Raw genomic sequence first — 56,309 nt, 5'->3', positions numbered from 1 at the left:
AAGGCGGGGCATCTTATGATCGACAGCGACGACGATCCGGATTACGGCCTTGCCGTAGATTACTCGGTCCGAACCGGTATTCTAGGAGGTCATTAAAGCATTGTCGCAGTGTGCTTTGCTTTCTTAGAAAATTGATATCAGACCATAATCGAGGTGTTTAACTCTCTGGACAAGAACAACTCCGAAGGGGGGCGGACCCTGGAAACGAAAGTTTTGCTTCGCTCAATCGTCCGGACGGCTGAGCGAAAACAAGTCTTTAACGACGGAATAGTCCCGATATCCCAACCGCGCGAGGGGTCGAAACGAAGTCACATCGAACTTCCCGTCGACGATGTGGTCGTCGTGAAGGTGAACTCCTGTGACTCCTCCAAACACCACGCGATTTGCCTCTCCTGGAAGTGTCACGATTTGCGTGAGTTTGCACTCCAGAGCGGCTGGCGCGCCGTCGATGCGCGCGCACGGTATCGTTTCGCATTCGACCGGGTTTAAACCAGCATGTTCAAATTCATCTATGTGTTTTGGAAGGCTTGCAGAACTGGCATTCATTGCGTCACGATGCATGTGGCCAACGATGTTTACACAGAACACCCCTGTCGCTTCGATATTGGCCAAACTGTCCTTAGTTCCGTTTTGATCGCTTTTGGTTCCCGTCGAAGCAAACATCACCTGCGGAGGTGTATAAGCCACGCCATTGAAGAATGAATATGGCGCCAAATTGTTGATGCCATTTGCGTCGCGGGTCGATATCCAGCCAATCGGACGCGGCGTGATAATCGCGTTGAATGGATTGTGCGGCAATCCGTGGCCATCTTCGGGTCGGTAGAACATCTGAACTCCAAGCGTTTGCTCAAGCCGTAGCGAAGTGTTAGGGCGAATTCCAGAAGGGAAAAGAGGGCCGGGTTGCAGCAGTTCGAAATCAGGTCGGAAAAACCGGACGATTGGTGGGAGGTTGAGGCCCTGTACGACCTGTGCTTTGCACCGGGGCGCGAAGCACTGTCGTCATATCGTTTGCGCGATGATGTGTCGCCAGTTGCCGGGTTGTCGTTGATCGCGCGTGACAGTTCGGGCGTTATGGCTGGCGCGATCCGATTTTGGCCCGTTCATGTTGGCAACTATGACGCGCTTTTGCTTGGGCCAGTTGCTGTTCACCCAACACATCAGGGCGAAGGACTAGGCGGTTTTTTAATTCATGAAGGCGTCAGCGCCGGCCACAATAAAGGCTGGGAACGCGTCATGTTGGTTGGCGACGAACCCTATTACAAGCGTTTTGGTTTCCGCCGTTTGACGGGAGTGGAAATGCCACCGCCGACCAACCCAGAACGGGTTTTGGGGTTGGGTCTTTTACCGGAAGCCTGGCGGGGTGTCGCGGGGCAAGTATCCCGTTGGACACGCTGATTCATTGAAAATCGTCGTTAAAATGCCAATCTTTGAGACATAGGAGGGCATGAATGAGCGATGTGGTTCTAATTGAAAAGGTTGATACCGAGGCTGAGCTTGACCGGTTGGCACGACACTACAAGTCTGCCGGAGGTGCAGGGGTAAAGTTGCTGAATCGACTTGGAGGTACGGCCGAATCGTTGTTGGATCAGTTGCCTGAGCCTGTAAGGGAAGGCCTGACAGAGGCGACAGAGCAGGCACTTTGGATAGCCATGCGTGCTGCTCAGGGCTCACGGAGGGCTGTCGCAGACCAAAGCCCATGGGTGAATACAGCTGTGGCAACCGCCATGGGAGCTGCCGGTGGTATTGGAGGAGTGACCTCGGCGTTGGTGGAACTTCCGGCAACTACGGCGATGTTGTTGCGATCAATTCAAGGTGCCGCAGTCCGCGAAGGCTTTGATCCAGAGGAAGAAAATGTAAAGTTCGACTCAATTCGCGTTCTGTCTGCTGCGGGTCCGTTGAGTGAGGATGATGGGGCGGATTTGGATTTCCTTTCTGCTCGCCTGACACTGGCGGGCCCCACAATGCAACGCATGATCGCTGCAATCGCACCGCGTTTTTCCGTTGTCTTGGGTCAGAAGCTGGCGGCCCAATCGGTGCCAGTTCTGGGGGCGTTGGCAGGAGGCGGTACCAATTTTATTTACACACGTTATTACCAACAGATCGCGCAGGTCCATTTCGGTCTACGCAGACTGGCTATAGACGCCGACATACCCCACGACGAACTCGTGCGTAAATTGTCGCACCGCATGGTGAATTGAAGCTGCCTCAATCGCTCTCATTTGGCACTATTCCCTTTATGTGGTAGAATGGGTTTCGAACAGTACAAGATAGGCCGTTTAACAAGGTTTTTGTTTTGAGACAGGCCGCATCCGTTGATGGATATTGAACGAACGATACAAGCAAGTGCAAAGGTCGCTAACCTTCCGGTTTTCGAGCAATCTGCAGCATTGTGTTATCGGTTTGCAAAAGGGAAGCCGGAAATCCTGTTGATCACGACACGCAGGTCGGGGAAATGGATTATACCAAAAGGATGGCCAACCAAAGGTTTGACAAGCGGCCAATCTGCTGCGCTTGAGGCTTGGGAGGAGGCTGGCGTTTCTGGAATGTGCGCCAATGCACCGCTCGGCCAGTTTAGTTATGTCAAGACACGCTCTGGGGTGGGGCCAGCGCAGTTTGTTGTTGATGTTTTTCCTCTGCATGTGCGTAGGCTCTCGGCAAAATATCCAGAAAATGACGTACGTAGACGCAAGTGGTATTCGCCCAAAAAAGCATCGCACCGTGTAATTTTACCCGGACTGGCGGTGTTGCTTCAGGGATTTGCGCCTAAACTTAACTGAACGACTACCGGAAAGACTTGATCTTGCTCATCGGCTCAGTATCTATTCGCCAACCAAGGGTTTGGACCGAATTATGATTCAATACGCACTTAAATGTAACTCTGGACACAGCTTTGACAGTTGGTTTCAGTCTGCAGAGGCCTTTGACAAGCTTGCCTCTGCAGGAATGGTGAGTTGTGTCGTTTGCGGTAGCACGCGGGTTGAAAAGGCGATTATGACTCCTCGGGTAAGACCGGCACGGCAGGCTGTTCAGGTTGCTGACAAAACTGATGTGAATTCGGTCGATGAGGCAACGGTTAAACCTGACGTCGAAAGTGCCTTGACCGAGTTGCGTCGGAAGGTCGAGGAAAACTCGGATTACGTCGGCAAAGCGTTTGCCAGTGAAGCGCGCAAAATGCACCTGGGCGATGCGCCTGAGCGTGCAATATACGGTGAAGCAAAACCGGAAGAGGCAAAGGCGTTGATCGAAGATGGCGTCCCTATAGCGCCTTTACCTTTCGTTCCGACTAGAAAAACCAACTAGTTCATGCATGTCGTCATAACTGGGGCTAACCGCGGGATCGGTAAAGCTTTGGCAGACGTCCTAAGAAAGCAGGATCATCAAATTACAGGTACGGCTAGGGACGGCAGCGCGGAAGTCACGTTGGATGTAACCGACGCAGTGCAACATGTTGCAATGGCCGAGAAACTTGAAAGCCGACCGGTTGATCTGCTGATTTGTAACGCTGGGGTATATTTGGACAAGGGGCAAAAGGCTGATGGCTACCCTTCTGAGATGTGGGCCCAAAGTTTCGCGACAAATGTAACCGGTGTTTTTTTGACTATTCAGGCATTGCTGCCCAACTTGAAAAAAGCTCGTGGAAAAGTGGCGATACTGTCGTCTCAAATGGCGTCGCACACGCGAGCTCCAGGCGGCAGTTATATTTATCGCGCCTCAAAGGCCGCAGTCTTAAACTTAGGCCGGAATTTGGCTACGGATTTGCGACCGGATGGTGTTGCGGTTGGGATTTATCACCCAGGTTGGGTTCAAACTGACATGGGGGGTCGCGCTGCTGATGTTTCAGTCAATCAGGCTGCAAACGGCTTGATGGAACGATTTAACGAGTTATCCCTCGAAAATTCGGGGTGTTTTGAGACCTGGGAAGGTCACAAGCATCCTTATTGAGAATTCAGCGCAGCCTTTGGAATTTCGTATACTTCACCTGGTTCGATGAAAATAACCATAATATCGCCAAGTGTCTCATAAGACAGTTTTGACGTCGAACTGCTTGAATCCGGTATGCCGTTAGTAAAATAGATATTGCGAACTTCACCGGTTGGCAAAAGCACTGCCAGTGTGGCCGTCCCGTCATCACGGCGACGCAACTCAGCATTGCAGCTCTGCAAGGATGCTCCTGCTGTCGCAGCACATGGGACAGTGCCCAAAGCGTTCTTTCCATCTGTTCCGGACTGAGTCGCAACCTGCGCGATGACAGGAGATGAGAGCAGTGAAAAAGCCAAGGCAAAACGCAGCATAGAAATCCTCATGATCTAAGCGGTCGTTTCTACGCTGACACCGCCCGTCCGTCTTGTAAAGGTGCGCTATCATTACAACAAAGCCTACTTGCCCTTGCTGCCCCCCTCGCATAATAGGCACGGGAACTGAATTCAAAGGCGCGGAGACACCAGCCCCCATGCCCGTACTCGTTATGAAATTCGGCGGCACTTCGGTTGCCAATCTTGACCGGATCCGCCGCGCGGCAAAGCGCGTTGGCGTAGAGGTGTCCAAGGGATACGACGTTATCGTCATCGTCTCAGCAATGTCGGGAAAGACTAATGAGCTGGTGGGATGGGTCGACGAAACATCACCGCTGTACGATGCCCGGGAATATGACGCGGTTGTATCATCTGGGGAGAATGTCACCGCCGGCCTGATGGCCCTTACATTACAAGAAATGGATGTACCCGCACGCAGCTGGCAAGGCTGGCAGGTTCCGCTGCTGACGAATAGTGCGCACAGCCAGGCTCGGATCGAGGAAATACCGACCGACAACATAACGCAAAAGTTTGGTGAAGGTATGAAAGTCGCGGTGGTGGCTGGCTTTCAAGGTCTCAGTCCCGAAGGTCGGATAACCACGCTGGGTCGCGGAGGTTCTGACACCACAGCTGTTGCCTTTGCCGCAGCGTTCGACGCAGAACGATGTGACATCTATACCGATGTAGACGGCGTCTACACGACCGATCCGCGCATTTGCGAAAAGGCTCGTAAGCTTGACAAGATAGCATTTGAGGAAATGCTTGAACTGGCATCCTTGGGTGCCAAAGTTCTGCAGACCCGTTCGGTAGAATTGGCAATGCGTAACAAAGTAAAACTGCGCGTTCTTTCGAGCTTTGAAGAACAATCCGACGAGGCCGGTACTTTGGTCTGCGACGAGGAGGATATCATGGAATCCAATGTTGTGGCCGGTGTGGCCTATTCCCGCGACGAAGCCAAAATGACGGTCGTTTCAGTTGCCGACCGTCCCGGCATCGCGTCGATCATATTCTCTGCGCTTAGTGATGAGGGCATCAATGTCGACATGATCGTCCAGAACATCTCGGATGAAGGGCGTACGGACATGACTTTCTCCTGTCCTACCGATCAAGTGGCGCGAGCGGAAAAAGCGCTTCTTGCGATCAAGGAAAAAGGTGAACTGAACTACGCCGAGCTGGTCGCAGATACCGATGTTTGCAAGGTCTCGGTGGTAGGTATCGGTATGCGGTCGCAATCTGGTGTGGCGGCGAAAATGTTCAAGGTGCTCTCGGATGAAGGGATCAATATCAAGGTCATCACAACCTCTGAGATCAAAATTTCCGTTCTAATCGACAGGAAATACATGGAACTTGCGGTTCAGGCACTGCATGATGCCTTTGAACTGGACAAGGCGGCCTGAGTATTTCGACCTGCGGGTGCGCCTGATACCATAGAGCAAAGAGCGATGGCGGACGGCACCGAAACTGAGTCCCGCAAGCTGCTGAGACGGCTGCGTGAAGAGATGGCAAGCGAAGCCGCCGGTCAGGAACGCCTTGACCGGATTACGCACCTAATTGCAGATAGCATTCGTAGCGAAGTGTGCTCGATTTATTTGTTTCGAGATCAAGACACGCTTGAGCTTTGCGCTACCGAAGGCTTGTCGCCTGAGGCGGTCCACAAAACACGCATGCGGATGGGCGAAGGCTTGGTTGGTCGCGTTGCCAAAAGCGGGAAGGTTGTAAACACAGCCAATGCGCCTTCGGCCAAGGGGTTCCGCTATATGCCGGAAACGGGCGAAGAGCGGTTCTCGTCGTTTCTTGGTGTTCCGGTGCAGCGTTTGGGGGAAACTCTGGGTGTGCTGGTCGTTCAGTCGCGTGAAGCACGGGAATTTACAGCTGACGAAGTGTATGCTCTGGAAGTGGTCGCAATGGTTCTGGCCGAGATGGCTGAACTGGGCGCATTTGTCGGAGAAGGCGCGGCGCTTTCCCCTTTGCACCAACAATCGGTGCAACTCAGTGGCGGACCTGCTCAGGAGGGCTCGGCTGAGGGTCATGTGTGGCTCCACGAACCGCGCGTTGTAGTTACGAATCCAATCGCCGAAGATCCGCATAGAGAACGTGAGCGACTGAGCGATGCCGTTGAGGAATTGCGTGTGGGCGTCGATAAGATGCTGGAAATCTCGCAGGGCGGTGACAAAGAGCAGCTGCAGGTGCTCGAAGCCTATCGCATGTTCGCTAATTCCAAAGGCTGGATGCGCCGGATGGAAGAGGATATTGCGCTTGGCCTAAGCGCCGAGGCGGCGGTCGAGAAGGAACAATCTCAGGCTCGTGCCCGCATGGGGCAGGTCACAGATCCGTACTTAAGGGAACGGTTGGCAGATCTGGATGATCTCTCGAACCGGTTGCTGAGAATTCTGACAGGGCAGGGCGGGACCAATGGCAAGGATCTTCCTCCCGATCCGATCCTGATTGCCCGCAATATCGGGCCCGGCGACCTTCTGGAGTATGGTCGGTCCTTGAAGGGGATTGTGCTGGAAGAAGGATCGGTTGGTAGCCATGCAACGATTGTTGCCCGGGCGCTGGCGATACCGTTGGTTGTTCATGTGGGGCGGATAACAACTGAAGCTTTGAACGGAGACCATATTCTGGTCGACGGCGATAACGGGGTTGTTCATCTGCGGCCGGAAGACACTGTTGTCACAGCCTTCCGGGACAAGGTCGCAATGCACGCAAAGGCGCAGGAACGCTATGCGTCGATCCGTGAAACGCCCACAGTAACTCAGGATGGTGCGCGCATTAGCCTTGTTATGAATGCGGGTTTGATGGCCGATTTGCCGTCGCTTGGGACGTCGGGCGCTGAAGGTGTTGGGCTTTTCCGGACCGAGTTGCAATTCCTGGTACGGAATCAAATGCCGAAACGATCCGAACTTGTAATGCAATATCAGAGAGTTCTGGATGCAGCTGGCGATAAACGAGTCGTTTTCCGTACTTTGGATATCGGGTCAGACAAGGTTCTGCCGTACATGAAGCATGTGGACGAACCGAATCCCGCGCTGGGCTGGCGTGCGATCCGTGTCGGATTGGACAAGCGCGGCGTGATGCGGATGCAATTGCAGGCCCTGTTGCGGGCAGCAAATGGTCGTCCATTGACAATCATGTTCCCGTTTGTTGCACAGGCCGATGAATTTCGCGAAGCGCGTTGGGAGGTCAATAAAACTATCGAGCGTGAGAAAAAATTGGGCCACGTGCTACCCGAAAAGCTGGAAGTCGGGGCAATGCTCGAGACACCTTCGCTTGGCTTTGCGCCACAGAAGTTTTTTGAAGAGGTGGACTTTATTTCAATCGGTGGAAACGACCTGAAACAGTTCTTCTTTGCAGCAGACCGCGAGAATGAGTTGGTGCGCCGTCGGTATGATACTCTGAATGTCAGTTTCCTCAGTTTCATCGAGCGTATTGTTGAACGGTGTGAAATTTCGAAAACACCTCTCAGTTTCTGTGGTGAAGATGCAGGCCGCCCGGTAGAGGCGTTGTGCCTTGCGGCTATGGGAATGCGCACTCTGTCCATGCGTCCGGCGTCGATTGGCCCGGTCAAAAGTCTGTTGCTGCGCTCAAATCTGCAGGATGTGCGCAAGATCATCGCTGATTCCCGCCACAGAGGTGAACAGTCCGTCCGCCCGGCTGTAATGGACTGGCTGCGCCATCAGGTCTAAGCTTGAAAATCGTGCATTTTCCCGATTTCCAGCTTGCTTTTTGCGTGCCACCTTTCTATTCATTCGGTGAATGTTAGCGATAACAATTGGCGGTGTAGATGCTATAATGCACTCCATCCGGTTCATGCTTACGTAATATGTCGCGTTAAGCTGAATACACGAACTCGAAGAGGAGCCTGAAATGGTTTCACGCGTAATTCCAGTGGATCCGTTTGACCTGGTATTATTCGGCGCGACAGGTGATTTGGCGCAACGCAAAATCTTGCCGGGGCTTTACCATCGTTTCGAAGTCGGCCAGATGCCTGAGGACGCTCGAATAATCGGATCTGCGCGTTCCGATATGGACAGCGATGGTTTCCGGGAATTGGTGCGGAGGTCTATGCAAGATTTCGCCCCTGAATTCAAAAAAGAAACTTTGGATCAGTTTTTGAACCGCGTGGAATATGTTCCGGTAGACGCATTAGGTGAAGCTGGCTGGGCGGAGCTGACCAAAACCTTGCGTCCGAAAGTCGTGCGTGCATTTTACCTTTCAGTCGGGCCCAGCTTATTTTCGGGCATCGCCCAAAGTCTGAACGACCATGGCCTGGCCACTAAGGACAGCCGCATTGTGGTTGAAAAACCCTTTGGCCACGATCTGGCATCAGCTCAAGCGTTGAATCTGGGGCTGCGCGCTTGTTTCGAAGAACATCAGATTTATCGCATTGACCACTATCTGGGTAAGGAAACCGTCCAGAACCTAATGGCTTTACGTTTTGCAAACTCTCTGTTCGAGCCGCTTTGGAACGCGACCCACATAGACCATGTTCAAATCACAGTGGCAGAAACGGTCGGTGTCGAGGGGCGTGGGGCTTACTATGATCAGTCCGGTGCCATGCGTGACATGATTCAGAACCATTTAGTTCAGCTGCTCTGCCTTACCGCGATGGAACCTCCCTCTAAGTTTGCACCTAACTCCGTGCGCGATGAAAAGGTCAAAGTTATTGAGGCGCTGGAACCCGTCGCGCAAGCCGATATCGCACGCGGTCAGTACCGCGCGGAAAAAGGTGAAGGCGGCTATGTCGATCACGTCGGCAATCCGTCCAGCCGTACCGAGAGCTTCATTGCGCTCAAAGTGCATGTTGGTAACTGGCGCTGGGCCGGGGTTCCTTTCTATTTAAGAACTGGCAAGCGATTGCGTGCTCGTGAGTCTGAGATTGCCGTGTTCTTTCGCGACCCGCCACATACGATTTTCCCGAATGTTGGTCCCTTGCAGGGCAACGTGCTTGTGATCCGCTTGCAACCAGACGAGGGCATCACCTTGCGCACTACAATCAAAGACCCCGGACCGGGAGGTTTCCGCCTTTCTGACGTAGCTCTGGACATGAGTTTCGCTGACGCACTGGGTGACGAGGCCCGGGCGCCTGACGCCTATGAGAGGTTGGTGATGGACGTGATCCGCGGTGACCAGACATTGTTCATGCGTGGGGACGAGGCTGAGGCTGCATGGGCCTGGGTGGACCCGATCATTCGTGGGTGGGAAGAACGCGGCGATCGGCCTTCGCGTTATGATCAGGGAAGTTCCGGGCCAGAAGAGGCGTTGATGCTAATGCATCGGGACGGACGCCGCTGGCGTCAAATCGGAGGTTAGGAATGGTTCATTCAGTCATTGCCGATGTAACCCAACGGATCATCGATCGCAGCGCGCCATTGCGTGGTCCGCACCTGGAACGGATGGAGCAAGCGAAGTCCAAGGGCCCCGCCCGAGGACATTTGTCCTGCAGCGGTCAAGCCCACGCTTACGCCGGGGCCGGCGAAGATCAACAAGCCATGGCAACGAGCACCGCGGGCAATCTGGGCATTGTAACCGCCTACAATGACATGCTTTCTGCGCATCAACCGTTCGAACGTTATCCTGAACTTATTCGCCAGGCTATCCGTGTTGCTGGTGGTACAGCGCAGGTGGCCGGTGGTGTCCCGGCGATGTGTGATGGCGTCACACAGGGCGAGGCAGGGATGGAATTATCCCTTTTTTCCCGCGATGTGATTGCTTTGGCGACAGGAGTTGCGCTCAGCCACAACACCTATGACGCTGCCGTTTTTCTGGGGGTGTGTGACAAGATTGTACCGGGACTGGTGATCGGTGCGCAGGCATTTGGCCATCTTCCTGCTGTATTTTTGCCCGCGGGTCCAATGACCAGCGGCTTACCGAATGATGAAAAAGCCAAGGTTCGCCAGAAATTCGCTGCAGGCGAAGTTGGCCGCGAGGAACTCATGAAGGCCGAAATGGCCGCCTATCACGGACCGGGTACTTGCACCTTCTACGGAACCGCCAACACCAACCAAATGCTTATGGAGTTCATGGGTCTGCACCTGCCAGGCTCGAGCTTTGTTAATCCTAACACACCCTTGCGTGACGCGTTGACCGAGGAAGGCGCCAGGCGTGCATTGTCTCTCAGCGCGCTGGGCAATCATTACACGCCTGTCTGTCAGATTCTCGATGAACGCGCTTTTGTGAACGGGATTGTTGGCTTAATGGCCACCGGAGGGTCAACGAACCTGCTTATCCACTTGATTGCGATGGCGCGGGCAGGGGGTATCGTTCTGGATTGGCATGATTTTTCTGAAATTTCTGCCGTTGTACCATTGGTCGCGCGTGTTTATCCAAACGGGTTGGCCGATGTGAATCATTTCCACGCGGCAGGAGGTTTGGGTTTCGCGATCGGCACCTTATTGGATGATGGCCTGTTGCACCCTGACACACTTACCGTGGCGGGGCAGGGTCTGCATCGTTATACGCAAGAACCCAAGCTGATCGACGGAGAGCTTGCTTGGCAAGACGGCGCGGGCCACAGTTTGAACGAAAAGATCGTCCGCCCGGCATCGGACCCGTTTCAACCCACCGGTGGTCTGTCACGCTTGACCGGCAATCTCGGCACCGGTGTTATGAAAGTCTCGGCTGTTGCCCCTGAACATCAAGTTGTTGAGGCGCCCGTGCGTGTGTTTCATGATCAGGACGATGTCAAAGCCGCATTCAAAGCCGGAGAATTCACCGATGACGTCATTGTCGTTGTTCGCTTTCAGGGGCCAAAGGCAAATGGAATGCCCGAGCTGCACTCGTTAACGCCAATCCTTTCGATACTGCAGGGGCGTGGACAAAAGGTGGCTCTGGTCACCGATGGCCGCATGTCGGGGGCGTCCGGAAAGGTTCCAGCAGCGATCCATGTCTGCCCCGAAGCGCTGGATGGCGGAGCTATAGCTCGCCTATGCGACGGTGATGTTCTGCGCGTGGATGCCGTTAAGGGAGAGCTGGAGATTTTGACGCCCGGTGTTCTCGACCGCGCTTCGGCGACGGCTGACTTGTCGGCCAATCAACTCGGGGTGGGTCGAGACCTTTTTGGAGCATTCCGTAACGCCGTCGGTTCTGCCGACGCTGGTGCCAGTATTTTTGGAGCCTGACAAATGACATCAAAGACAGATCGCACCCGCGAAATTTGCTCGCTTGCCCCGATCGTCCCGGTTTTGGTTGTCGAGGATGCTGCACAGGCCAGTCCGCTGGCCGAAGCATTGGTCGCTGGCGGGTTGCCGGCCCTTGAGGTTACTTTGCGCACCCCCGCAGCACTGGATGTAATCCGTGCGATGGCCCAAGTGCCAGGCGGTGTGGTAGGCGCCGGGACCCTGATTACCCCCGAAGATGTATGCAACGCTAAAGAGGCAGGGGCTCAGTTCGGTGTTTCGCCCGGCGCTACGGACGCGTTAATCGCTGCGTGTGAGGCAGAAGGCCTGCCGCTGTTGCCCGGCGCAGCCACGTGCAGCGAGGCGATGCATCTTTTGGAGCAGGGATACGACATGCTTAAGTTTTTCCCGGCTGAAGCCTCCGGAGGGGTGCCCGCGCTGAAAGCCATCGGCGCGCCGTTACCACAAATTAGCTTTTGTCCCACCGGCGGCGTTTCCACTGCGAACGCAAAGGATTATTTATCCCTCCCCAATGTGGTTTGTGCCGGCGGTAGCTGGGTGGCGCCCAAACAGATGGTTATTGACGGCGATTGGTTTGGAATTGAGGCGCTTGCCCAAGAGGCATCAAAGCTGATGGATTGACGCCGCTGGAACCTTCGTTAGGGTTAGCGTCAATTCAAACAGGTTGATCCCATGAAAAATCCCATCTCTCTCGCGCAGGGACGCGAGTATTTGGCCATTCCCGGCCCCTCAGTCATGCCTGACGTTGTTTTGCAGGCCATGCACCGCGCGTCGCCTAACATTTATGAAGGCGAACTGATCGACATGATGCCTGATCTGACCCGTGATCTTTGCGGCGTTGCGCGCACTGACCACCAAGTCGCGATCTATATTGCCAACGGTCACGGTACTTGGGAGGCAGCGCTTTCCAATGTTATAGCTCCGGGCGACATTGTACTGGCCCCGGCATCGGGATTGTTTGCTCACGGATGGGCCGAAATGGCGGCGGGAATTGGGGCGCAAGTCAAACTCATCGACTTTGGCACGTCGTCACCTTGGGATTTTGACCAGATTGCAGAAACACTGCGTGAGGATTCTGCGCATGATATCAAGGCTGTATTGGCGGTGCATGTGGACACTTCCAGCTCGATCCGAAACGACATTCCCGCGTTGCGCGATTTATTGGACGAGTTGGATCACCCTGCCTTGTTGATGGCAGATTGCATAGCGTCATTATGCTGCGATCGGTTTGAAATGGATGCCTGGGGCGTCGACGTGATGGTGACGGCATGTCAGAAGGGGTTGATGACACCTGCCGGGGTTGGTTTTGTTTTTTTCAACGACAAAGCGCAGGCTAGACGCGCACAGATGCCCCGTGTTTCGAAATACTGGGACTGGCAACCGCGCTCAAACCCTGATCAGTTTTACCAGTTTTTTAATGGAACGGCGCCGACGCAACACCTGTACGGTTTGCGTGCCGCTTTGGACTTGATACACGGCGAAGGGATAGAACACATTTGGGCTCGTCACCGGCAATTGGCAAAGGCTGTTTGGGTTGCGTGTGAACGTTGGTCCGAGGGTGGCGCACTTCAAATTAATGTTGATGAGCCGACGCATCGCAGCCACGCGGTAACTGCATTGCGCCTGACCGAAGGGCGAGGCACGGCATTGCGAAACTATTGCAAGGATCAATTAGGCCTGACCCTTGGCATTGGCCTTGGCATGGAGGACAAGGAGTCTTGCTTTCGTCTTGGACACATGGGTCATGTTAACGGTCAAATGATCCTGGCGATGCTTGCAAGTATCGAGACGGGCATGGCCGCGCTGGACATACCAAGAGGTTCGGGAGCTGTCGAAGCTGCTGCCTTGGTATTAGCGAAACAGAGTTAACGAGCGTTCGGGAAGTCGGCTGTGATCTAGTTTGGTCTGTTTCAAGTGTTCAGACCCGACGCTGCGGCAAGCGCCAGAGGCAAAGCTTTGGCAAATGCATCCATGTCCGACTGTTCACCGCAACTAACACGGATACAGCGGTTTTGTGGCGAGGCGAAAGGCATTCGGACGAAGATTTCCTGTTTCACAAGCTCATCCAGAACTGTCTTGGCAAAGGCGCCATCACGCCCGCAATCGATGGCCACAAAATTTGTGGCCGAAGGCAACGGCTTCAGACCGTTGGAACGGGCTATTTTGTCTATCTGATCTCGCGCTCTTGCGATGTGACCTTGCACTTCAGTCAGCCAAATTTGGTCCCGCAATGCCGCCAACGCACCCACCTGAGCGACTCGGTTCATTCCAAAATGATTTCGAACTTTGTTGAAGGCTTCGATCAACTCCGGTGCGCCGATAGCATATCCAACCCGTGCGCCAGCCATGCCGTAGACCTTTGAAAAAGTACGCAACCGTATAACACGCGTATCGTCTTTTGCGATCTTTGCGGCAGTGCCCGGCGGCGCGCATTCTACATAGGCCTCATCCAATACCAACAGACAGCCGTCGGGTAACGCGTCCAATGCGGTCATGACGTCCGAACCGGAATGCCAGCTTCCCATAGGGTTGTCGGGGTTTGCCAGGTAAACCAGCTTGGCATCCACCTCTGACGCTTTGGCAAACAACTTGTTCGGGTCTTCGCGGTCATCTGAATAAGGCACTTTGTGGATGTCGCCACCGTACCCGGCAACGTGGTAGTTGAATGTCGGATAAGCACCGTCAGATGTAACAACCGTATCACCGGGAGCAATCATCAACCGCACCAGATAGCCCAGCAATCCATCGATGCCTTCACCCACAACGATGTTTTCGGGTTCCACCTCGTGAAACTCGGCCAGCGCATGGCGCAAATCATGATTTTCTGGATCGCCGTACATCCAAATATCGGCAGTTGCCTGCTGCATCGCTTGAACCGCCCGAGGCGAAGGGCCAAAAACGCTTTCGTTTGCGCCCAACCGCGCCACAAACGGGGCGCCTCGTCGACGTTCTTGTGCCTCTGGGCCAACGAATGGCACGGTTGCTGGAAGGGATTCGGCAAGAGATGTATAACGCGGATTGTTCATGCAGGCAGATAAACGCAAGGTAGCTTTCCCGGCAACCTTGCATGCTGCATTGACGAGCTACAATCTGTAAGCAACTTAGAAGGAGGGCCGTATGTGCGGATTGTATTCGGCTTATTGATAATCGGAGTAATGTATTTGTTCCTCTGGCCGGTTCCGGTGGCTCCCATCGCCTATGAATTTCCAGATCCACCCGGCTTTTCAGGTGATTATGCAGAAAACGCAGCATTGGATAAATTGGAACTGGTCAACTTGCCGCCAGGCGAAGTCGGCCCCGAAGATATAGCGGTTCTGCCGGACGGCGCTGTCTATACCACCAGCCTTTCAGGGAACTTGTATCGGATTGACGGTAACTCTTTGGTAGAAATTGACAATCTGGGTGGGCGTCCCCTTGGTCTTCATGCTGGACCAGATGGAGCACTTTACATAGCTGACAGTTTTCGCGGTGTGATGCGATGGGACGGACCGGGCACATTGCGAAATGTCGTCTCCGAAATTGATGGGAACCCAGTAATATACGCAAACCAGTTGGCGGCGGCCAAGGATGGCACCATCTACTTTTCGAACTCATCTGACCGGTTCGACCCGGAAACCATGGGCGGCACGAAACCAACGTCAGTCCTGACGATATGGGAGCAATCCGAAAGCGGCTACGTAGCACGCCATGATCCCGGCGGGACCACTGTAAAAATTGCAGAAGGTTTCGTTTACACTAACGGCGTCGCCCTTTCCCCGGAAGAAGATTTCCTGTTGATTGCCGAAACGGGGAGAGCCCGGCTCCATAAACACTGGCTGAAAGGGCCCAAAGAGGGGACAACCGAGGTTTTGCTGGATAACCTTCCCGGCTATCCTGACAACATCGAGGCGCAGGGCGATGGTACCTATTGGATGGCCTTTGCCAGCCCCCGAGTACCGTCCGAGGTTCTGATGCCATATCCATTTTTGCGCAAAGTGGTTTGGAGATTGGGTCCAATGGTTCGACCCGCACCAATTCATCGCGGTATGTTGGTGCACTTTGACGGCGATGGTAAAATATTGCGAACCCTGCAGGACCCTGATGGACGGTTGGGTATCACCACAGGTGGCAAAATCGTTGGCGATCAGTTCTATGTCATGACACTGGACTCTCCTTGGTTCGGCCGGATGCCAGTATCGCAGATGCCCTGACGTCGCAGTGGAATCGCGCCGAACTTTCAGGGCAAGGTGCAAGAAATACGGTTTAGGAGTTTCTGATGGCGCGCGTTTCTGTTGAATACAAAGATCACATCGCGGTTGTAACGCTGACCCGCGGCGACAAGATGAATGCGCTGGATGATGCGATGATAAAAGCGATCTTGTCTGCAGGGCAGGAGGTTGCGGCCTCAGAGGCCCGAGCCGTTGTTTTGTCAGGTGAGGGCAAAAGCTTCTGCGCGGGGCTGGATATGGCCAGTTTCGCAGGCATGGCGCATACCGATCCCACCGAATGGCTGATGACGCGCAGTCATGGTGACACCAATGAGATGCAGGAACTTGCTATGGTTTGGCGCCGCGTACCTGTGCCGGTAATTTGTGCCATAAAGGGCGTGGCCTATGGCGGTGGGTTGCAGATCGCGCTTGGTGCAGATGTACGAATTGCCCACCCCGACGCCAAGTTGGCCTTGATGGAAATGAAATGGGGCATCATCCCTGATATGGGCGGCATGGTGTTGTTGCCCCAGCTTGTTCGATCTGACGTTTTACGACTGCTCACCTATACTGCGCGCCCAATAGGAGCGTCGCAGGCGGCAGAATGGGGGCTGATCACCAAGCTGTCAGATGATCCCATGACCGAAGCGCTTGCGTTGGCCGAAGACATTGCAGGTAAGAGCCCTTCTGCTATTCGGGCGGCTAAACGTTTAGTCGAGATTGCAGAAAGCAAATCCCGAGCTGAAGTTTTACTGGAGGAATCTGCGGAACAAGTTGAATTAATCGGAAAACCTGATCAAATCGAGGTCGTTTCAGCGCACATGCAAGGCCGCAAACCAGAGTTCAAATGACTATCGCAGAAATGCGCGTCTAGCGTCCCTGGCCAGGTGATACCGCATCTCAAGATCAGCAATTTTCGCCATCGCGGTCTTTCGAGCATCTGGATCGGTTATTTTTGGGTAAACTTTTCGGGCAGCGTCCAATTCTTTTTTGATCTCGAATTCCTCGGGCAAAACACCGGCTTGCGCCATGATCCGATGGCCTGCGGCAATCGCGGGATCTGAAAGCGCTTCGGGCGAGCGATCTGGTAAAGGCTTACCTTCGCCTTCCAGTCCCTTTAGCTGACCTTCGGCCTGTGCTTTCTTGATCTGGCGTTCCACCAGCTTTCCTAATGATCCAAGCATAATCAAATAATACCTGACAGTCGGTCAGGGTAAAAGCACTCAACGAACTCGGTTGGTCACAAGGTATGCGGCGCCACCTGCTAAAAGACCCACGACAGCAGCGCCAAGCCCGAAGACAGTGATACCCGACGCGGTAATCGCAAAAGTCAGAATAGCTGCTTCGCGCTCGGCAGGGACTTCAAGTGCCGCAAAGATCGAATTGGCCATTACGCCAATTAGCGCGACGCCTGTCAGGGTGCCCATCAGTAAGGGATCTGCGTGCGCCGCGAATCCAGTAATGGCAACCGCGAAGACACCAAATAGGCAATAAAAAACACCGGCCATAAACGCTGACCAATAGCGCTGGGTTGGATTTGGATGGCTATCCTCATTGGAACACATCGCAGCGGTTATAGCGGCCAGACAGGTCGCAGGGGCACCGAAAGGACCAGACAGAATGCTCGCGCCACCGACAGCCGAAAACAGTTTGCCCGGGTTGGGAGCATAGCCGAAGCTTCGCATTACCGCGATGCCAGGGATGTTTTGTGTGGCCATTGTGACGATAAACAGGGGAAGGCCTATCCCAATGGCGGAAGCTACCGAAAAGGTCGGCATCGTCCAAACGGGAACAGCCGCCAGCTGTTCGGGGCTGACTGAATTGTTCCCGGCGCTGAGGACCACGACGATTGCGGCCGCTATCACAGCTGACGGAACTGCAATTAACCTGTTGATCCGCCCGGCGACGAACCATGTTACGATGACGGGTAACACCTGCCACGGCATTTCGACTGCCGCTTTAAAGGGCACTATGCATAATGGCAGCAACACACCGCCCAACATTGCTTGCGCCAAAGTTGTCGGTATTGCTGCTGCCAAACGACCAAGTGGGCGCCATAATCCAGCGAGAAATGTTAGCGCACCTGCGCACAAAAATGCGCCGACCGCCCCCGAAAAGCCCGCGGCAGGCGTGGCGGAAACAGCCAGAAGAGCGGCCCCCGGCGTGGACCAAGCGACGCTAATCGGTTCTTTGTACCAAAGGCTGAGAATGATCGCCGTCAACCCCATCGCCACTGCTGCCATTGATAGGCCAGAGGCAGCTTGGGAAGATGATGCGCCCATAGCGTCAAGACCTTGCAGAACAATCGGGAACGAGCTGAAGAAACCGACAACGGCCACCACCAGTCCGGTCGAAATGGTTTGTATCGGGGGAAGAGATAGCGCCATCTTGACCTCGGGAGTTGTCACTGGCTTGTGCTATCAATCGCAAGCAGGGGTGAACAGGGGTAAATGATTGGTTGAAATGAAAGCCCCGCCGAAGCTTGTCCGGCGGGGTTGTATAGATTTCTGAACTACGAATACAAAATATCAGGCGATTTCGGCCAGACGCGCAAGCGCCTCGTTCAACTTCGCCTCTTCTTCTTCACGGGCCGCGAGGTTGGCTTTGGCTTCCTCAACCACTTCCTCCGGTGCCGAAGCCACGAATTTGGGATTATTCAGGCGCCCACGCAATCCGCCCAGTTCTTTGGCAAGCTTGCCTTTTGCTTTCTCTAACCGTTCTTTTTCCGCGCCGATGTCGATGATATCCGCCAACGGTAGGCCGAAAGAAGCGCCGGGTGCTGCGATTGAGATCGTGCCTTTGGGTAGTTCATCCGACTTAGTCAAGCTGTCGATCCGCGCCAGTCGTTTGATCAGCGTCTCATTGCGGTCCCAAGCGACCTGGCCGTTCGCATCGATCTCGGTCACCAGCATCGGCACGTATAGGCCAGCAGGTACCCGCATCTGCGCGCGGGCCGAGCGGGTGTTTTCGATCAATGAGATGACCCAGTTCATCTCTTGATCCGCATCAGCGTCAATCAGGTCGGCGGCGACATAGGTCGGCCAGTCAGCGTGGACAACCAATTTGACACGGTTGCCGGTCAGGCCCCAAAGCTCTTCGGTAATGAAGGGCATGATCGGGTGCAGCAGGACCATGCACTGATCCAGTACCCAACGCATGGTGGCGCGAGTTTCGGCCTGCGCCGCGGTGTCGTCTCCTTGCAGCAGCGGTTTGGACAGCTCCACATACCAGTCACAGACCTTACCCCAGACGAAGGCGTAAAGTCCATTTGCCGCATCGTTGAAACGGTAGCTGTCCAGCGCTGCGTCAACTTCTTCACGTACACGGGCGGTTTCACCGATAATCCAGCGGTTTACGGCTGCCTTAGGTTTCAGGTCGGTTACATCCAGCTGCGGAACGGCGTCGGTAAAGACTTCGTTCATCTCGGCAAAACGGACGGCATTCCAAAGCTTGGTACCGAAATTGCGATAGCCGGTGATGCGTTCGCGGGACAGTTTCAGCACGCCGCCAATCGCCGCCATCGAGGCATTGGTAAAGCGCAGAGCGTCGGCGCCGAATTCGTCTACGATCTCTAGCGGGTCGATGACGTTGCCGGTGGTTTTGGACATCTTCTTGCCCTTCTCGTCGCGGACTAGCTGGTGCAAGTAAACGGTGTGGAATGGGACTTTGTGTACCACGGCCAACTGCATCATCATCATCCGGGCAACCCAGAAGAACAGTATGTCGAACCCAGTGACCAAAATATCAGTCGGGAAGTAACGCTGCAGTTCCTCTGTCTGCTCTGGCCAGCCAAGTGTGCCGATAGGCCAGAGACCGGAGGAGAACCATGTGTCAAGGACGTCAGGGTCGCGCCAAACCGGGTAAATCAGTTTGGTTGGGTCTTGCCCAACTGCGTATTGAGCCAGGCTTTCAGCGAATTGATGAATCGCCTCGTGCTTGTCCGCGACTTCAATAACGGTGGCGTGGCTTAGCGGGCTGGGAATGTCAGCGTTGTCGTCAGTGAACTTTTCAATCACTGCATCGAAACTGGGCGCGCATTCCATAACATTGCCACGGTGCAGCATGCCGCCTTCGCTTAACAAACGACCCAGTTCGACTAGATCCAGGTTGCCGTCGTTCTCGTCATCGATGAAATCTTCCGCCGACAGGTCCAGGCCATACCAAACAGGAATTTGGTGCCCCCACCAAAGTTGGCGCGAGATGCACCAGGGCTCGATGTTTTCCAGCCAGTGGTAATAGGTCTTCTCACCCGACTCGGGGATGATTTTGACAGTGCCGTCCTTGACCGCGTCGAGCGCGGGGCCAACGACCTTGGCGGCGTCGACAAACCACTGGTCGGTGAACATTGGTTCTATGACTACTTTCGAACGGTCGCCGAAGGGCTGCATGATCGGTTTGCTTTCGACCAACGGAACCAGCTTGTCCGCGCCTTCGTGATCAGGTTTCAAAGCGGTTGATCCCAAGCGCGGATCATCCGCGCGGGTCATCACGGCCAGACCGTCAGCAGTGATCTCTTCGACCACCTTCGCACGCGCCTCGAACCGGTCGAGGCCGCGCAGGTGATCGGGGATCAGGTTGATCGCGTCGATCTCGTTCTCGGTGAACTCTTTGCCGCGCGCGTATTCCTGAGCCTTGTCCGCTTCTTCCGCGTAAGGCGCGCCATCGGCCCGCATCGCGCCTTTGGTATCCATCAGGCGGTACATCGGAATACCGCCGCGCTTGGCGACCATGTTGTCGTTGAAGTCATGCGCGCCGGTGATCTTCACCGCGCCCGAGCCGAAATCGGGATCAGGGTAGTCATCGGTGATGATCGGGATCTGGCGGCGATGCTCTTTCGGGCCCACCGGGATTTCGCAAAGCTTGCCAACGATGGGAGCGTACCGCTCATCCGAGGGGTGAACCGCAACCGCGCCGTCGCCCAGCATGGTTTCAGGGCGCGTCGTGGCGATCGAGATGTAATCGCGTTCTTCCTCGAGGATGATATTCCCGTCCTCGTCCTTTTCGACATAGGTATAGGTCTCGCCCCCGGCCAGCGGGTATTTGAAGTGCCACATGTGGCCCGCGACTTCGACATTTTCAACCTCAAGATCCGAAATCGCGGTTTCGAAATGCGGGTCCCAGTTGACGAGGCGCTTGCCGCGATAGATCAGGCCTTTTTCGTACATGTCGACGAATACCTTTATAACGGCATCGTGGAAATTGGCCGAATTCTCATGCCCCGTGCGCGGGTCACCCGCCGCCCCCGCCATAGTAAACGCATTGCGCGACCAGTCGCACGAGGAACCGAGGCGTTTTAGTTGTTCTATGATCGTGCCGCCGTACTCGCCCTTCCATTCCCAGACTTTCTCAAGGAATTTCTCACGTCCCAACTCGCGTCGCCCGGGCTGTTGAGTAGCGGCAAGCATTTTTTCGACCTGCATCTGTGTTGCGATACCGGCATGGTCCTGTCCAGGCTGCCACAAAGTATCGAACCCACGCATGCGGTGCCATCGGATCAGTATGTCTTGCAATGTGTTGTTGAATGCATGACCCACATGCAGCGCGCCTGTCACGTTCGGCGGCGGGATCATGATGGTAAAGCTTTCGTCGCGTGATTTGTTTGCGCCAGCCTTGAAGGCTTCAGCCTGTTCCCAAGCCTTGTATATCCGGGCCTCGGCCTCGGCCGCATTGAATGTCTTTTCCATCGCCATCGGGTGCGTCCTGCGTCAACGAATTTGGGTCAGCGCCTGCAATAACGAATGGACGCAAAAAGGGGAAGGGGCCGCGCGCAACCTCCCGCTTTGAACTACGGGTTTGAAAAACTCAGGCTTTGGCTGATGCTTCAGATCCGTAAAGCTGTAGGTTTTTAGACGCGCCTTGCGCCATGGCTTTGGCTTGATCCAAGCGGATTTGTGCATGCAGGTTCAGAGCATCGGCAGAAAACAATTCAGTGGGTGCCGGAATTTGGATGAAATTCCCTACTTTATCGCTGCCTCTTGCCAGCATTGCATAATCGCGGTCGGCAATTTTCTGTTGCGCGTTTGGGTTTAAATACCGGATTGCCAAACCGATCCTGCGGTCGTTTGAAACGTTGGGACCTGATCCGTGAATCGTCAACCCATGGTGCAAAGACATTTGCCCCGGTCGCAATTCGATATGAGTTTTATCTTCTTCTGCAACGTCCACGGCCACTTCCTGACCGCGTGACAGCAGGTTGTTGTCCGAGAAAGTGTCGTTGTGTGGAAGGATAGGGTTTTTGTGGCTGCCTTTGACGAAATCCATACAACCACTTTCAACAGTCGCTGGCGACAGCGCGATCCAGGCGGTTAGTTGGTCTGGCGTTTCTCCCATACCCCAATAGGTCAGGTCCTGATGCATTCCGACGACCTGGGTGGTTCGAGGTTCTTTGATGAACAACTCCGCCGACCAAAGCAGAATATCTGGCCCCAAGACACCTTGAACAACATCCAAAACGCGGGGATCAAGTGCTATACGAGCTACTGACGGCATGACCACATGGGCGTTGACACGTTTGTACATATTCAATGGCAGCGGAAGGTCAGCTTCGCGCCAACTGTCCTCAATTTCTTCCAGCTCGTCACGAAGTCGCGCGGTTTCCGCCTCCGAAAACACAGTTATTGGAAAAACAAAGCCGTTTCCCCAGTAATCTGAGACCGCTTGATGGGTTAATTGACCATTTGAAAGTGGAACTGAAGCAGGCATGGGCCCTCCGACATACCGGTTTAGGCTCATGCTATGAGAAGGATTGTACAGCGCCACGTCAAATTCAGACAAGCGTGTCGCAATCAGGCTATCTGGCGATAATTTTTGTAGGCCGCTGGACAAGAGAAAACCACGCGCTAGGGTCGCAGCCAAAAGTCAGGCATAGGATTGCTCCATGGAAAAGTTTGGAAAAAGCCAACCCGTCAAACGTACCGAAGATCAGCGTTTCTTGACTGGGCAGGGCACCTATATGGATGACTCTGTTCCTGAAAATGCTCTGTTTGCGGCATTCTTTCGCAGCCCGGTCGCACATGCAAAAATCACATCGCTAGATCTTGAAGCTGCACGCGCGTCAGAAGGTGTGCATTTGGTGATGGCATGGGAAGATTTGGTTTCCACCGGTATCGATACTGTAATGAGTGCAACGACGGTGGCCAATCGGGACGGGTCGCAAGCTGCGGGACCCGAACGGCACATGCTGGCCAAAGGGCGTGTTCGGTTTGTTGGCGAGCCGGTTGCTGTCGTCGTTGCCGATACGCCGATACAGGCACGAGACGCGGTCGAACTAATCTGGATGGAGACGGACGATCTTCCGGCGAAGATGGACGTTGCGGCCGGAGGCGAGGTCTTGCATCCCGAGGCGCCAGACAATCTTGCGTTTGATTGGGGGCTTGGAGACGAAGCCGCGACAGAGGCCGCATTTCAAAGTGCCGCATATACCGTTTCGTTGGACGTCCACGACAACCGCGTCATTGTCAATTCGATCGAGCCACGTGGCTGTCAGGCCACTTGGTTCGAAGAGCGCCTGCATTTTGCCTATGGTGGACAAGGTGTCTGGGGCATGAAGGCGCAACTTGCCAATAAGCTAAAACTGGAACCAGACTCGATCCGTGTGACAACTCCAGATGTCGGTGGCGGATTTGGCATGAAGGCGATGCCCTATCCCGAGTATTTCTTGATCGCGGTTGCCACCATGCAGCTAAAGCAGACTGTTCACTGGATGTCTGACCGATCCGAAGCGATGCTGTCGGACCACCATGGTCGTGATCTGACTTCACTGGCAGAATTGGCATTTGACCAAAACTACAAGATCACTGCTTATCGGGTACACTCCAGATGCAACTTGGGCGCATATAACAGTCATTTCGCGCAAGCCATCCAAACCAACCTTTTCAGCCGTGTTTTAATGGGCGTTTATGATGTGCAAACAACCTATTTGCGGGTTGAGGGGTTTTACACCAATACGACTCAAGTTGATGCCTATCGTGGCGCTGGTCGGCCCGAAGCGATCTACGTACTTGAACGGGTTATTGATAGGGCCGCGCGTGAACTGAGTATTGACCCGTGGGAGTTGAGGCGGAGGAATTTCATCCGCCCAGATGCATTTCCTTACGAATCCGCCACTGGTGAGACTTATGACGTGGGAGAATTTGACATGGTCCTGTCGCGCGCGAACTCTCAGTCCGAAGGTTTTGCCCAACGCAAGGCGGCAGACGCCCAGCAAGGCCTGATCCGCGGACAAGGTTTATGTTATTACATCGAAAGCATTCTGGGCGACCCCAACGAAGGCGCCAAAGTCGAGTTTTGCGAAAATGGAACTGTAAACCTTTATGTCGGCACCCAATCGAACGGGCAGGGGCATGAAACGGTCTACGCTCAGTTCCTTTCAGACCAGACCGGAATTCCGGCTGAGCGGATCAATGTCGTGCAAGGCGATAGCGATAGGTTGGCGCAGGGTGGTGGCACCGGCGGTTCCCGTTCGGTGACAACGCAAAGCAATGCTACTTTGGTCACGATTGACACGATGATTGCCGCATTCACGCCTTATCTTGCGGATAAAATGGGCGTTGAGGAAAGCATTTTGACATTCGATCATGAAACATTTCGCGCGCCTGGTTCTAACCTGACGCCCACGCTGATCGAGGCCGCAGAAATGGCTCGGGCTGACGGGCGAAGTGACCTGTTACAGCATGAGGCCCGCGCCAGATTGGAGGCGCGTAGCTATCCAAACGGAGCGCATGTTGCCGAAGTTGTGATCGATCCCAAAACCGGGGAGTCTCGGGTAGAGCGGTACATAGTGGTCGATGATTTTGGAAATCTTATCAACCCTTTGCTGGCCGAGGGGCAAGTCCACGGTGGTGTTGTGCAGGGAATTGGACAGGCCTTGAATGAGCATGTTGTGCATGATGCTCAAGGGCAACTGCTCACGGCTTCGTTCATGGACTACGCCTTGCCCCGCGCCGCTGACGTACCCATGATTAAGTTCACCTCGGCGCCCGTTCCATCAACTGCAAACCCCATGGGTATGAAAGGCTGTGGCGAAGCGGGGACCGTAGGCGCATTAGCGGCCGTGGCGAACGCGGTTCAAGATGCGCTCTGGGATTTTGGGGTGCGGCAAGCGGATATGCCATTCACTCCTCATAAGGTATGGGAATTGCTGAACGATGGTTCTGTCGCGGCTAAGTAGAAAGGTTCTGGGGTGGCTCGGGAGGCCTTTGCGGTCCGAGCATTCTGCAGAAACACGCCACCGAGAACCTGTCAGCCACGTCATCATCCTTGACGGTACGATGTCGACCCTGAACCCGGGTTTTGAAACTCACGCCGGTCAAACCCTGCGTTTGTGTCGCGAAATGGGCAGTAAAGTTTCAGTTTTCTACGAGGCAGGCGTGCAATGGGAAAGCTGGAAATCCTCGCTGGATGTGATGATGGGACGCGGTATAAATCGACAGATTCGGCGTGCTTACGGTTATCTTGCCTCTCGCTACAAGCCGGGCGACAAGATTTTCTTCATCGGGTACTCGCGCGGTGCTTACGGTGTTCGCAGTTTGGCGGGTGTAATCGATATGATTGGCTTGCTGAAGGCGGAGCACGCGACGGAACGAAATATCCTGCAGGCCTATCGTCACTATGAATGCAACTCCAATGGCGAAGCTGCGGCAACTTTTAGCAAAGCTTTCTGCCATGAGAATATCTCTATCGAAATGGTTGGCGTCTGGGATACGGTCAAGGCGCTTGGTTTGCGCCTGCCATTGCTTTGGCGCTGGACCGAAGAACGCCACTCGTTCCACAACCACCAGCTTGGCCCGGCAACGCGTCACGGATATCACGCCATCGCTTTGGACGAGACTCGAGAAGTTTTTGAACCGGTGTTGTGGCAATGTACCCCAGACTTTAAGGGCCACGTTGAACAGGTTTGGTTTCGGGGAACTCATGGAGATGTAGGCGGTCAGTTGAACGGTTTTGAGGAGGCCCGTCCGCTGAGCAACATCTCACTTATATGGATGCTGGATAAGACCGAACTGCATGGCCTGCCACTGCCCGACGGTTGGCGAGACCGTTTCCCTACAGACTCTGCCGCGCCATCCGTGGGAACCTGGAGGGGCTGGGGAAAGATATTCCTACTTCGCAAGCACCGAAAAGTGGGAAGGGATCAGTCTGAACGCTTGCACGTCTCGGTTTCACCCGACGAACTGCCCAAATGGGTACCTATCCCGGATTTACCATCACATCCCGCGCAGTAGATTGATTAGTTGGGAATGCAGACGTCTGTAACTGGCTCAAGAAACAGATGCGGATTTTTCAAGCGGTCAAATCGATACCTGCGTGGTGACCAATTGAAGTACTCAAAACCTTCAGACCTCCCAATTTCGCGATTGACAACCAAGACGCCGTGCAAAAATTGCTTTGACGTGTCTTTGAGGCCTGTTCTTGTCGTATAGAACGAGAAGCCTCGCAGTTCGTGGAAAGTGTTGATCTCCGAATATGGCCAGTGATTTGCAATGCAATACGGAAATCCGCCAGAAATTACCCGTGCCTGAATAAGAATCATAGGAATTGCGAGTAGCGACCAAAGCGCGGCAGCGGTTGCAATCGCCATTCCCGCTTTCGCAAATCCAGTCGGTTGAACTTTGCCGTCTCTTCCTGACCAAATGAGAAAGCTTGAAGCGACAGCAATCGTCAGGGTTATGCCATGCCAAATCGGTGAATATGAAACTCCAGTTAGGAAAAGCCCAATTATAGCGGAAAAGAATGCCAGAGTATTGGCAATAGCGGACGGTATCAGACGCACCCCCATCAGCATCAGGCCCGCTATAACGAGAGGTAAAATGGGAGCAAGCCAAGCTAAAAGGTAAAGAACCTGCATTGAGGGCGACAATGTTGTGCCGAGCAGCTTGGGCGCGAACACTGACTGGTTGATAGGCTGTATATACGCCAAGAAAATCAATGCTGCGTATGCACAGTATAGAGTTTTGTGTTTCAAAAACAGCTTTATTGGGAATGCTCTTGGACAATCAAAAAATTGGGGATAATGGCCATCAGCCTTAGGGTTAATGGCCGGTCAGTGTCATTTTTAGTGCAACATCGCTAATACCGAAGTGAATCCAGATTGGCCCCTACCTCCGGCGGTCGCGGCGTGAACTCATTGGTTGGAACGCAACGCCTACATGTGCTTCGCAATATGGCTTGCCGGCCTCGACTGGCAGGCCACAAAACCAGAAGTCTTCGGTCGCAGGGTCGCCGACTGGCCACTTGCAGGTCTTTTCTGTCAGTTCCATCAGCAAGAGTTTCTTCGCCTTCTTTTCCACTTCGTTGACCTTGGCCAATGCTTCTGGGCTGATCTCGTTAGCCGAAGGTTGTGGCGGTAACGGTTGACCGGCCGGGATAATCTGACGACGGGCTGGAACGGCGGGTTTAGCTTCAGCCGCAGGGGAAGGAGAGGGACGTGCCGGTTCAGTCTTGGGTGCGGGCTTTGGCTTAGCCTCTGCTTTAGGCGCTGGGGCTGGTTTTTCCTTGGTTTCGGATTTAGCCGGCGATGCGCCTGTTGCACGGTTCGACAGGCCCAGACGGTGCACCTTACCGATCACGGCGTTGCGGGTGACACCGCCCAGTTCCTTGGCGATCTGGCTAGCCGACTGGCCTTCGCCCCACATTTTTTTGAGCTGTTCTACGCGCTCGTCAGTCCAGGACATGGGTTGCCTTTCAAAAAGCGGGAAAGCGGCCCCGGATTCGGGCCGCCTTCGGAATTCGTATCAGTCACCTATTGTAAACACTGCGTCCCGAGTTACAAGCAGTCTTCGAATCACTTTGGGGCCGGATAATGCAGATTCCTGCAAAACAAACTCCGCGCAGTTTTGGCAGAGTTAACTGGATGGGGCTTTCCACGCTAGCTAAACGGGAAACCCTGCGATTTCTCGTGGTTTGGACTCAGACGCTTTTGGCGCCATTGGTCACTGCTGGTTTGTTTCTGCTCATCTTCACAATAGCCATAGGTCCCGGTAGGCCCGATGTGATGGGAGTGCCCTTTCTTATTTTTCTGGCACCGGGAATAATGATGATGACGGTGATCCAGAACGCTTTCGCAAACACTTCGTCGTCGATGGTCATTGCCAAGGTGCAGGGCAATATCGTCGACACGTTGATGCCACCCCTATCGCCGCTCGAGATTCTTTTGGGATATCTGGCCGGAGCCATTGCACGTGGTGTTATGATCGCCCTTATCGTTGCGGTCGCCTTGGCTGTCGTTTTGGGCCTTGTCCCTCAGAACCCGCTTTTTTCCTTTGTATTTGTTATCCTTGGCGGCGCTTTCATGGGAGCGCTTGGGCTTTTTGCCGGAATATTCGCGAACAAGTTCGACCAGATGGCGGCCATAACCAATTTCATTGTAACTCCATTGGCTTTCCTGTCTGGGACGTTCTATTCGGTACAGGCTCTACCACCCGTTTTGAACAGAATTAGCCACGTGAATCCTGTGTTTTATCTGATCGACGGGCTTCGATATGGAATGATCGGCGTGTCTGACAGTTCACCATACCTGGGAACCGCTATCTGCATTTTTGCAACGTTTTTGGTGTGTGGAATCACCTGGCAGATGCTTCGCACTGGTTACCGGCTCAAGGCCTGACGCAATCTTGCCTCGCGCCAGACGAGTATGAAAGCTCCTGTCATGATAATGGCGGACCCAACCAGAGTAACCGGGTCGGGAATCACACCGAAGACTGTGAAATCATAAAAAGCTGCAAAAATCAGAGTCGCATAGCTGATCGGTGCTACAAAAGATGCATCCGCCCGCGCCATCCCGTTGACGAAACAAGCCTGAGCGCAAGCCATCAAGAATCCAATTCCCGCCAACGCAATCCATTGTGCAGTTGTCGGCATCTGAAATACGAAACTCACCGCGACCGTGGCGATTGTCAGCCCCATCGCGTTGTTAATTAACAATATCTGGATCGGAATTTCGCGCCCCGAAAGCTTTTTGATGAAAATTAATTCCATTCCGATAACAGCAGCTGCTGCCAGAGCCAGCAGAGCGGCTGGCTGAAAACTGTCAGGTGTTGGTCGCAGCAGAATTAGTGCGCCGGAAAGCGCGACGGCGGCTGCCAGCCATCGCCAAGGGCCGACACCTTCTTTGAGCAACGGAATGGCGAGAACCATAGCGAAAATCGGGTTCAGAAATGAAATTGCGGTGGCGTCCGCGATTGGGATGAATGCGACCGATGCGAACATCAAGGTAATCCCTACCCAACCAAAACTCGTTCGTCCGATATGCAGACCCCAATGCGGGCGGCGCAATTCTGGCCGCAATAAAGCAACTGCAGTTACAATTACGAAAAACGCAAACAAAAAACGCCCGTGGCTAATTTGAAATGGATGCAAAGCCGGACCCAGAGCGTCAGTGCCGAGCGCCTTTGCTAACAACGTCGTTCCCGCAATAAATGCACTTGCAGCGAGAATCAGCAAAGCTGCTAAGGGTGGGTTTTGCGGCTTAGTTACAAACATGAGGTATCCGGTGCGTTAGCCTGTGGAAAATGGCAAGAGGGAATGTCACCTTGCTGATCGAATTTCGATCAACGTAATTTTCGGGGTTTTCACAGTGATCTGTTCTCGCTATACGGCGCGTCATGATCAAACACGCAAATATCCTGCTCCTTCGACGCCGACGCTTTGTTGCTTAGTCGGCCCGTTTGATCTTTGTGTGCCATCAGAATATGGCAAATTCCCAACCAAATCTGTTGACGAACCCGGCCTTTGTGTTTCACTCACAAGGCTTATCTTACCCGAAAGGATGATCCGATGATCCCGTCCGTTCTGCCTACTTACAATCGTGCGCCTCTAACATTCGTGAAGGGCGAGGGCGCTTGGCTGACCGAGGCAGATGGCCGACGTTTTCTGGATCTCGGCGCCGGCATTGCCGTCAACGCGCTGGGCCATGCCCATCCTGCCTTGGTGAATGCTTTGACAGAACAGGCGCATGCTCTTTGGCATGTATCGAATCTGTATCATATCCCCCAGCAAAAGATGCTGGCAGACAAGTTGGTAGAACACACATTCGCCGATACAGTGTTTTTCACCAATTCGGGTACGGAATCTTGCGAGCTGGCCGTCAAGATGGCTCGAAAGTTTTTCTATGACAAAGGCCAAACTGAACGTGTCGAGATTATCACGTTCGATGGTTCGTTCCACGGTCGGTCCTCGGCCGGGATAGCTGCAGCCGGTTCAGAGAAAATGACCAAGGGCTTCGGCCCGCTGCTGCCTGGTTTTGTTCATATCGCTTTCGGCGACTTGGACGGTGTCACAAACGCAATTACGGAAAAAACTGCGGCTATTATGATCGAGCCGATTCAAGGTGAAGGCGGAGTCCGTCCTGTTCCCGATAGAGAACTCAAAGCTCTGCGCCAGATTTGTGACGACAACGGTTTGCTGTTGATCCTTGATGAGGTCCAATGCGGCGTCGGTCGTACAGGCAAACTTTTTGCCCATGAATGGGCAGGTGTCACGCCGGACATCATGATGATCGCCAAGGGAATTGGTGGCGGGTTTCCCTTGGGCGCGGTATTGGCCACCGAAGACGCGGCCAGCGGTATGACTGCCGGAACGCATGGCTCGACCTATGGTGGCAATCCGTTAGGTTGTGCTGTGGGCTGTGCGGTAATCGATCAGGTTGCCACTCCGGCGTTTTTGGATGGCGTCAACCGCAAATCAGGGCTGCTGCGGCAAAAACTGGAAGGCCTTATTGCCGATCATCCAGATGTGTTCGAAGAAGTGCGCGGCTCTGGCCTGATGCTGGGTTTGAAATGCAAGCCTAACAATCTTGATGTGGTCAACGCAGGATACGACAATGAGGTAATTACGGTGCCTGCAGCTGATAACGTGATCCGCCTCTTGCCGCCACTGACCTTGACCGAAGACGACATTGCGCAAGCGATGATACGCCTTGAAAAAGCAGCCAAGCAGATCGAATCCAGCCTGGCCACGGCCTGATCTTTTTCCTTTCTAAACTAAAATGTGAGATCGGATTATTGCCGTCCGCCAACAGTAAAAAGCGAAACGAAATGAATCACTTCCTAGATATTCACAAGACCGATACAGCGGATTTGCGGTCAATGATCAATCAGGCAAGCACAATGAAACAGGCTCGTCTGGGACGGCCGAAGGCGGCACTTGATGACGATCAGCCGCTAAAGGACCGCATGGTGGCGTTAATATTCGAAAAGCCTTCGACACGGACCCGCGTTTCCTTCGACGTCGGTGTTCGTCAGATGGGCGGTCAGACAATGATGTTGTCGGGCAAGGACATGCAGTTGGGTCATGGAGAAAACATTGCCGACACTGCCCGGGTCTTGTCGCGCTATGTTGACATGATCATGATCCGAACATTTGACGAATCCATTCTTACGGAAATGGCGGAATACGCGGATGTGCCAGTTATCAACGGGCTGACGGACCGAACCCATCCTTGCCAGATAATGGCAGATGTTTTGACCTTTGAAGAGCATCGAGGTCCGATCGCGGGAAAGAAAGTTGTTTGGACCGGGGACGGTAACAATGTATGTGCCTCTTTCCTACACGCTGCTGGCCAATTCGGTTTTGACCTTACCTTCACCGGACCGGCTCAGTTTGACCCCGAAGAGGACTTCATGGGATTTGCACGGCAAAAGGGATCAAAAATCGTGATTGAGCGCGATCCCTATAAAGCCGTTGAAGGCGCAGATCTTGTCGTCGCGGACACTTGGGTTTCGATGCATGATTCTCAGTCTGCAAAGGAACGGCGGCACAATCTGCTAAGGCCATATCAGGTTAACGCGGATCTCATGTCCCATGCCAAATCTGATGCCCTGTTCATGCATTGCCTGCCTGCGCACCGCGAAGAAGAAGTGACGTCCGAGGTGATGGACGGGCCCAACTCGGTCATATTTGACGAGGCTGAAAACCGACTGCATGCGCAAAAGGCGGTAATGCGGTGGTGTCTTGGCGTTTGAAGAGGATCACTTCCCTCAACGCGACCAGATCATCCAAACACGCAGATCAGCGAGTGTTTTTACGCTGGCCACTAAGACCAATATGCAAAGCACAGTTTTGGTCATAATCTCCATCGTTCCCTCGATCAACATGGCGTGAACAATGCCTCCAACCACGGTTACAGATGCCAGAAATGTATGAGCCAAACGCCACGTTTTGAAACGTATGCGCAAACGCCGACGCGCCAATGCAAGCGTGCCAGCCGCGAATATCGCCCACATCGCAATAACGCCCCAAGCTGAGAACGGAGTTGGGGATACGAACAGCAGCGCGTCGATTACATCTGGTGGGCTTGTGATCCACAGCCCTGTAACATGGATAACGACTGCCAGTACCAGAGCCACTCCAACCCATTTGTGCGTGGTTCGGCTGCGCTTCGGCGAAAGACCTGGCAATTTACTGCTGGCCAGTAAGGGCTGAAAAAGCAGCAGGACCATCCCAACGACCCCGGCAAATCCGGCCGTGATATAGATTGGTTGTCTCCAAGCTAGCAGCGGACTATTCGCAGCGGCAGCAATTGGCAGAATTGCTACTATTACCAACGCCGACCATGTTATGATCACGCGCATGCGTCGCATCTCTGATTATCCGTTGAAGTCAGAAGGGTTGCAGGACGAAATGGGCAATCAGGGATTTGTCCTTGGCGCTGGGCATGATCGGCCGCAGGAAAACAGTCTCAAACTCACCACTGTCATAGGCAAGGTGTCCATGAGGTTGGCCAAACGCGGGGACAATTTGCGGCATCTCTAGACGAAACTCACCCTTGGCGTCAGTTAGCGTCGCGCCATGACTATGTGGATCTCGCTCATGACCTTCCGTCGTGTGGGCCCAAATTTGAATGCGTTGCCCTGGTAGCGGGGCCCCATCTCCTGCGCGGCGTACGGTACCAGTCATCCAAAATCCTCCGCCTCCTATGCGATCCACAATGGGGGCACCGGGCCGGTAATTATTGGATCCGCCGCGCATTGATGGCGTCGGGGCAAGACTGTTTGCCCTAGCAGGAACAAAAAACGAAGATGCTCCGGCTGTCAGCACGGCACCACCGGTGACCATGAAAGAACGACGTGTGAAAGGCGTATCAGTCATCAATAGGTCTCCTGCAATTCGCAAAATTTGAGCTCGGGTTGGCACGAGCCGCCGTCATCATGTTCTAAACATAGCACGCCCGAAACCAATTCCGAGCATCACCGGCAGAGAATTGCGCAATCGTTTGGCCGCGTGGAAGTCTGGCTTCGGCTTACATTTTCGAAAGTCTTTGACCCCCCGCAAGAGGGGATGCAAACCTCGGCTTTGTAAAACGTGATTGGAAAGGTCTTGAATTGAATACAGCTAATCTTGTCTCACCCGAGGAAGTTGCAGCCTTTCAAAGAGACGGGGCCGTCGTTTTACGGTCGAAATTTTCTGCAGACTGGCTTTCTTTGCTACGCGAAGGCATAGACGCTGACCTGAAAACACCAACCGAAAATTTTACACGTCACACAAAGGACCCTTCTGCTCCCGCATATTTTGAGGACTACTGGGCTTGGAACAAGTTTTCGCAGTTTGAAAAATTTGTCCGGAATTCTCCTTGTGCGGCAATTGCGGCTGAATTGCTTAAGGCTGAATCTGTAAACCTTGTTATGGACAATTGGTTTCTGCGAGAGGCCGGATCAACGTCGCGCCCACCATTTCATCAGGATTTGTCTTATTTTGACTTCGAGGGCACGATGTGTGTCCTTTGGTTACCGTTGGAACCTGTAACGAAGGAAAACGGGATTGCATTCGTGCAGGGATCACATTTGTGGGACAAGCTTTTTATGCGGGTCCGGTTCGCGGATGGGCATCCAAGTTACGAACAAACCGAAGTCGCTGGTAAAACCTATTACGCGCCACCGGATATTAACGGTAATCCAGACGCATATAATTTGCTGCAATGGGATATGGAGCTGGGGGATTGCATATTTTTCGATATGCGAACGCTTCACGGTGGTCTTTCTTCCACCACGCCTACCGAAACGGTACGTCGCTACACCTTAAGAATGACTGCGCCGGATGGTGTCATTCGATACCGCGGGGACTGGGCCAAGGATGAGCGTAAACAGTTTGAAGCCGCTGGTTACCGCGAAGGAGACAGGATTTCAGGTCCATTTTTCCCTCAGCTTTGGCCCAAATAGAAGACCTAAGCCGGGATAAAGGAAACAAGGAACTTCGATCAAGCCTCTTTGACTTCACTAACGCCGTCATGTGTTGCACCCAATCTGTGCATTGACGCACTTTTCAAGTGTTAAGAGTGACATATATCCTCGAACAGCGAACATTGAGCCAAATACTGAGCGGCTCAGACCAAGGGAGAAAAGGTATGAGTTGGAACCCGACCCACAACCCGGAATGTGTAAACGACAGTTCGGCGCTTGAAACACTGATTATCCCGCGCGCACGTGATTTGGGCGGGTTCGAGGTGCGGCGAGCGTTACCATCGGTTGATCGTCAATTAGTTGGTCCATTCATCTTTTTTGATCAGATGGGTCCCGCCGAATTCATAACCGAAGGTGGCATTGACGTGCGCCCGCACCCGCATATTGGGCTGGGTACGGTAACCTATCTTTACAACGGAGAGTTCGAGCATCGCGACAGCCTTGGCACTCATCAGATGATCTACCCCGGTGAAGTCAATTGGATGGTCGCGGGTCGCGGGGTCACACATTCAGAACGCACCAGTGATGAAACGCGCGGTCAGCGTCACAGTCTTTTTGGCATTCAGACTTGGATTGCGTTGCCCGAGGCGCACGAAGACATGGCCCCTGATTTTGAACACCACAAACAAGGCGCTTTGCCCAACATTCAGGATGCAGGTGTCAGCGCGCGGTTGATCCTTGGATCGGCTTATGGCGAAACCAGCCCAGTGACCATGATGTCAGAGACATTTTATCTTGATGTTCAGATGGAGCCGGGCGCATCTTTTCCTTTGCCGGATGATCATGAAGATCGCGGAGTTTACGTCACCGAAGGGTCGGTGGAGATCGCCGGAGATATTTTTGAGTCCGGTCGCATGATGGTATTCCGCCCCGGGGATCGCCTGTCGGTCAAAGCCGGACCGGCCGGGGCGCGGTTAATGCTGTTAGGCGGGGCAACTATGAATGAGGACCGATATATCTGGTGGAACTTCGTTTCTTCTTCAAAGGAAAAAATCGAAACGGCAACGCGGGAATGGAAAAAGGCCGATTGGGCAGCAGGAGCCTTTCAGCTTCCGCCGGGTGATGATCAGGAATTTATTCCGATCACAGAGGAACTCGAGCGCACCAAACCGCGACGAGCACGCTAAAGGTGATTTCGAAAACCCGCTTGCCCGACTGACCAATTTTGGCGACCCTCCAAACCAACGGGAGTGTCGCCATGAAGATTGTCATCGCCGGCGCGGGCAGCATCGGGTGTTATTGCGGTGGATTGCTGGCTGAAGTTGGGCACGAAGTCGCTCTATTGGGTCGTGCCAGAGTTCTTGACCCTATTCGGCAACACGGCCTGACAGTCACTGATTATTCAGGTCAGTATCGTCACATTTCACCTAAGGATTTGACACTAACTGAAGACGCCGTTTGTTTGCAGAGCGCAGAAATCGTTATTGTGACGGTAAAAACTGGCGCGACTGCGGAAATGGCTTCGCTGATCGCACAAAACGTGGCTGATCATGCACCAATACTTTCGTGGCAGAATGGTATGGAAAGCAGCCGCATTTTAAGACGTGAGCTGCCTGATCATGATGTTCGGGCTGGTATGGTGCCTTTTAACGTTGTACCAGTCGACCCAGCCACATACCATCGCGCCTCCTCTGGCGAGGTCATGATCCAAAGCGGTCCGGGCGAGTTAAGCAAGTGGCTTGGCAGTGAATTGCAGCAAATTATTGAAAGCAACGACATAGAAGCTGTTCAATGGGGTAAGCTTCTGATCAATCTCAACAACGCACTGAACGCTTTATCCGGCCTAACGCTTCGGGAGCAGCTATTGAGCCGTCAGTGGCGACGCTTGTTGGCGGATCAAATGGTCGAAGCACTTACAGTACTTAAAGCCTCAGGAATCAAGGCGGCTTCGACAACACCATTGCCAGTTTGGGTCACGCCTTACATTCTTCGTCTTCCGACCCCGGTTTTTTCCCGCATAGCTGCGCGCATGTTGACAATCGATCCAACCGCGCGAACTTCGATGGCGTATGATTTCACGGCTTCACGTTCAACAGAAATCGACAGCTTGCAAGGAGAGGTAATTCGCCTTGGGGAAAAGGTCGGAGTCTCAACGCCGATTTGCCAGCGTGTCGCTGATCTAATTAAGAAAGGAAACTGCGAACCGATGAACCCGGATCAAGTTGTGCGAGATGATCCGGTTGTTTGAATTCACACTCGAAAGCGACTTCGCACCCGGTGCTCACATCGCATCCAATAGCTTGTGAAAAAATCCCCATCGGCCGATGGCAACACCATTGCGTTTCGCACCTTGGGCTGACGGACAGAATATAAGCTCAGACACTCAGCAAAAGGTCGCGCAGTTCCGGTTCCCGCACACGTTCGGCGGCAATCTTTGGTGATACCCAGGCGCGTTTCCTTTGAGCCATCTCGGGGAATTTGTCCGACAGCTTATCCACACTGATGTGGTAGACGCTGGTCAGAATTGGCTGAGAAGTGCCGTCGTTGAGGACTTTGTCATAAGTGAATTGACCAATTGGATCGGGATCAACTGTCTTAGCGCACACTCCAGCCTCTTCCCAAGCTTCCTGTTGCGCGGTACCAGCCCCATCCAACCCATCAATCGGCCAACCTTTGGGTATTACCCAACGACCGGTGTCTCTGCTTGTAATAAGCAAAACCTCGGGCTGATTATTTGTGGTTCGCGTGCACAGGGCTGCGAACTGCACCTTTCGGGGGCGCAGGGAAAACGGTCTAGCAACCTTTTTCCATAGATTTCGCAGCCATTTAGACATTTTGATCCCTTCTTCGACGAAAGCGTCGTGGCCAGTCGTCGATAAATAGGCGTTTAAGGCCGGGTTCTCAACGATTATTTCGCATTGATTGTAAATTCTTATTATTATTTGGAAATTCGAAAAAATTTATTAACGGGTTGGCGAACATGTTCATTTAGTTCTTACGTGCTTTAGCACGCAGTGTCGGATCCGCTTGCGTCGGATCTTCGGGCCAGGGGTGTTTTGGATACTGGGCACGCATGTCTTTCCGGACTTCCGCATAAGATCCTGTCCAAAACCCCGGCAAGTCACGGGTGATCTGGATCGGCCTTTGCGCAGGCGATAACAAAGTGATCTTTAAAGGTGTCCCGCCTACGATCGGATGCTTAGTAACTCCAAAGACTTCTTGCAGGCGAACCGCGATCTCAGGTGTCTCGCTGCCGTAATCTATCGGCACCTTCCGTCCCAATGGCGTTTCAAAGGAACCCGGAGCGCGTCGGTCAAGCTCCTGAGTTTGACTCCAGCCCAGGCGCGACCTGAGCGCTGGCAAAAGGTCGAACCGCTTCCAGTCGTCAGCGTTCCTCACTCCGGACAGCATGGGTAAAAGCCAATCTTCAAGTGAGGCCATTAGCCCTTCGAGGGAAAAGTCAGGTAAGTCCACACCATCGGCGCGTACCAGTTCGACGCGTGCAGCCAACCGTGCCGCTGCGTCGTTAAACCTCAACCCAAGGTCACGGACACCATCGAGCATCGCTTTTGCGACGATTTCTGTTGGTACATCTTTCCAAATAAGGTCTTCCAAAGTTGTTGCGCCAAACCGTTCTTTTTGACGGGCAATGACGCGACGCTCTCGTTTTGACCATTCACAACTGTTCGTCCACTCAATTTGATCCGCAAACAAGTCCCTGATCTCACCTTCAGAAATTCTGACGGCCATGCGAATTTTGGCTTCCCGTGGGTTTCCGTCTGTATCGACTGCCAGAATAAACGGAGCAGACGCCAACGGGTCGCTTGCGTCCAACACGGCTCCCTTGCCACCGGACAGGATATATCTTGGCATGTCGCTTTTGCGCCTTTGCCCGATACGATCAGGGTAGGCCATAGCTGCCATAGCTGCCGGGGACAATTTTTTGGTGCCCTTTCCAGAATGGGCTTCAAGGCGTCTGGTTTCTGCCTTTATTCGATCCAAAACGACTTTGTTCGAAGGCCAGGGCCGGTTTTGTTGATAAGTTTGCCGATTGCGCAAGGCCTCGAGACGCAACAAAAGGTCTGCTGGAGCACCTTTGAGCGGGTCCCTTTCGGCCAACAGGGCCGCTAACTGTGCAGCTTGGGTACCTGCTTGCACCAGCATATGACCCAAACGCGGATGAAGCGGAAATGCCGCCAAAGCACGGCCATGATCCGTTATCCGTCCCTTACCATCCAAAGCACCCAACATCGTGAGCAGTGAACGAGACTCGGCCATTGCTCCTTCTGGTGGTCGCGTCAGAAATGAAAGCTCACTTGGTTCGGCTCCCCAGAGTGACAATTCAAGAACCAGTCCAGTTAGATCGGTTGCTTCGATTTCGGCGGGGGGAAAGGCAGCCAAAGCGCCTTCTTCTCCTTTCGACCATAGTCTATAGCAAATGCCCGAGGCTACCCGTCCCGCACGTCCCGCGCGTTGCGTTGCTTCGGCCCTTGTGACCCTTTCTGTGACCAGCCGCGACATGCCAGAGCCGGGATTGAACCGGGATCGACGCGCCTGGCCCATGTCGACCACGACACGAACATCAGGAATGGTTAACGAGGTTTCAGCAATCGAGGTCGCCAAAACTACTTTTCTTCCATTGATCGAAGGGGAAATCGCCTTGCGTTGGTCCGCGAACGGCATCGCACCAAAAAGCGGGAAGACATCGCACTGAGCTGGCAATTGACTGCTCAACGCTGCTTCAGCTTGCCGTATTTCCCTTTCGCCCGGTAAGAAGGCCAAAATACTACCACCGGTCGCGCGCGTATTACGCTCCGCTTGAACGATCAGATCTGTAAACGCTTCCAACCGCCGTGCGCCTACGCCCAGAGGGTGGTTTAACCAACGAATATCTACTGGAAAGCTGCGGCCTTCGGATTTCACCAGCGGTGCGTTCATCAATTGCCCAACTGGTTCAGTGTCCAATGTTGCCGACATTACCAGCAGCATCAAATCTTCGCGCAAAGCGCCTGCAACTTCGAGGCAAAGAGCCAGCCCCAAATCAGCATTCAGGGATCGCTCGTGAAATTCGTCGAAGATTACAGCGCCTACTCCGGGTAAATCAGGGTTAGATTGCAGCATTCGGGTCAGAATGCCCTCGGTAACAACTTCGATACGTGTTCCCTTGGAAACTTTTGACTCACCGCGTACCCTGTAGCCGACGGTTTTACCCATGGGTTCCCCAAGTGTTTCTGCCATACGCTCGGCAGCGGCTCGGGCGGCCAGGCGGCGCGGTTCAAGCATGACAATCCTGCCCTGGCAAAGGTCAGCCTGAAGCATAGCAAGCGGCACACGCGTAGTTTTACCAGCACCGGGCGGGGCCTGCAAAACGGCGCGACCGCGGGATTTCAGTGCCGATATCAATTCGGGCAGGACTTCATCGATCGGTAGGGTCGTCATGTCGGCTTTATCCGCCAACTGCAGCCATAGGTCCAGTTCCTGCTATTGGCTCAAATTCAAGACCGTTTCACAGAGCATACTCGTCTCAAACAATGACCGAACGTGCTTGCCAACCCTTTCGCCAGCAAATGAACGGAAACTGCGGATCCGGGTCGTAAAGGAAGCCACTGCCATTTCCCCCAGTTTGCCCCTAATCCTGTGCAGAACAATTTCAGGCCTCTATGGTCTGGACAAACGCCCCAGTGCAACGGCAATTAGTGATGTCGCAGGACATCGGGATTGACATGGACACAAAAAGCCTGAGTGACAGGATATTGAAGCACGACCGTCGAGCGTTGGCTCGCGGCATAACGTTGGTCGAAAGTGCACGCGCTGATCACAGGTCGCAAGCCTCGGAATTGCTGGCCCGCTTGGCCGGGGCTGGTCGCCAGTCGTTGCGCATAGGTTTGTCAGGTACTCCGGGGGTGGGCAAATCCACCTTTATTGAAAGCTTTGGCATGATGTTGATTGGTCAGGGTCTTAAGGTCGCTGTGTTGGCGGTTGATCCGAGCTCTGCCAGATCGGGCGGCTCAATATTGGGCGACAAAACGCGCATGGAGCGGTTAAGCCGCGAGAAAAATGCGTTTATCCGACCCTCGCCAAGCCAAAGCCATTTGGGCGGCGTCGCCCGCCGCACCCGGGAAGCCATCGCTCTTTGCGAGGCTGCGGGTTACGACGTGGTTTTGATCGAAACTGTCGGTGTTGGTCAGTCTGAAACTGTCGTGTCGGAGATGTCCGACTTGTTCCTTTTGCTTCTTGCACCCGCAGGTGGGGACGAATTGCAAGGCGTCAAGCGCGGCATCATGGAAATGGCCGACATGATTCTTGTGAATAAGGCAGACGGAGACCTTAAAGCGGCCGCCACACGTACCTGTGCAGATTATGCAGGAGCTTTACGGCTACTGCGCAAGCGCACGCAAGACCCCGAGGACTTTCCTAAAGCAATGACCGTTTCGGCCGTGGAACAACACGGGTTGGACGCGGCATGGAAAGAGATGCAATCCCTTGTTCAGTGGCGCCGCGATAACGGCCATTGGCAGGCAAACCGAGCCGCGCAAGCCAAATATTGGTTCGATCAGGAAGTCCGCCATACCCTGTTGGCCCGCCTGGACACGGCAAAGGCCAAGGCTGACATGGATCGGTTGAAGGACGAAGTGGCGAGCGGTCGGCTTAGTCCGACAACCGCTGCAGAAAAGATGTTGGCGATGCTGAATTGATCAAACAAAAGTTCTATTTCCAAATGAATACAGGCGAACCATTCGCGTGAAGTGCCGACACCAAACATTGCCGGAAAGCAAACTTAAAGAATTCGCACTGTCTGTCTTGACCCTTTCGGCGATTCCCACTACACGCATCCAACCAGTTTTCGGGCGCGACTTCGGGTTGCGCCCCTTGTGATTTGGCCGAGGGTCTTGACCCCGGCCTTCAGATACAAAGGAAGAAACAATGTCGCGCCGCTGCGAACTGACCGGAAAAGGCCCGATGACTGGCAACAATGTCAGCCACGCCAAAAACAGAACTCGTCGTCGTTTTTTGCCAAATTTAAACGATGTTACACTGCAGTCTGAAACCCTCGGACGCGGTGTCAAACTGCGTATATCGGCGGCTGCCCTACGCTCTGTTGACCACCGTGGCGGGTTGGACGCTTTCCTAGCCAAGGCCAAAGACGAAGAATTGTCGGATAACGCGCTTAAAGTGAAGAAGGAAATCGCTAAGGCGCAAGCGTCGGCCTGATCACCGATCTTACCGGATTTAGTGAGCCCTGTACCGTTCGGTGCAGGGTTTCTTTTTTATTTAGAAAGCTGATGGTTTCGGACAGACAAAAATTCCCAAAAACGTGATGCTCTTCACATAAAGATCCCACTAATTGAGTTATGTTTGTGGTTATTCCAATGGCGGAGACACATCGATGCCCAGAAAGTCTTTTCAATTTCTTCTGCTTGTACCGGCGTTTTTCGGCAAAGCTATCAGCACCTGCAGCCGAATGCAGCGGCGAGTTAACCGCCAGCATATCAGCCTGACCGTCGAATTAGATAAACGTCCCGGAACAGACGGTTGACGCAATGCCGCGGAGGGGTCATTCACGCTTGAAGGCCGGGGTTTCCCCGGCCTATATCCAACGCCAATATGATGGCTCTGCGACGCATATTTCTACCTATTGCCCTGTCTGTTCTAATTGGACTAGCAGGCGTTGCCATGGCGATGTCACGTGGGCTGGATCGGACGGCGGCGCAGATTGTTCTGTGTACCGGAACAGGGCCTGTGGTTGTTTATGTAGACGATCAAGGCCAACCAACGCGACCTCCGCACTACTGTCCTGATTACTTCCTTTCCCTTATAGCGGCTATTTTCGCTGAGTTTCCTTTGTTGCCGGGACCACCAGCCCGATCCGGTGGCGAGCCGGAGCGGGGTGTGTCCAGTTTGATTGCATCGGCCATACCGCTTCGACCGGCGAGGGCGCCTCCTAATTTCTTGTGACGAACGATCTCTGGAACAAACTATGGAATTTTGGGAGAGCTTTTATGTCGCTCAAATCTAACTTGCTGACTGCGATGATCTTTTCTGCACTTGGATCAATCGCCGTTGCCGACAGTTCAATCAAAGTAGATGATGCCTATGCCCGATCATCAAACAAACACGCCAAAGCCGGGGCAGCTTTTATGATGATAATAAATACCGGCGAGGAAGATGATCGTTTGATTGGTGCGATCTCTGACGCGGCCGACCGAGTCGAATTGCATACTCACAAAGTTGACGAAAACGGCGTAGCCAAGATGTTTCATGTCAAGGAAGGCTTCGTCATTCCTGCTGGTGAGACGTATGTTTTGCGGCGGGGAGGTGATCACGTGATGTTCATGGGGTTGACCAAGCCTTTTGAGCAGGATGCGACTGTTCCTGTCACACTTGTTTTCGAGCAGGCAGGAGAAGTCGAAATCGAAGTGCCTGTCGACCTGAACCGAAAGGGTAATGGTGCCAATTCGCATTGAACTGCGCCTGAACTAAGCCCGTTTCGCGGCTATAATCTTTGCTTAAGACCGGAGTTGCCCGGTCTTAAGCACCTGAGTTGTTGTTTACCGATTTATTGTACGCATCGACAGGCGGTCCCCTGCGCGTTTGAAGTGTGCTGTCAACCAGAACATAACCGCCGCTACTGCGAGCGCAGAAAAGGCGATGACCCAACCCAAAGCGAACAAGCCGATTCCTGGAGAGAAAATCAGCACAAGACCAATAGCGAGCGCGACAAACCCTGAATTTCGCATCGCATTCCGTTGGGGATCGCGCTCATGCATCTGCCGCCACGCGGCCAAAGACCCGATGCCTACAATCAGAGCCCACGCACCAAGCAGGAAAAAGGCGAGTTTCGCTGTCCCTTCCGGCCAGACCACTAGGATCACACCAATCAGCATCGCACCTATTCCGACCCCGCCGACCAACCCACGACGGCCAAATCCAAGCAGCGTCAGCCCGCCATCGAAGATTAAAAGTATTCCGACCAGACGCAAAAGCAACGAGATGCTCCCGCTTGGCCAAAATAGCGCGGCAATGCCAACACAAGCGGCCAACACGCCGCGGATCAGGAAAGTCCACCAAAGGTCGGCGAGCTGTTTACTAAGTTTATCACGTCGGTCGAGCTCAATATCATCGAGAACTTCGCCGGTTTTTGGATCCTGATCTGTCATCCCTCATCCTTATGTAGATGCTGATACAGCATAACCGAGATTTTTGGGTCTTGTCGCGCGGCAATACGATCAGCGTCGTTTCAGCAAATCATCCACCCATTTGGGAACTGTTTGAGTGGCTGGACCTGTCAATATATTATCAAAGTGTAAAACCCCCGTAGAAGGCTCGAGGTTAAGCTCAAAGGTTTGTGCGCCCGCAGCAATGGCTTCATGCACAAAAGCTGCTGCCGGATAGACCTGACCAGATGTTCCTATGGCTGCAAAGATTCGCGCGCCGGATAAATGATCATAAATCTCATCCATGAAATATGGCATCTCTCCAAACCAAACGACATCTGGCCGCACAGTTGGGCGACCACATCTGGAGCAAGGATCGGCTGGTGTCATTTGTTCGGCAGACTTCCAGCGATGACCACAACTGGAACAAAGTGCTCCAGCCAAAGTTCCATGCATATGAATTACATCTTGTGATCCACCTGCCTCGTGCAGGCCGTCGACATTCTGTGTGACGACTATCACCTCGTCAGGCCAATCGCGTTGCAGCCGGGCCAATGCTTGATGTGCCGCATTGGGCTGTGCCTTAGCGGCCTGCACCCGGCGCGCGTTGTAAAAACTGTGAACCAGCGCCGGATTACGTGCAAAGCCTTCGGGAGTAGCGACGTCTTCGATCCTGTGCTGTGCCCACAGGCCGCCTTCGTCCCGGAAAGTCCCAAGCCCGCTTTCAGCGGAAATTCCAGCCCCGGTCAGGATGACGATCTTTTCCATGTCCTCTCCATATATTAGAACCGGTGCTATGACACGTCGTATTCTATTTGTCTGTTTGGGCAACATTTGCCGTTCTCCCGCGGCCCAAGGTGTATTTCGTACTATTGTGCCGACACATACCGTCGATAGCGCCGGAACTTCTGGATGGCATATCGGTCGTCCGCCATACGCTCCTATGCAAGAGGCTGCATTGGCCCGGGGAATTGATCTGAGCGACTTACGGGCCAGGCAATTCTTGGCCAGCGACTTTGAGCTTTTTGATCTGATCATTGGCATGGATCGGGATAACATTTCCGATACCGAAGCGTTACGGCCGCCGGGTATGGGCACTCCGGTCAGGTTACTTACGGATTTCTCACCGCATATCGGGAAAGATCATATCCCCGACCCTTACTACACAGGTGATTTCGAAGGAGCGTTTTACTTGATCGAAACGGCAACAAAAGGGTTGCACGATCATTTGACATCTTAATTGTCGATAACAACCAGTTTATCAGCTAACCAAGGGACCTGCGTTACCGCTGGGTCGATAATTTGACGTTTCATCAACCTTCGGATCATATCAGCCACATCGTTTGGAACCTGATCCGACCAATCCGATCTCGTAAAAAGGGAAATAGTACGAGAAACTTCCCCAAACGGGGCAGGGTGGACCTCTAGTCCGTCGTGGAATCTTGCCGCGCGCATATATCCCAGTGGGGTTGTTACAGCCCAACCCAGCCCACGGGCGACCATTGCCATCAAAGCCATGTGCGAACCTATCTCGAACCGTTCTTCGAACTCCATGGCGTGCCGGGCCAACTGGCCCTCTATTTGACGGCTGATCAGTTGTTCGCGCGCGTATCGCAAAAATGGCAGGTCTTTTAACACTGCTTCGGCACCGCCCGATCCTTTAGGCGCAACAAGGATAAAGGGGTCGCGGACCAAAGGGTATTCGATCACGCCTTCAAGCACTTCGCCACTGTGGGCGGAAACGGCAAGGTGCAGGCGTTGGGATTCAAGTTCCTCGAATATCTCCAGACTGGGCAGAGTTATTAGTTTGAATTTGGAGCGGGTTAAACTGTCAGCCAGCAAGGTAGCCAGACGCGGGGTCAGGTCGTTGTCAAAGTCGTCGATAAGCCCGATGGACAATGTGGTAAGATGTCCCAAGTCCATAACTGTCAGCTCGCTTTGAGCCATTTGAAGTTCCGCGAGTATGGCTTCTGCGCGCGCAAGAAAGCTGCGCCCTGCCTGCGTAAGGCGCATAGGGCGGCGCCCATGATCCACCAGATCGGTGCCCAACGCCTTTTCCAGGTTGCGAAGTTGCTGGGAAACCGAAGGCTGGCTAAGCCCTGTGATCTCGGCAGCTTGCGCCACAGATCCTGTTCTTGCCAGTGCCTCGAATACCTCGAGCCCACGCAGGGTCAGCCCTTTCATCACCATGCATAATCCTTTTCGCTGCGCCTTTTCTGAGGGGCAGCGAGGATCAGGTCAAGCTTTCCCGCCAGGGATCAGCCGCACACAGCCTGCGCCATCTGGCCGAAGTTTTGATACCGATCCCACAACGCATCGTCTTGCGCAGATTGCGACATCTTGAGTTCCTGTGCCTGATGGGGGTCGGTGAACCACTTGGCTACGGTCTTCTGGTCACTACTAGTCAGCGCCTGATTGGCCACTCGCTGGATGCAATTGCACCTGTCCCGCGTTGCAGCGGCCCGGTCCGATGCCAAACACGCTCGCTTGATTTGCGCAGCTTCCGTCAGTGTCGGGGATACCGCCGTCAGCGAAGTCGCACAGAATGCGATTAAGAGAAACTGTTTCATGCCCTTGCCTCGTCTTTGCCTGACCGGAGAGTTCTGACGACCCTCTCGGCTTGCGCGCAATTATGAATCAAACTGGATTCCGGATCAATAAATAACCCTCTGTAAAGTGAAAACGTTCTCAAAACACTGAGTGGGTACTTATAATCCCTGCCGTTTTTCGCTCGATTTGAGTTTTAAACATTTACAAAAACGCTGTGAATGTTGCCGCTTGCCTATTTCTTTAGCACAAAATCGAGCATTAAATTCTTCTGGAATTGTTAGTTGTCAGCGGGTTCAGTTCGAGCAAAAAGATGGAATGGCAGAGAAAACTGCGCCTACGTTTAGGAGACTTAATTTGACGGTTGCTGATACGTACCTTTTAATTCCCTCATTTCGGGTGAATTTCTGTCGGTCCAAACAGGTCGATTTGACTTTTTAGTCAACGTTTCACTGCTTGACGAGGCCCCAAACTACGGACATATCCCACTCCATGACAGACCTCGCTCATATCCGCAATTTCTCCATCGTCGCGCATATCGACCATGGCAAATCCACTCTTGCCGACCGGCTCATACAAGAGACGGGAACGGTCAAGGATCGCGATATGAAGGAACAGCTACTTGATAGCATGGATATCGAGCGTGAGCGGGGCATCACCATCAAGGCCAACACGGTCCGCATCGACTATACCGCTGATAATGGCGAGGCATACGTGCTGAACCTGATCGACACCCCCGGCCACGTGGACTTTGCCTACGAGGTTTCTCGGTCCATGCGCGCTGTCGAGGGATCTCTGCTGGTCGTGGATTCGACCCAAGGGGTCGAGGCGCAAACGCTGGCAAATGTGTATCAAGCCATCGACGCTGATCATGAGATCGTGCCGGTCCTGAACAAGATCGACTTGCCGGCGTCCGATTGCGACCGCGTTGCTGAACAGATAGAGGATGTGATTGGTATTGACGCCACCGACGCCATTCAGGTTTCGGCAAAGACGGGGCAGGGTATCCATGAAACGCTTGAGGCTATTGTTCACCAGCTGCCCGCGCCGCAGGGAACCGTAGACGCGCCGCTCAAGGCGATGCTGGTGGATTCATGGTACGACGCCTACCTCGGCGTTATCGTTCTGGTGCGTATCATGGACGGCACGCTGAAAAAGGGAATGCGGGTTAAGTTCATGTCGAACGGCACCCTGCACCACGTTGACCGCATCGGTGTTTTTCGGCCTGAGATGGAGATGGTAGACTCCTTGGGCCCCGGTGAGATCGGCTTCCTGACCGCCTCGATCAAACAGGTCCGCGACACCCGCGTCGGAGATACCATCACCAACGACCGCAATGGTGCTGAAGACGCTCTGCCCGGCTTCAAACCTGCGCAGCCTGTGGTTTTCTGCGGCCTCTTCCCGGTGGATTCTGCCGAATTCGAAGACCTGCGCGACGCGATTGAAAAACTGGCTCTGAACGACGCCTCGTTCTCATACGAAATGGAAACTTCGGCCGCGCTGGGCTTTGGCTTCCGCTGCGGCTTTCTCGGCCTGCTGCACCTTGAGGTTATCCGCGACCGCATCGAACGCGAATATGATATCGAGCTCATCACCACTGCACCAAGCGTGATCTACCACGTCTTTATGAAAGACGGCGAGATGATCGAGCTTCACAACCCCGCCGACATGCCTGACCTGTCCAAGGTCGACCACCTTGAAGAACCGCGCATCAAGGCGACCATTCTGGTGCCTGACGAATACCTCGGCGACGTGCTGAAACTCTGCCAGGACCGCCGCGGTATCCAGCTGGACCTGACTTATGCGGGCAGCCGCGCCATGGTCGTATATGACCTGCCGCTGAACGAGGTCGTCTTCGACTTCTATGATCGTCTGAAATCCGTGACCAAGGGCTATGCATCCTTCGACTACCAAATGACCGGCTACACCGAGGATAATCTGGTCAAAATGTCGATCCTTGTGAATGATGAGCCAGTGGACGCGCTGTCGACCATGGTTCACCGCGACCGGGCCGAGATGCGGGGCCGGGCGATGTGCGAAAAGCTCAAGGACCTGATCCCGCGCCACATGTTCAAAATCCCGATCCAGGCCGCCATCGGAGGCAAGGTCATCGCGCGCGAGACCCTCTCGGCCCTGCGCAAGGACGTGACCGCGAAGTGTTACGGAGGCGACGCCACGCGGAAACGCAAACTGCTGGACAAGCAGAAAGCGGGGAAAAAGAAGATGCGTCAGTTCGGGAAGGTGGATATCCCGCAGGAAGCGTTTATTAGCGCCTTAAAAATGGACAGCTAAGGCTGTCCATTTTTACGGCGGGTGGGCGAAAGCGGTTGGCGCAGCCAACTGTGTGCCCACGCGGTGGGGATCGAGGAGTGCCGATAGGTTATTCAACTTTTTTCTCTTTGCTTGGCTCCTTCGCCACACATCGAGAAGGATAAGATTTAAACATTACTGCCTCAAGTGTTGGATGCACTCTCAGGGTTTGAAAGCAAACCGCATGCAGTTAAGCTGCCGAGAAACTTATGTTTCTGGTAATTGGAATGATCTACGGCGAGTTAGAAGTATATGAGCCTGGTGCTCCACCTGATTTGGACCTTAGTTGGAGTGGTGAAAAGAAAGCTAAAGAAATAGTCGAATGGCTAGAACTTGAGTTCCAAGACTTCGGTGATTTAGATTTTCACAATCTAATTAGCGGGCACGTTTTTGCGAATTTCGACGAACTAACATCGAGCGTCTGGAACCAAGAAAGCTCAAGCCGTGAAGTAGTACTAAAGTACTTCGGAAACTCCATCTTGGCCAATCAATTGGATGAAGTAGTTCGAGCCGTCGAGGATCATTTTGAAGGCGATCTATTCCCCGCTGATCATCGCATTTATCTAGATGTATCTGAAGATGGCGAAGATGAGCGGATCGAGTTTCCGAATACCGAACTCGTTCAATCCATTATTGAAGACATACCGAGCATTTTGGAGCTTTTGTCTGTTGTACGCAGCGACATTCCTGACAGTCTCGGGCACAATCAAGGTCCTGATTTCCTTCTGAAGGAAGACGAACTTCAAAGGTTAGAAGAACGTCTCATAGAACTCAAAATTTCACTGAAATCGCCAAATGAGCAGACTGATGAGTTGATAGGTGAAGCCGGCGACGGGTTTCAAAAAGTCGGATCAAAGTTGGCTGCACATATCGGCGAAATGACAAAAGTTTCGACATTGAAGTTTGCTGAAAAATTTGGTGAAAGCACGGGAACTTGGGCAGGTAGAGCGGCGATCCTCGTTATCTTTGGTGAGAGGTTGCTTCAATTGTTGTTGTGACTTTAGCGAAATACACCAACCCACCCGCCCGGCGGCACCGCCGGGCCGCGCCGATCCGCCCCCATGGGGTGGCTAGTTTGCGCCTCCCCTCGGACCGGCGCTGCCCTCGGTTTTTTTGATCAGTTGTTGCAAACGCGTTTGCTCGTCAGGGTTCCACACGTTCAGTCCTAAAACGCTCCGAACTAACTAAAATTTCATCGATATGGAACTTGTGGTGTCGGGTAAGACTGTTAGCGTTTTTTAACGCGCAGTTTTTTATGGAAAATCGGATTTTCAAATGCGACATTTGTTTCTGGCGACGGTCATTGCATCGCTGACCGCAACCACGGCTTTTGCCCACGGTGGAGGCTGTAGAAGTGATTCACCTCCGGGCCAGTGCTGCCACGCGGGCTCAAAGCCCTATCACTGTCACTAACCGAGTTGGGGTGGGCTGGTTCCCGCCCAAGTAAAAGCCATTTATGAAACACTGTAGCGCGATCTAAAGCCCACATTACGGGTCAAAATGGCCGTGAAACATGCCGCCAGTTAACGCTAATCTAAACCAATTATGAAGTTTCCCTTAGGTAAGTTGTAACCCGCCAGCTCTCTCCCAATCTGTTCAAAAGGCCAGCAACGGCCCCATGAGATGGAGAGAGCCAATGACCAGATACATGACTGCCGGAGCAGCCGCTCTGGCCACAACCCTCGCCCTTGGCACGGTGGTTGCCGCCGATACCACGCCCGACCTTCGCAGCACTTGGACGGCCAGCCAAACGACGGTGTCGCCTTCGAATTCAGCCACCGGGGATGCACCGCGTTTTAACCAATCGGAATGGGTGCTCGACATCCAGACGCAACAGGACAACGTGTTCTGGGGGCCCAGCATGTGGCGGCGCAATGCCATGGATGACTGGACACTCTACGAGGCCACCGGCTCGATCAGTCAGGATGGTTCAGGCAAGATCGGCATCGTCGAAAGCTCGTCCGAACCCGCGATTGGGGTGAACGCTTTGATTGATGCGCGGTACGAGGGCGGCAGGATCTATGCAGATTTCCGTAGCCTGCGGACCGGAACGACCTACAGCACCGTTCTGGAACGCCAGGTGAACTGAAGCGTTTTCGGCCCGTCCCGGATTATGGGTAATTTTCGCAGTTGGAACCAGATTGCGGCATTGCGTGTCAAATAACGCGGACGGGTCGAGGCGCTTTGGGAAACAGCCAGGTCTCCACAGGGAGGGAGGCGGGCCGGATGACCGAGGCATTCGTTTCGGTAATGGGTCGGACCAGAAAGTGGTATTCCCCGCCGCGGCTTGGTTTGATCCTCGCGAAACTTTGGCGCGGTGCCTGCGGTGCCAAAACGGTCGTCCGGCCTAAGCGGTTCTTTGTTGACGTGTCTGGCGCATAACACGCCTGCCACCCGTGCCGAACGTCAAATGTGTGGAACTGGCCACTTCAAAGCAATCGAATCTGTTGCTGTCCAGATCGGATGTTCAGTGATTCTGCTGCGCAGGTATTGGGGACTCGCTGCCGAGTCGCTTCAAAACGCCTTTGCAGTTGCAGAAACCGCCTGGAAACCGGGCTATCGAACAAGTTTTTACTTTTCCACTTTCAACCCCTCGCAAAAACGTCAGTATCAGAGTTATCCACATCGTTCTCCCGGCGGATATCAACAGTTTATCCCCGTCTAATTTTCATGCTGCAGTGCTATTTTCTTGTCCGATCAGGACGGTGATGTAACAGTCTCATTACCGCAGCGGATCTTCGGAAAAGCGGCGGGACGCAAAGGCCAAGGGGGCTGCGGCGTCAGAAACAGTCTTAGGATTTGTTTCTTGATGCAATAGCTTACCGGTGGTAGATCAGTTGATCTGGATTTCGCATTCGGATTGGGTGATTGGCCTCTTACAAGGTCGATGTGTAGCTGCGAAACGACATAGCGCGTTACGTAGCAGCCAGAGCCCCTTAGGGGGTGAGGCAACTGGATCGAGAAGCTTTAGGGTGGATCGAACCGGCAAGGCGTCAGGGGTGTCCGAAAGGATGCATGCAAAGACCGCGTCTGAGCACCTGACGCCTTTTCCTATTTCAGAACCAAAGGTTCGTACAGGCTACCGCATACCGCCAATATGGATACGGGGTTCTTCGGCATAGGCCGAAGAACCCCGTAGAAGTGTCAGAAATGCAGTGCCGCGTCTATGCACCTGTGTTCGCTACCTTAGACAACTTACGTATGGCAAGCAACTACATATCGCAGAAATGCGTTGCAACAGCGCAACATGATGAGCAATTATAGACTTTGCTGAACATCCGTCGCTGCGTTCTGAATGGCGTCGCCTGCTTTCTCAATGTCTTTGCCCGCCCCTTTCGCTGTCTCACAACCGGTCAGGGAAAAAAGGGCCAGCCCAATCAGAATTGCGCGGATCATCAGCATCTCCATAATTACATGCAACAGTGGGGTTAGCAGCTTTCACAGAGTGGAGCCACAAGTTTGTAATGTATGTAAACCGAGGTCCACCGGTTTCAGATCAGAAATAGCGCTATTGAGTGATGATGGGTAACGAGCATTGGAATAACTTTCCGTTTTCCGGATCGCCATGCCTTTGATACGATCGCTGATTGACTACGCTGTATGCGCGTTGTCATCCCCATTTCAGCAAAACAATTCGTGAACGACTTCGAGTAAACGACTTGGACGTTCGTCGGCAAGGCGATAAAATATTGCCTTACCTTCACGACGCGGAGTAACAAGGCCCTCCAACCTCAGGCGGGACAATTGTTGTGACACCGCTGCCTGACGCGCCGATAGCAACTCTTCCAACTCTGTCACTGATTTTTCACCCGAGGCAAGATGACAGAGGATCATAAGGCGGCCTTCGTGGCTGATTGCTTTTAGAAAATTTGAAGCCCGCGCCGCGTTAGCAACTAAATCAACCAAATCTTGAGAGGGCAACTCTTGTGAAAGCTGGGGAAGAGCCATTGTTTTCGATTCCTTAACTTGCTCGATATCGCATAAGTTGATCGCACTTGCGCAACTTCAGTATTAAGTTGTCCACACCATTCGAAGTATTGAAGTCAAATATTTCCATATGTCGGGCTCAAATCGATGCGAAATTTAAAGAAATTTGATAAATGTCATGCCTGTCATGGGCCTGTCCACTTTTGAGTTTTTACCGGGTTCGATCTTTTTCGCCATGCATATGGTGAGTGTGGAAGTGTTAAGTTTCCGATCAATCGATCAAAACGGACCGCAAGGCGTCAGGCGACCCGCCGATCCGCTTAGCCCCCCTTGCAGCCCCCCGGCGGCGGCACTAAGACTCGGGTAACACATTTACGGGTAGTGTCCCGATCCACAGCAAAGCAGGCAGGTTCCGAATGTTCGATCCAGTAGATACCTATATGAATACGCTTGTTCCGATGGTTGTCGAGCAGACCAGCCGGGGTGAGCGCGCCTATGACATTTTCTCTCGTTTGCTGAAAGAACGGATCATCTTTATCAATGGTCCCATCCACGATGGGATGAGCCATCTTGTGGTGGCTCAGTTGCTGCATCTTGAGGCAGAAAATCCGAACAAAGAGATATCGATCTACATCAACTCGCCTGGTGGAGTTGTGACAAGCGGGCTGTCGATTTACGATACAATGCAATACATTAAGCCAAAATGTTCGACTTTGGTAATCGGTCAGGCGGCGTCGATGGGATCGGTTTTGCTGGCCGGTGGCGAAAAGGGAATGCGATTTTCGCTGCCCAACAGCCGGATTATGGTGCACCAACCCAGTGGCGGATACCAGGGTCAGGCAAGCGACATCATGATCCATGCGGCAGAGACGCAGAAACTTAAGGATCGCCTGTATGACATATATGTCCGTCATACCGGGCAGACAAAAAAGGCCGTTGAAAAGGCTTTGGACCGCGACAATTTCATGAGCCCTGAAGAAGCCAAAGAGTGGGGCCATATCGATGAGATTGTGGAAAACCGTGCCAAAATGGATGAGGACGAATCCTGAAGTCTAAATCCCGCAGTCATTCGTAAAGTGTGATTTTGAGATTGTAGCCGCTACAACGCTGGCCTAAGCTACAACAACAGGCGGAAAGCGCGGCCCGGTCAGGGCCGCAGGGACGGAGCCCGAAAGGTACAAAATGGCGACGAATTCAGGCGGTGACGGTAAAAACACGCTCTACTGTAGTTTCTGCGGCAAAAGCCAGCATGAGGTACGTAAGCTGATCGCGGGGCCAACCGTTTTCATCTGCGATGAATGCGTTGAATTGTGCATGGATATTATCCGTGAGGAAACCAAAGCCAGCGGATTGAAGTCGTCGGATGGGGTGCCTACGCCCAAGGATATTTGCGAGGTTCTGGACGACTATGTGATTGGTCAGGCAACTGCCAAGAGGGTCTTGTCTGTAGCGGTGCACAATCACTACAAACGTCTGAATCACGCTCAAAAAGCCGGCAGTGATATTGAGTTGGCGAAGTCAAATATTCTGTTAATCGGCCCGACTGGGTGCGGTAAAACCTTGCTGGCCCAAACGCTCGCGCGGATTTTGGATGTGCCGTTTACGATGGCGGATGCGACTACCCTGACCGAAGCCGGTTATGTGGGAGAGGATGTCGAAAACATCATTCTCAAGTTGTTGCAGGCCAGCGAGTACAATGTTGAACGTGCACAACGCGGTATCGTCTATATTGACGAGGTCGACAAAATTACCCGTAAGTCAGAAAACCCATCGATCACACGCGATGTATCGGGTGAGGGCGTTCAACAGGCTTTGCTTAAACTGATGGAAGGTACCGTTGCAAGTGTCCCGCCACAGGGCGGCCGTAAACATCCGCAACAGGAATTCCTGCAAGTGGACACAACCAACATCCTTTTCATCTGCGGTGGTGCCTTTGCCGGATTGGACAAGATCATTGCTCAACGGGGCAAGGGATCTGCAATGGGCTTTGGCGCAGATGTCCGTGACAATGACGAGCGTGGTGTGGGCGAAATCTTTAAAGAACTTGAGCCTGAAGATTTGTTGAAGTTCGGCTTGATCCCTGAATTTGTTGGCAGACTACCCGTTCTGGCCACATTGGAAGATCTGGATGAAGACGCTTTGGTTACGATCCTCACCAAGCCTAAGAATGCTTTGGTCAAGCAGTACCAACGTCTATTCGAACTGGAAGACTCCGAGCTGGCGTTTACAGACGATGCACTCAAAGCGATTGCCAAAAAGGCAATTGAACGAAAGACCGGTGCGCGCGGCCTAAGATCGATCCTCGAGGATATACTGCTGGACACAATGTTTGAATTGCCTGGGCTAAAGAACGTCGCCGAAGTTGTGGTAAATCTCGAGGCCGTGACTTCGGACGCTCAACCTTTGATTATATATGCTGATTCAGCGCAGGAATCCGCTTCGGCAGGTTAAAAACTAAACGATTTGATAGCTTCGGCGCGGTACATCCCGCGCCGTTTTTATGTGAGGGCAAATTGACGATTCAAAGAATATCTTCTGGCGGTGAATTCGAGGTCAAAGTCGGGTATTGTCGCGCCGTAGTTGCTGGCGGCTTTATTCACGTTGCTGGTACCGTCGGCCAGGGGGACGATGTTGTAGGGCAGTGTCTGTCTGCATTGGAAATTATCGAAGGTGCTCTTGCGAAAGCTGGCGCAAGCTTCGCTGATGTAGTGCGCGTGACATACATGCTGTCCGACAGAAAAGAGTTTGAACCTTGCTGGCCTGTTCTTGCGAAAACATTTGGCGACAACCCGCCTGCGGCTACAATGATTGAGTGCGGTTTGATCGATCCGAAATACCGCATCGAAATCGAAGTGACGGCGTTTCTACCGGAACACAAGGCAATCTCGACGTGACACTGGACCTCCGCCCGCCTTTGGTTCATATCTGCAGGAACAAAATTGTCGGAGGTTACCGATGGGAATCCTGAACACTCTTTTGCGGGCCGTGACCTGGTGGAATGGGGCAACCTTGAACACTCAGATTTACACCGCACGCAAGGGCGTCAAGGTAGGCGAAGACGACGAAGGAAATGTGTTCTATCGCACTGCGGACGATAGCAAGCGCTGGGTCATATTCAATGGTGAAGCCGAGGCAAGCCGCATTGACCCTGATTGGCACGGATGGCTACATCGCACTTGGGATGAACCCCCGACAGATAAGCCACTGCCACATAAGTCCTGGGAAAAACCACATCAAGAAAACCTAACGGGTACAGCGTTAGCTTATACCCCAGCAGGTTCCTTGCGCCGCGTAAACCCTGTCGAACGCAAAGACTACGAGGCGTGGAGCCCGGAATAAGCGAGGCGAGCAATGTCGACTTACAATTTAACCGAAATTCTTGTCGGTGGGGTCGTTTTAGCAGGTGCCGTGGCGTTCGGTGTCTATGCTAGCCAGTCGACTGGTTTTTCGCAGAACCGAACTGGTTACGAGCTTGGGGCGTCGTTCCGGTCTTTGGAAGGTGTAGGCGTGGGTACCGATGTTCGTTTGGCCGGTGTCAAGATCGGCACGGTTACAAATGTTTCCCTGAACCCTGATACCTATCGCGCCGATACCAGTTTTTCCGTGGCCGAAGGTGTTCTTATTCCGGACGACAGCGCTATAATCATCTCATCCGAAGGGCTTTTGGGCGGGAATTTTGTAGAAGTTATGCCCGGCGGATCACCATTCTACTTTGAAGCCGGGGATGAGATTGAGGATACGCAAGGTGCGGTAAGCCTGATCTCACTCTTGGTCAAGTTTGTGGCTGGAGACGATAGCGAATGACACGCGCATTGGCGGTATTATTCGCGTTAGCTGTGACGGGCGCATCTGCCCAGCAAAGGGCAGAATCTGGCCCTGGGGCTGCTATGCGAGGCTTGGACAAGGTAAGCGGCCAAACAATGGATTTTGAGATCCGGACCGGCGAAACGAAGGCCGTTTTCGGGTTGGACGTTGCGTTAGGGGATTGTCGCTATCCGGCTGATAACCCAACCGGGGATGCGTTTGCTTATCTGACGATTTGGGAACAGGACAAGGCCGAGCAGCTGTTCGATGGATGGATGATTGCCACGTCCCCTGCGCTGAACGCACTGGATCACGCACGTTACGATGTTTGGGTAATCCGCTGTATCACTCCTTGAGGCGTCTGGGACAGCTGGGCAGTGAAGTCTGCACTCAGATCAAGGGCTTGCTTTAGTTCCGACTGATAAACGGCCCGTGGAATTTCGATCGCTCCGAGGGAGGCGAGATGAGCAGTCAGGAACTGAGCGTCGAATAATGTGAATCCTGTTCGGCGCAATCGATCCACCATGTATGCTAACGCAATTTTTGATGCGTCCTTGCGAAGGGAGAACATACTTTCGCCGAAAAATGCCGCCCCGAGGGCAACGCCGAAGACGCCTCCGACCAATTCTTCATCCTCCCAAACCTCCAAAGAATGCGCATGCCCGGAATGGTGCAGTGAGCGGTACAATCTGCGCAATTCGGGATTGATCCAAGTGTCGCTGCGATCGGCACAACCATCCACCACACCGTCAAAATTCTGATTGATCGTTATTGTATAGCCACACTTGCGAATGCGCCGGGCAAGGCTGCGTGAAATGTGAAAGCCATCCAAGGG

General features: G+C 53.4%; 58 protein-coding genes (1 of these 58 running past the window's edge). 37 read left to right on the top strand and 21 right to left on the bottom strand.

Annotation, left to right across the window (positions count from 1 at the left end):
• Positions 1–96, top strand: partial view of a SulP family inorganic anion transporter gene (locus AC2FNV_RS00290; protein WP_170604730.1) — the 3' portion only. The gene continues 1,539 nt to the left of window position 1, outside the view; the window shows 96 of its 1,635 coding nt (coding positions 1,540–1,635); the start codon falls outside the window, past its left edge; its stop codon occupies positions 94–96.
• 126 nt (positions 97–222) lie between these two features.
• Here the strand turns inward: AC2FNV_RS00290 and AC2FNV_RS00285 are convergent, their stop codons facing one another.
• A complete protein-coding gene (locus tag AC2FNV_RS00285; RefSeq protein WP_170604731.1) occupies positions 223–828 on the bottom strand; it encodes a flavin reductase family protein in 606 nt (201 codons plus the stop codon).
• Between the two features lie 72 nt (positions 829–900).
• Here AC2FNV_RS00285 and AC2FNV_RS00280 point away from each other — a divergent pair, with 72 nt between their 5' ends.
• The 5 genes from AC2FNV_RS00280 (at position 901) to AC2FNV_RS00260 (ending at position 3,942) form a co-directional block, all read left to right on the top strand.
• Positions 901–1,395 carry a GNAT family N-acetyltransferase gene (locus AC2FNV_RS00280; protein ID WP_170473573.1) on the top strand — a complete coding sequence of 165 codons (495 nt, stop codon included), beginning with the start codon at positions 901–903 and terminating at the stop codon, positions 1,393–1,395.
• Positions 1,396–1,448: 53 nt separating this feature from the next.
• On the top strand, positions 1,449–2,198 hold the full coding sequence (locus AC2FNV_RS00275) for an EcsC family protein (RefSeq protein ID WP_170604733.1): 750 nt from the start codon (positions 1,449–1,451) through the stop codon (positions 2,196–2,198).
• A 117-nt stretch (positions 2,199–2,315) separates the two neighbouring features.
• Complete coding sequence (locus tag AC2FNV_RS00270) at positions 2,316–2,777, top strand: NUDIX hydrolase (RefSeq protein WP_170604735.1); 462 nt, start codon at positions 2,316–2,318, stop codon at positions 2,775–2,777.
• Between the two features lie 73 nt (positions 2,778–2,850).
• A complete protein-coding gene (locus tag AC2FNV_RS00265; protein WP_170604737.1) occupies positions 2,851–3,300 on the top strand; it encodes a DUF1178 family protein in 450 nt (149 codons plus the stop codon).
• 3 nt (positions 3,301–3,303) lie between these two features.
• Positions 3,304–3,942, top strand: a complete 639-nt coding sequence (locus tag AC2FNV_RS00260) for an SDR family NAD(P)-dependent oxidoreductase (RefSeq protein WP_170604739.1) — start codon at positions 3,304–3,306, stop codon at positions 3,940–3,942.
• On the opposite strand, the gene AC2FNV_RS00255 is transcribed toward AC2FNV_RS00260, so the two are convergent.
• Entirely contained in the window at positions 3,936–4,292 is a 357-nt protein-coding gene (locus AC2FNV_RS00255; protein ID WP_496772106.1) for a hypothetical protein, read from the bottom strand. The two genes, AC2FNV_RS00260 and AC2FNV_RS00255, sit on opposite strands and share 7 nt — an antisense overlap.
• 158 nt (positions 4,293–4,450) lie before the next feature.
• On the opposite strand from AC2FNV_RS00255, the gene AC2FNV_RS00250 reads away from it, so the two are divergent.
• The 6 genes from AC2FNV_RS00250 (at position 4,451) to AC2FNV_RS00225 (ending at position 13,300) form a co-directional block, all read left to right on the top strand.
• Positions 4,451–5,689: an aspartate kinase gene (locus AC2FNV_RS00250; protein WP_170473560.1), complete on the top strand. Its 1,239-nt coding sequence runs from the start codon at positions 4,451–4,453 to the stop codon at positions 5,687–5,689.
• A gap of 45 nt (positions 5,690–5,734) precedes the next feature.
• Positions 5,735–7,978, top strand: a complete 2,244-nt coding sequence (ptsP, locus tag AC2FNV_RS00245) for a phosphoenolpyruvate--protein phosphotransferase (RefSeq protein WP_170604743.1) — start codon at positions 5,735–5,737, stop codon at positions 7,976–7,978.
• A 181-nt stretch (positions 7,979–8,159) separates the two neighbouring features.
• A complete protein-coding gene (gene zwf, locus AC2FNV_RS00240) occupies positions 8,160–9,605 on the top strand; it encodes a glucose-6-phosphate dehydrogenase (RefSeq protein WP_170604744.1) in 1,446 nt (481 codons plus the stop codon).
• A gap of 2 nt (positions 9,606–9,607) precedes the next feature.
• Positions 9,608–11,413 (top strand): phosphogluconate dehydratase, encoded by a 1,806-nt coding sequence (gene edd, locus AC2FNV_RS00235; RefSeq protein WP_170604747.1) that lies wholly within the window; start codon positions 9,608–9,610, stop codon positions 11,411–11,413.
• A gap of 3 nt (positions 11,414–11,416) precedes the next feature.
• The gene (gene eda / locus AC2FNV_RS00230; protein ID WP_170604749.1) at positions 11,417–12,052 is read left to right on the top strand and encodes a bifunctional 4-hydroxy-2-oxoglutarate aldolase/2-dehydro-3-deoxy-phosphogluconate aldolase; all 636 of its coding nucleotides are present in this window, start codon (positions 11,417–11,419) and stop codon (positions 12,050–12,052) included.
• A gap of 51 nt (positions 12,053–12,103) precedes the next feature.
• Positions 12,104–13,300 carry a pyridoxal-phosphate-dependent aminotransferase family protein gene (locus AC2FNV_RS00225; protein WP_170604750.1) on the top strand — a complete coding sequence of 399 codons (1,197 nt, stop codon included), beginning with the start codon at positions 12,104–12,106 and terminating at the stop codon, positions 13,298–13,300.
• Between the two features lie 41 nt (positions 13,301–13,341).
• Here AC2FNV_RS00225 and AC2FNV_RS00220 read toward each other — a convergent pair whose 3' ends face one another.
• Entirely contained in the window at positions 13,342–14,457 is a 1,116-nt protein-coding gene (locus AC2FNV_RS00220) for a pyridoxal phosphate-dependent aminotransferase (protein ID WP_170604752.1), read from the bottom strand.
• A gap of 93 nt (positions 14,458–14,550) precedes the next feature.
• Here AC2FNV_RS00220 and AC2FNV_RS00215 point away from each other — a divergent pair, with 93 nt between their 5' ends.
• Together AC2FNV_RS00215 and AC2FNV_RS00210 are read left to right on the top strand one after the other, a co-directional pair.
• Positions 14,551–15,621, top strand: coding sequence for an SMP-30/gluconolactonase/LRE family protein (locus tag AC2FNV_RS00215; protein WP_367648116.1), 1,071 nt, complete (start codon positions 14,551–14,553; stop codon positions 15,619–15,621).
• A gap of 65 nt (positions 15,622–15,686) precedes the next feature.
• A complete protein-coding gene (locus AC2FNV_RS00210; protein ID WP_170604754.1) occupies positions 15,687–16,469 on the top strand; it encodes a crotonase/enoyl-CoA hydratase family protein in 783 nt (260 codons plus the stop codon).
• On the opposite strand, the gene AC2FNV_RS00205 is transcribed toward AC2FNV_RS00210, so the two are convergent.
• The 4 genes from AC2FNV_RS00205 to AC2FNV_RS00190 form a co-directional block, all read right to left on the bottom strand.
• Positions 16,470–16,802, bottom strand: a complete 333-nt coding sequence (locus AC2FNV_RS00205; protein ID WP_170604756.1) for a DnaJ family domain-containing protein — start codon at positions 16,800–16,802, stop codon at positions 16,470–16,472.
• Between the two features lie 39 nt (positions 16,803–16,841).
• Positions 16,842–18,005: a benzoate/H(+) symporter BenE family transporter gene (locus AC2FNV_RS00200; RefSeq protein ID WP_170604758.1), complete on the bottom strand. Its 1,164-nt coding sequence runs from the start codon at positions 18,003–18,005 to the stop codon at positions 16,842–16,844.
• A gap of 141 nt (positions 18,006–18,146) precedes the next feature.
• Complete coding sequence (locus AC2FNV_RS00195; protein WP_170610425.1) at positions 18,147–21,308, bottom strand: valine--tRNA ligase; 3,162 nt, start codon at positions 21,306–21,308, stop codon at positions 18,147–18,149.
• A gap of 112 nt (positions 21,309–21,420) precedes the next feature.
• A complete protein-coding gene (locus AC2FNV_RS00190; protein ID WP_170610428.1) occupies positions 21,421–22,320 on the bottom strand; it encodes a phytanoyl-CoA dioxygenase family protein in 900 nt (299 codons plus the stop codon).
• A 175-nt stretch (positions 22,321–22,495) separates the two neighbouring features.
• Between AC2FNV_RS00190 and AC2FNV_RS00185 the strand changes: the two genes are divergently transcribed.
• Together AC2FNV_RS00185 and AC2FNV_RS00180 are read left to right on the top strand one after the other, a co-directional pair.
• Positions 22,496–24,787 carry a xanthine dehydrogenase family protein molybdopterin-binding subunit gene (locus AC2FNV_RS00185; protein ID WP_170604764.1) on the top strand — a complete coding sequence of 764 codons (2,292 nt, stop codon included), beginning with the start codon at positions 22,496–22,498 and terminating at the stop codon, positions 24,785–24,787.
• Entirely contained in the window at positions 24,765–25,841 is a 1,077-nt protein-coding gene (locus tag AC2FNV_RS00180) for a T6SS phospholipase effector Tle1-like catalytic domain-containing protein (protein ID WP_496772100.1), read from the top strand. Before AC2FNV_RS00185 ends, AC2FNV_RS00180 begins: the two co-directional genes overlap by 23 nt.
• 5 nt (positions 25,842–25,846) lie before the next feature.
• Here AC2FNV_RS00180 and AC2FNV_RS00175 read toward each other — a convergent pair whose 3' ends face one another.
• Entirely contained in the window at positions 25,847–26,464 is a 618-nt protein-coding gene (locus tag AC2FNV_RS00175) for a hypothetical protein (RefSeq protein ID WP_170604768.1), read from the bottom strand.
• 250 nt (positions 26,465–26,714) lie between these two features.
• Positions 26,715–27,290, bottom strand: coding sequence for a GcrA family cell cycle regulator (locus AC2FNV_RS00170; RefSeq protein ID WP_170604770.1), 576 nt, complete (start codon positions 27,288–27,290; stop codon positions 26,715–26,717).
• Between the two features lie 128 nt (positions 27,291–27,418).
• Here AC2FNV_RS00170 and AC2FNV_RS00165 point away from each other — a divergent pair, with 128 nt between their 5' ends.
• Entirely contained in the window at positions 27,419–28,222 is an 804-nt protein-coding gene (locus AC2FNV_RS00165) for an ABC transporter permease (RefSeq protein WP_170604772.1), read from the top strand.
• On the opposite strand, the gene AC2FNV_RS00160 is transcribed toward AC2FNV_RS00165, so the two are convergent.
• Positions 28,204–29,097 carry a DMT family transporter gene (locus AC2FNV_RS00160; protein WP_170604774.1) on the bottom strand — a complete coding sequence of 298 codons (894 nt, stop codon included), beginning with the start codon at positions 29,095–29,097 and terminating at the stop codon, positions 28,204–28,206. The two genes, AC2FNV_RS00165 and AC2FNV_RS00160, sit on opposite strands and share 19 nt — an antisense overlap.
• Before the next feature lie 294 nt (positions 29,098–29,391).
• Here AC2FNV_RS00160 and AC2FNV_RS00155 point away from each other — a divergent pair, with 294 nt between their 5' ends.
• Positions 29,392–30,579, top strand: a complete 1,188-nt coding sequence (locus AC2FNV_RS00155) for an aspartate aminotransferase family protein (protein WP_170604775.1) — start codon at positions 29,392–29,394, stop codon at positions 30,577–30,579.
• Between the two features lie 71 nt (positions 30,580–30,650).
• Positions 30,651–31,577, top strand: a complete 927-nt coding sequence (gene argF / locus AC2FNV_RS00150; protein ID WP_170604777.1) for an ornithine carbamoyltransferase — start codon at positions 30,651–30,653, stop codon at positions 31,575–31,577.
• A 15-nt stretch (positions 31,578–31,592) separates the two neighbouring features.
• Here argF and AC2FNV_RS00145 read toward each other — a convergent pair whose 3' ends face one another.
• Positions 31,593–32,186, bottom strand: coding sequence for a ferric reductase-like transmembrane domain-containing protein (locus AC2FNV_RS00145; RefSeq protein ID WP_217362367.1), 594 nt, complete (start codon positions 32,184–32,186; stop codon positions 31,593–31,595).
• A 28-nt stretch (positions 32,187–32,214) separates the two neighbouring features.
• Complete coding sequence (locus AC2FNV_RS00140; RefSeq protein ID WP_170604781.1) at positions 32,215–32,703, bottom strand: peptidase associated/transthyretin-like domain-containing protein; 489 nt, start codon at positions 32,701–32,703, stop codon at positions 32,215–32,217.
• A 233-nt stretch (positions 32,704–32,936) separates the two neighbouring features.
• Between AC2FNV_RS00140 and AC2FNV_RS00135 the strand changes: the two genes are divergently transcribed.
• The 3 genes from AC2FNV_RS00135 to AC2FNV_RS00125 all read left to right on the top strand — a co-directional run bounded on the left by AC2FNV_RS00135 (position 32,937) and on the right by AC2FNV_RS00125 (position 35,979).
• Positions 32,937–33,770, top strand: coding sequence for a phytanoyl-CoA dioxygenase family protein (locus AC2FNV_RS00135; RefSeq protein WP_170604783.1), 834 nt, complete (start codon positions 32,937–32,939; stop codon positions 33,768–33,770).
• A 185-nt stretch (positions 33,771–33,955) separates the two neighbouring features.
• Positions 33,956–34,918, top strand: coding sequence for a pirin family protein (locus AC2FNV_RS00130; RefSeq protein ID WP_170604784.1), 963 nt, complete (start codon positions 33,956–33,958; stop codon positions 34,916–34,918).
• Between the two features lie 71 nt (positions 34,919–34,989).
• Positions 34,990–35,979 carry a 2-dehydropantoate 2-reductase gene (locus AC2FNV_RS00125; RefSeq protein WP_170604786.1) on the top strand — a complete coding sequence of 330 codons (990 nt, stop codon included), beginning with the start codon at positions 34,990–34,992 and terminating at the stop codon, positions 35,977–35,979.
• Positions 35,980–36,106: 127 nt separating this feature from the next.
• On the opposite strand, the gene AC2FNV_RS00120 is transcribed toward AC2FNV_RS00125, so the two are convergent.
• Together AC2FNV_RS00120 and hrpB are read right to left on the bottom strand one after the other, a co-directional pair.
• Entirely contained in the window at positions 36,107–36,565 is a 459-nt protein-coding gene (locus AC2FNV_RS00120) for an NUDIX hydrolase (RefSeq protein ID WP_170604788.1), read from the bottom strand.
• Between the two features lie 154 nt (positions 36,566–36,719).
• Positions 36,720–39,170: an ATP-dependent helicase HrpB gene (hrpB, locus tag AC2FNV_RS00115; protein WP_496772094.1), complete on the bottom strand. Its 2,451-nt coding sequence runs from the start codon at positions 39,168–39,170 to the stop codon at positions 36,720–36,722.
• A 284-nt stretch (positions 39,171–39,454) separates the two neighbouring features.
• Between hrpB and meaB the strand changes: the two genes are divergently transcribed.
• The 4 genes from meaB to AC2FNV_RS00095 all read left to right on the top strand — a co-directional run bounded on the left by meaB (position 39,455) and on the right by AC2FNV_RS00095 (position 42,196).
• Positions 39,455–40,426 (top strand): methylmalonyl Co-A mutase-associated GTPase MeaB, encoded by a 972-nt coding sequence (gene meaB, locus AC2FNV_RS00110; RefSeq protein ID WP_170604886.1) that lies wholly within the window; start codon positions 39,455–39,457, stop codon positions 40,424–40,426.
• 229 nt (positions 40,427–40,655) lie between these two features.
• On the top strand, positions 40,656–40,943 hold the full coding sequence (rpmB, locus tag AC2FNV_RS00105; RefSeq protein ID WP_170473488.1) for a 50S ribosomal protein L28: 288 nt from the start codon (positions 40,656–40,658) through the stop codon (positions 40,941–40,943).
• Positions 40,944–41,405: 462 nt separating this feature from the next.
• On the top strand, positions 41,406–41,687 hold the full coding sequence (locus tag AC2FNV_RS00100; protein WP_254442479.1) for a hypothetical protein: 282 nt from the start codon (positions 41,406–41,408) through the stop codon (positions 41,685–41,687).
• A gap of 44 nt (positions 41,688–41,731) precedes the next feature.
• Entirely contained in the window at positions 41,732–42,196 is a 465-nt protein-coding gene (locus AC2FNV_RS00095) for a copper chaperone PCu(A)C (protein WP_170473484.1), read from the top strand.
• Positions 42,197–42,280: 84 nt separating this feature from the next.
• Here the strand turns inward: AC2FNV_RS00095 and AC2FNV_RS00090 are convergent, their stop codons facing one another.
• Positions 42,281–42,889, bottom strand: a complete 609-nt coding sequence (locus tag AC2FNV_RS00090; protein ID WP_170604794.1) for an HdeD family acid-resistance protein — start codon at positions 42,887–42,889, stop codon at positions 42,281–42,283.
• Positions 42,890–42,958: 69 nt separating this feature from the next.
• A complete protein-coding gene (locus AC2FNV_RS00085) occupies positions 42,959–43,654 on the bottom strand; it encodes an NAD-dependent deacylase (RefSeq protein WP_170604796.1) in 696 nt (231 codons plus the stop codon).
• A 28-nt stretch (positions 43,655–43,682) separates the two neighbouring features.
• Here AC2FNV_RS00085 and AC2FNV_RS00080 point away from each other — a divergent pair, with 28 nt between their 5' ends.
• Complete coding sequence (locus AC2FNV_RS00080; RefSeq protein ID WP_170604798.1) at positions 43,683–44,126, top strand: low molecular weight protein-tyrosine-phosphatase; 444 nt, start codon at positions 43,683–43,685, stop codon at positions 44,124–44,126.
• Here the strand turns inward: AC2FNV_RS00080 and AC2FNV_RS00075 are convergent.
• Both AC2FNV_RS00075 and AC2FNV_RS00070 read right to left on the bottom strand, forming a co-directional pair.
• A complete protein-coding gene (locus tag AC2FNV_RS00075; protein ID WP_170473473.1) occupies positions 44,123–45,076 on the bottom strand; it encodes a LysR family transcriptional regulator in 954 nt (317 codons plus the stop codon). The two genes, AC2FNV_RS00080 and AC2FNV_RS00075, sit on opposite strands and share 4 nt — an antisense overlap.
• Before the next feature lie 68 nt (positions 45,077–45,144).
• A complete protein-coding gene (locus AC2FNV_RS00070; RefSeq protein WP_170473470.1) occupies positions 45,145–45,456 on the bottom strand; it encodes a hypothetical protein in 312 nt (103 codons plus the stop codon).
• 469 nt (positions 45,457–45,925) lie between these two features.
• Here AC2FNV_RS00070 and lepA point away from each other — a divergent pair, with 469 nt between their 5' ends.
• The 4 genes from lepA (at position 45,926) to AC2FNV_RS00050 (ending at position 50,125) form a co-directional block, all read left to right on the top strand.
• The gene (gene lepA, locus AC2FNV_RS00065; RefSeq protein ID WP_170473467.1) at positions 45,926–47,725 is read left to right on the top strand and encodes a translation elongation factor 4; all 1,800 of its coding nucleotides are present in this window, start codon (positions 45,926–45,928) and stop codon (positions 47,723–47,725) included.
• A gap of 227 nt (positions 47,726–47,952) precedes the next feature.
• Positions 47,953–48,741 carry a hypothetical protein gene (locus AC2FNV_RS00060; protein ID WP_496772089.1) on the top strand — a complete coding sequence of 263 codons (789 nt, stop codon included), beginning with the start codon at positions 47,953–47,955 and terminating at the stop codon, positions 48,739–48,741.
• Between the two features lie 638 nt (positions 48,742–49,379).
• Positions 49,380–49,832 carry a hypothetical protein gene (locus AC2FNV_RS00055; RefSeq protein ID WP_170604802.1) on the top strand — a complete coding sequence of 151 codons (453 nt, stop codon included), beginning with the start codon at positions 49,380–49,382 and terminating at the stop codon, positions 49,830–49,832.
• Between the two features lie 137 nt (positions 49,833–49,969).
• Positions 49,970–50,125 carry a hypothetical protein gene (locus tag AC2FNV_RS00050; protein ID WP_170473458.1) on the top strand — a complete coding sequence of 52 codons (156 nt, stop codon included), beginning with the start codon at positions 49,970–49,972 and terminating at the stop codon, positions 50,123–50,125.
• Between the two features lie 876 nt (positions 50,126–51,001).
• Here AC2FNV_RS00050 and AC2FNV_RS00045 read toward each other — a convergent pair.
• Entirely contained in the window at positions 51,002–51,139 is a 138-nt protein-coding gene (locus AC2FNV_RS00045) for an entericidin A/B family lipoprotein (RefSeq protein WP_170473456.1), read from the bottom strand.
• 225 nt (positions 51,140–51,364) lie between these two features.
• On the bottom strand, positions 51,365–51,691 hold the full coding sequence (locus tag AC2FNV_RS00040) for an ArsR/SmtB family transcription factor (protein ID WP_170604804.1): 327 nt from the start codon (positions 51,689–51,691) through the stop codon (positions 51,365–51,367).
• 395 nt (positions 51,692–52,086) lie between these two features.
• Between AC2FNV_RS00040 and AC2FNV_RS00035 the strand changes: the two genes are divergently transcribed.
• From AC2FNV_RS00035 to AC2FNV_RS00010, 6 genes are all read left to right on the top strand, one after another.
• Positions 52,087–52,719 carry an ATP-dependent Clp protease proteolytic subunit gene (locus AC2FNV_RS00035; RefSeq protein ID WP_170473450.1) on the top strand — a complete coding sequence of 211 codons (633 nt, stop codon included), beginning with the start codon at positions 52,087–52,089 and terminating at the stop codon, positions 52,717–52,719.
• A gap of 133 nt (positions 52,720–52,852) precedes the next feature.
• Positions 52,853–54,121 carry an ATP-dependent Clp protease ATP-binding subunit ClpX gene (gene clpX / locus AC2FNV_RS00030; RefSeq protein ID WP_170473447.1) on the top strand — a complete coding sequence of 423 codons (1,269 nt, stop codon included), beginning with the start codon at positions 52,853–52,855 and terminating at the stop codon, positions 54,119–54,121.
• Between the two features lie 62 nt (positions 54,122–54,183).
• A complete protein-coding gene (locus AC2FNV_RS00025; RefSeq protein WP_170604806.1) occupies positions 54,184–54,564 on the top strand; it encodes a RidA family protein in 381 nt (126 codons plus the stop codon).
• A 61-nt stretch (positions 54,565–54,625) separates the two neighbouring features.
• A complete protein-coding gene (locus AC2FNV_RS00020; RefSeq protein WP_170604808.1) occupies positions 54,626–55,009 on the top strand; it encodes an NADH:ubiquinone oxidoreductase subunit NDUFA12 in 384 nt (127 codons plus the stop codon).
• A 12-nt stretch (positions 55,010–55,021) separates the two neighbouring features.
• The gene (gene mlaD / locus AC2FNV_RS00015) at positions 55,022–55,474 is read left to right on the top strand and encodes an outer membrane lipid asymmetry maintenance protein MlaD (protein WP_170604810.1); all 453 of its coding nucleotides are present in this window, start codon (positions 55,022–55,024) and stop codon (positions 55,472–55,474) included.
• Positions 55,471–55,830, top strand: coding sequence for a DUF2155 domain-containing protein (locus AC2FNV_RS00010; RefSeq protein ID WP_170604812.1), 360 nt, complete (start codon positions 55,471–55,473; stop codon positions 55,828–55,830). Before mlaD ends, AC2FNV_RS00010 begins: the two co-directional genes overlap by 4 nt.
• On the opposite strand, the gene aat is transcribed toward AC2FNV_RS00010, so the two are convergent.
• The coding region (gene aat / locus AC2FNV_RS00005; protein ID WP_496772083.1) for a leucyl/phenylalanyl-tRNA--protein transferase at positions 55,794–56,309 on the bottom strand (516 nt) is incomplete at its 5' end. The genes AC2FNV_RS00010 and aat overlap by 37 nt on opposite strands.

This window comes from Ruegeria sp. BHSA163 (assembly GCF_059613365.1).
This window is presented reverse-complemented; position numbering and strand designations above follow the sequence as displayed.

Bases quoted from the DNA above. Each gene is read 5' to 3' on its own strand.
- AC2FNV_RS00285 (WP_170604731.1), bottom strand. From the start codon at position 828: ATGTTCTACCGACCCGAAGATGGCCACGGATTGCCGCACAATCCATTC.
- AC2FNV_RS00275 (WP_170604733.1), top strand. From the start codon at position 1,449: ATGAGCGATGTGGTTCTAATTGAAAAGGTTGATACCGAGGCTGAGCTT.
- AC2FNV_RS00270 (WP_170604735.1), top strand. From the start codon at position 2,316: ATGGATATTGAACGAACGATACAAGCAAGTGCAAAGGTCGCTAACCTT.
- AC2FNV_RS00265 (WP_170604737.1), top strand. From the start codon at position 2,851: ATGATTCAATACGCACTTAAATGTAACTCTGGACACAGCTTTGACAGT.
- AC2FNV_RS00260 (WP_170604739.1), top strand. From the start codon at position 3,304: ATGCATGTCGTCATAACTGGGGCTAACCGCGGGATCGGTAAAGCTTTG.
- AC2FNV_RS00255 (WP_496772106.1), bottom strand. From the start codon at position 4,292: ATGCTGCGTTTTGCCTTGGCTTTTTCACTGCTCTCATCTCCTGTCATC.
- AC2FNV_RS00250 (WP_170473560.1), top strand. From the start codon at position 4,451: ATGCCCGTACTCGTTATGAAATTCGGCGGCACTTCGGTTGCCAATCTT.
- ptsP (WP_170604743.1), top strand. From the start codon at position 5,735: ATGGCGGACGGCACCGAAACTGAGTCCCGCAAGCTGCTGAGACGGCTG.
- zwf (WP_170604744.1), top strand. From the start codon at position 8,160: ATGGTTTCACGCGTAATTCCAGTGGATCCGTTTGACCTGGTATTATTC.
- edd (WP_170604747.1), top strand. From the start codon at position 9,608: ATGGTTCATTCAGTCATTGCCGATGTAACCCAACGGATCATCGATCGC.
- eda (WP_170604749.1), top strand. From the start codon at position 11,417: ATGACATCAAAGACAGATCGCACCCGCGAAATTTGCTCGCTTGCCCCG.
- AC2FNV_RS00225 (WP_170604750.1), top strand. From the start codon at position 12,104: ATGAAAAATCCCATCTCTCTCGCGCAGGGACGCGAGTATTTGGCCATT.
- AC2FNV_RS00220 (WP_170604752.1), bottom strand. From the start codon at position 14,457: ATGAACAATCCGCGTTATACATCTCTTGCCGAATCCCTTCCAGCAACC.
- AC2FNV_RS00210 (WP_170604754.1), top strand. From the start codon at position 15,687: ATGGCGCGCGTTTCTGTTGAATACAAAGATCACATCGCGGTTGTAACG.
- AC2FNV_RS00205 (WP_170604756.1), bottom strand. From the start codon at position 16,802: ATGCTTGGATCATTAGGAAAGCTGGTGGAACGCCAGATCAAGAAAGCA.
- AC2FNV_RS00200 (WP_170604758.1), bottom strand. From the start codon at position 18,005: ATGGCGCTATCTCTTCCCCCGATACAAACCATTTCGACCGGACTGGTG.
- AC2FNV_RS00195 (WP_170610425.1), bottom strand. From the start codon at position 21,308: ATGGCGATGGAAAAGACATTCAATGCGGCCGAGGCCGAGGCCCGGATA.
- AC2FNV_RS00190 (WP_170610428.1), bottom strand. From the start codon at position 22,320: ATGCCTGCTTCAGTTCCACTTTCAAATGGTCAATTAACCCATCAAGCG.
- AC2FNV_RS00185 (WP_170604764.1), top strand. From the start codon at position 22,496: ATGGAAAAGTTTGGAAAAAGCCAACCCGTCAAACGTACCGAAGATCAG.
- AC2FNV_RS00180 (WP_496772100.1), top strand. From the start codon at position 24,765: ATGGTTCTGTCGCGGCTAAGTAGAAAGGTTCTGGGGTGGCTCGGGAGG.
- AC2FNV_RS00175 (WP_170604768.1), bottom strand. From the start codon at position 26,464: ATGCAGGTTCTTTACCTTTTAGCTTGGCTTGCTCCCATTTTACCTCTC.
- AC2FNV_RS00170 (WP_170604770.1), bottom strand. From the start codon at position 27,290: ATGTCCTGGACTGACGAGCGCGTAGAACAGCTCAAAAAAATGTGGGGC.
- AC2FNV_RS00165 (WP_170604772.1), top strand. From the start codon at position 27,419: ATGCAGATTCCTGCAAAACAAACTCCGCGCAGTTTTGGCAGAGTTAAC.
- AC2FNV_RS00160 (WP_170604774.1), bottom strand. From the start codon at position 29,097: ATGTTTGTAACTAAGCCGCAAAACCCACCCTTAGCAGCTTTGCTGATT.
- AC2FNV_RS00155 (WP_170604775.1), top strand. From the start codon at position 29,392: ATGATCCCGTCCGTTCTGCCTACTTACAATCGTGCGCCTCTAACATTC.
- argF (WP_170604777.1), top strand. From the start codon at position 30,651: ATGAATCACTTCCTAGATATTCACAAGACCGATACAGCGGATTTGCGG.
- AC2FNV_RS00145 (WP_217362367.1), bottom strand. From the start codon at position 32,186: ATGCGCGTGATCATAACATGGTCGGCGTTGGTAATAGTAGCAATTCTG.
- AC2FNV_RS00140 (WP_170604781.1), bottom strand. From the start codon at position 32,703: ATGACTGATACGCCTTTCACACGTCGTTCTTTCATGGTCACCGGTGGT.
- AC2FNV_RS00130 (WP_170604784.1), top strand. From the start codon at position 33,956: ATGAGTTGGAACCCGACCCACAACCCGGAATGTGTAAACGACAGTTCG.
- AC2FNV_RS00125 (WP_170604786.1), top strand. From the start codon at position 34,990: ATGAAGATTGTCATCGCCGGCGCGGGCAGCATCGGGTGTTATTGCGGT.
- AC2FNV_RS00120 (WP_170604788.1), bottom strand. From the start codon at position 36,565: ATGTCTAAATGGCTGCGAAATCTATGGAAAAAGGTTGCTAGACCGTTT.
- hrpB (WP_496772094.1), bottom strand. From the start codon at position 39,170: ATGACGACCCTACCGATCGATGAAGTCCTGCCCGAATTGATATCGGCA.
- meaB (WP_170604886.1), top strand. From the start codon at position 39,455: ATGGACACAAAAAGCCTGAGTGACAGGATATTGAAGCACGACCGTCGA.
- rpmB (WP_170473488.1), top strand. From the start codon at position 40,656: ATGTCGCGCCGCTGCGAACTGACCGGAAAAGGCCCGATGACTGGCAAC.
- AC2FNV_RS00100 (WP_254442479.1), top strand. From the start codon at position 41,406: ATGGCGATGTCACGTGGGCTGGATCGGACGGCGGCGCAGATTGTTCTG.
- AC2FNV_RS00095 (WP_170473484.1), top strand. From the start codon at position 41,732: ATGTCGCTCAAATCTAACTTGCTGACTGCGATGATCTTTTCTGCACTT.
- AC2FNV_RS00090 (WP_170604794.1), bottom strand. From the start codon at position 42,889: ATGACAGATCAGGATCCAAAAACCGGCGAAGTTCTCGATGATATTGAG.
- AC2FNV_RS00085 (WP_170604796.1), bottom strand. From the start codon at position 43,654: ATGGAAAAGATCGTCATCCTGACCGGGGCTGGAATTTCCGCTGAAAGC.
- AC2FNV_RS00080 (WP_170604798.1), top strand. From the start codon at position 43,683: ATGACACGTCGTATTCTATTTGTCTGTTTGGGCAACATTTGCCGTTCT.
- AC2FNV_RS00075 (WP_170473473.1), bottom strand. From the start codon at position 45,076: ATGGTGATGAAAGGGCTGACCCTGCGTGGGCTCGAGGTATTCGAGGCA.
- AC2FNV_RS00070 (WP_170473470.1), bottom strand. From the start codon at position 45,456: ATGAAACAGTTTCTCTTAATCGCATTCTGTGCGACTTCGCTGACGGCG.
- lepA (WP_170473467.1), top strand. From the start codon at position 45,926: ATGACAGACCTCGCTCATATCCGCAATTTCTCCATCGTCGCGCATATC.
- AC2FNV_RS00060 (WP_496772089.1), top strand. From the start codon at position 47,953: ATGTTTCTGGTAATTGGAATGATCTACGGCGAGTTAGAAGTATATGAG.
- AC2FNV_RS00055 (WP_170604802.1), top strand. From the start codon at position 49,380: ATGACCAGATACATGACTGCCGGAGCAGCCGCTCTGGCCACAACCCTC.
- AC2FNV_RS00050 (WP_170473458.1), top strand. From the start codon at position 49,970: ATGACCGAGGCATTCGTTTCGGTAATGGGTCGGACCAGAAAGTGGTAT.
- AC2FNV_RS00045 (WP_170473456.1), bottom strand. From the start codon at position 51,139: ATGATCCGCGCAATTCTGATTGGGCTGGCCCTTTTTTCCCTGACCGGT.
- AC2FNV_RS00040 (WP_170604804.1), bottom strand. From the start codon at position 51,691: ATGGCTCTTCCCCAGCTTTCACAAGAGTTGCCCTCTCAAGATTTGGTT.
- AC2FNV_RS00035 (WP_170473450.1), top strand. From the start codon at position 52,087: ATGTTCGATCCAGTAGATACCTATATGAATACGCTTGTTCCGATGGTT.
- clpX (WP_170473447.1), top strand. From the start codon at position 52,853: ATGGCGACGAATTCAGGCGGTGACGGTAAAAACACGCTCTACTGTAGT.
- AC2FNV_RS00020 (WP_170604808.1), top strand. From the start codon at position 54,626: ATGGGAATCCTGAACACTCTTTTGCGGGCCGTGACCTGGTGGAATGGG.
- mlaD (WP_170604810.1), top strand. From the start codon at position 55,022: ATGTCGACTTACAATTTAACCGAAATTCTTGTCGGTGGGGTCGTTTTA.
- AC2FNV_RS00010 (WP_170604812.1), top strand. From the start codon at position 55,471: ATGACACGCGCATTGGCGGTATTATTCGCGTTAGCTGTGACGGGCGCA.